General features: G+C 37.0%; 56 protein-coding genes and 1 tRNA gene (1 of these 57 running past the window's edge). 33 read left to right on the forward strand and 24 right to left on the reverse strand.

Features of this window, described 5'->3' with window-relative positions; genetic code table 11:
• Positions 1 to 122 precede the first annotated feature (122 nt).
• From tal to xylB, 3 genes are all read right to left on the reverse strand, one after another.
• Positions 123 to 1,061 carry a transaldolase gene (tal, locus tag ACSLUO_RS15510; RefSeq protein WP_448249879.1) on the reverse strand — a complete coding sequence of 313 codons (939 nt, stop codon included), beginning with the start codon at positions 1,059 to 1,061 and terminating at the stop codon, positions 123 to 125.
• Between the two features lie 101 nt (positions 1,062 to 1,162).
• Positions 1,163 to 2,482 (reverse strand): xylose isomerase, encoded by a 1,320-nt coding sequence (gene xylA / locus ACSLUO_RS15515; RefSeq protein WP_448249881.1) that lies wholly within the window; start codon positions 2,480 to 2,482, stop codon positions 1,163 to 1,165.
• Between the two features lie 40 nt (positions 2,483 to 2,522).
• Positions 2,523 to 3,980: a xylulokinase gene (xylB, locus tag ACSLUO_RS15520; protein ID WP_448249883.1), complete on the reverse strand. Its 1,458-nt coding sequence runs from the start codon at positions 3,978 to 3,980 to the stop codon at positions 2,523 to 2,525.
• 375 nt (positions 3,981 to 4,355) lie between these two features.
• On the opposite strand from xylB, the gene ACSLUO_RS15525 reads away from it, so the two are divergent.
• Positions 4,356 to 5,603, forward strand: a complete 1,248-nt coding sequence (locus ACSLUO_RS15525) for a DEAD/DEAH box helicase (protein ID WP_448249885.1) — start codon at positions 4,356 to 4,358, stop codon at positions 5,601 to 5,603.
• Between the two features lie 207 nt (positions 5,604 to 5,810).
• Here the strand turns inward: ACSLUO_RS15525 and ACSLUO_RS15530 are convergent.
• A tRNA-Val gene (locus ACSLUO_RS15530) sits at positions 5,811 to 5,888 on the reverse strand.
• A gap of 163 nt (positions 5,889 to 6,051) precedes the next feature.
• Entirely contained in the window at positions 6,052 to 7,419 is a 1,368-nt protein-coding gene (locus ACSLUO_RS15535; protein ID WP_448249887.1) for an MATE family efflux transporter, read from the reverse strand.
• A gap of 49 nt (positions 7,420 to 7,468) precedes the next feature.
• On the opposite strand from ACSLUO_RS15535, the gene ACSLUO_RS15540 reads away from it, so the two are divergent.
• Positions 7,469 to 8,092, forward strand: coding sequence for a riboflavin synthase subunit alpha (locus tag ACSLUO_RS15540; protein WP_448249890.1), 624 nt, complete (start codon positions 7,469 to 7,471; stop codon positions 8,090 to 8,092).
• 11 nt (positions 8,093 to 8,103) lie between these two features.
• On the opposite strand, the gene ACSLUO_RS15545 is transcribed toward ACSLUO_RS15540, so the two are convergent.
• Both ACSLUO_RS15545 and ACSLUO_RS15550 read right to left on the reverse strand, forming a co-directional pair.
• Positions 8,104 to 8,307, reverse strand: coding sequence for a CPXCG motif-containing cysteine-rich protein (locus ACSLUO_RS15545; RefSeq protein ID WP_448249892.1), 204 nt, complete (start codon positions 8,305 to 8,307; stop codon positions 8,104 to 8,106).
• 72 nt (positions 8,308 to 8,379) lie between these two features.
• Complete coding sequence (locus tag ACSLUO_RS15550; protein ID WP_448249894.1) at positions 8,380 to 9,306, reverse strand: fructosamine kinase family protein; 927 nt, start codon at positions 9,304 to 9,306, stop codon at positions 8,380 to 8,382.
• Between the two features lie 278 nt (positions 9,307 to 9,584).
• Between ACSLUO_RS15550 and thrS the strand changes: the two genes are divergently transcribed.
• From thrS to ACSLUO_RS15615, 13 genes are all read left to right on the forward strand, one after another.
• Positions 9,585 to 11,495 carry a threonine--tRNA ligase gene (gene thrS / locus ACSLUO_RS15555; protein ID WP_448249896.1) on the forward strand — a complete coding sequence of 637 codons (1,911 nt, stop codon included), beginning with the start codon at positions 9,585 to 9,587 and terminating at the stop codon, positions 11,493 to 11,495.
• Positions 11,496 to 11,594: 99 nt separating this feature from the next.
• Positions 11,595 to 12,152 (forward strand): translation initiation factor IF-3, encoded by a 558-nt coding sequence (gene infC, locus ACSLUO_RS15560; protein ID WP_448249984.1) that lies wholly within the window; start codon positions 11,595 to 11,597, stop codon positions 12,150 to 12,152.
• 181 nt (positions 12,153 to 12,333) lie between these two features.
• Positions 12,334 to 12,528 carry a 50S ribosomal protein L35 gene (gene rpmI / locus ACSLUO_RS15565; protein WP_448249897.1) on the forward strand — a complete coding sequence of 65 codons (195 nt, stop codon included), beginning with the start codon at positions 12,334 to 12,336 and terminating at the stop codon, positions 12,526 to 12,528.
• Positions 12,529 to 12,543: 15 nt separating this feature from the next.
• Complete coding sequence (rplT, locus tag ACSLUO_RS15570; protein WP_448249899.1) at positions 12,544 to 12,900, forward strand: 50S ribosomal protein L20; 357 nt, start codon at positions 12,544 to 12,546, stop codon at positions 12,898 to 12,900.
• Between the two features lie 283 nt (positions 12,901 to 13,183).
• Positions 13,184 to 14,287 carry a phosphoribosylaminoimidazolesuccinocarboxamide synthase gene (locus ACSLUO_RS15575; RefSeq protein ID WP_448249900.1) on the forward strand — a complete coding sequence of 368 codons (1,104 nt, stop codon included), beginning with the start codon at positions 13,184 to 13,186 and terminating at the stop codon, positions 14,285 to 14,287.
• A 259-nt stretch (positions 14,288 to 14,546) separates the two neighbouring features.
• Complete coding sequence (gene pheS, locus ACSLUO_RS15580) at positions 14,547 to 15,527, forward strand: phenylalanine--tRNA ligase subunit alpha (protein WP_448249901.1); 981 nt, start codon at positions 14,547 to 14,549, stop codon at positions 15,525 to 15,527.
• 11 nt (positions 15,528 to 15,538) lie between these two features.
• Complete coding sequence (gene pheT, locus ACSLUO_RS15585) at positions 15,539 to 17,938, forward strand: phenylalanine--tRNA ligase subunit beta (RefSeq protein WP_448249903.1); 2,400 nt, start codon at positions 15,539 to 15,541, stop codon at positions 17,936 to 17,938.
• A gap of 3 nt (positions 17,939 to 17,941) precedes the next feature.
• Entirely contained in the window at positions 17,942 to 18,235 is a 294-nt protein-coding gene (locus ACSLUO_RS15590) for an integration host factor subunit alpha (RefSeq protein WP_448249904.1), read from the forward strand.
• Between the two features lie 92 nt (positions 18,236 to 18,327).
• A complete protein-coding gene (locus ACSLUO_RS15595; protein ID WP_448249905.1) occupies positions 18,328 to 20,109 on the forward strand; it encodes an ABCB family ABC transporter ATP-binding protein/permease in 1,782 nt (593 codons plus the stop codon).
• Positions 20,109 to 20,654 (forward strand): DUF1415 domain-containing protein, encoded by a 546-nt coding sequence (locus ACSLUO_RS15600; protein ID WP_448249906.1) that lies wholly within the window; start codon positions 20,109 to 20,111, stop codon positions 20,652 to 20,654. The genes ACSLUO_RS15595 and ACSLUO_RS15600 overlap by 1 nt, the downstream gene beginning before the upstream one ends.
• 336 nt (positions 20,655 to 20,990) lie before the next feature.
• Positions 20,991 to 21,629, forward strand: a complete 639-nt coding sequence (locus tag ACSLUO_RS15605) for a LysE family translocator (RefSeq protein ID WP_448249907.1) — start codon at positions 20,991 to 20,993, stop codon at positions 21,627 to 21,629.
• A 262-nt stretch (positions 21,630 to 21,891) separates the two neighbouring features.
• Positions 21,892 to 22,677: a hypothetical protein gene (locus tag ACSLUO_RS15610; protein ID WP_448249908.1), complete on the forward strand. Its 786-nt coding sequence runs from the start codon at positions 21,892 to 21,894 to the stop codon at positions 22,675 to 22,677.
• Between the two features lie 9 nt (positions 22,678 to 22,686).
• The gene (locus ACSLUO_RS15615) at positions 22,687 to 23,502 is read left to right on the forward strand and encodes a glucosaminidase domain-containing protein (RefSeq protein WP_448249909.1); all 816 of its coding nucleotides are present in this window, start codon (positions 22,687 to 22,689) and stop codon (positions 23,500 to 23,502) included.
• 61 nt (positions 23,503 to 23,563) lie between these two features.
• On the opposite strand, the gene ttcA is transcribed toward ACSLUO_RS15615, so the two are convergent.
• The 9 genes from ttcA to asnS form a co-directional block, all read right to left on the reverse strand.
• Positions 23,564 to 24,499 carry a tRNA 2-thiocytidine(32) synthetase TtcA gene (gene ttcA / locus ACSLUO_RS15620; RefSeq protein WP_448249910.1) on the reverse strand — a complete coding sequence of 312 codons (936 nt, stop codon included), beginning with the start codon at positions 24,497 to 24,499 and terminating at the stop codon, positions 23,564 to 23,566.
• A gap of 105 nt (positions 24,500 to 24,604) precedes the next feature.
• Positions 24,605 to 25,546, reverse strand: a complete 942-nt coding sequence (uspE, locus tag ACSLUO_RS15625; protein ID WP_448249912.1) for a universal stress protein UspE — start codon at positions 25,544 to 25,546, stop codon at positions 24,605 to 24,607.
• A 242-nt stretch (positions 25,547 to 25,788) separates the two neighbouring features.
• On the reverse strand, positions 25,789 to 26,508 hold the full coding sequence (locus tag ACSLUO_RS15630) for a fumarate/nitrate reduction transcriptional regulator Fnr (protein WP_448249913.1): 720 nt from the start codon (positions 26,506 to 26,508) through the stop codon (positions 25,789 to 25,791).
• Between the two features lie 62 nt (positions 26,509 to 26,570).
• Positions 26,571 to 27,230: a sulfite exporter TauE/SafE family protein gene (locus ACSLUO_RS15635; RefSeq protein ID WP_448249914.1), complete on the reverse strand. Its 660-nt coding sequence runs from the start codon at positions 27,228 to 27,230 to the stop codon at positions 26,571 to 26,573.
• Positions 27,220 to 27,498: a cbb3-type cytochrome oxidase assembly protein CcoS gene (gene ccoS / locus ACSLUO_RS15640; protein WP_448249915.1), complete on the reverse strand. Its 279-nt coding sequence runs from the start codon at positions 27,496 to 27,498 to the stop codon at positions 27,220 to 27,222. The genes ACSLUO_RS15635 and ccoS overlap by 11 nt, the downstream gene beginning before the upstream one ends.
• Positions 27,495 to 29,873: a heavy metal translocating P-type ATPase gene (locus ACSLUO_RS15645; protein ID WP_448249916.1), complete on the reverse strand. Its 2,379-nt coding sequence runs from the start codon at positions 29,871 to 29,873 to the stop codon at positions 27,495 to 27,497. Before ACSLUO_RS15645 ends, ccoS begins: the two co-directional genes overlap by 4 nt.
• Positions 29,873 to 30,367 carry a FixH family protein gene (locus ACSLUO_RS15650; RefSeq protein ID WP_448249918.1) on the reverse strand — a complete coding sequence of 165 codons (495 nt, stop codon included), beginning with the start codon at positions 30,365 to 30,367 and terminating at the stop codon, positions 29,873 to 29,875. The genes ACSLUO_RS15645 and ACSLUO_RS15650 overlap by 1 nt, the downstream gene beginning before the upstream one ends.
• 184 nt (positions 30,368 to 30,551) lie before the next feature.
• Positions 30,552 to 30,692 (reverse strand): hypothetical protein, encoded by a 141-nt coding sequence (locus ACSLUO_RS15655; protein WP_448249919.1) that lies wholly within the window; start codon positions 30,690 to 30,692, stop codon positions 30,552 to 30,554.
• Positions 30,693 to 30,993: 301 nt separating this feature from the next.
• Entirely contained in the window at positions 30,994 to 32,394 is a 1,401-nt protein-coding gene (gene asnS, locus ACSLUO_RS15660; RefSeq protein WP_448249920.1) for an asparagine--tRNA ligase, read from the reverse strand.
• 141 nt (positions 32,395 to 32,535) lie between these two features.
• Between asnS and ACSLUO_RS15665 the strand changes: the two genes are divergently transcribed.
• Complete coding sequence (locus ACSLUO_RS15665) at positions 32,536 to 32,898, forward strand: hypothetical protein (RefSeq protein ID WP_448249921.1); 363 nt, start codon at positions 32,536 to 32,538, stop codon at positions 32,896 to 32,898.
• A gap of 182 nt (positions 32,899 to 33,080) precedes the next feature.
• Positions 33,081 to 33,488: a hypothetical protein gene (locus ACSLUO_RS15670; protein ID WP_448249922.1), complete on the forward strand. Its 408-nt coding sequence runs from the start codon at positions 33,081 to 33,083 to the stop codon at positions 33,486 to 33,488.
• 44 nt (positions 33,489 to 33,532) lie between these two features.
• Here ACSLUO_RS15670 and bioA read toward each other — a convergent pair whose 3' ends face one another.
• On the reverse strand, positions 33,533 to 34,834 hold the full coding sequence (gene bioA, locus ACSLUO_RS15675; protein WP_448249923.1) for an adenosylmethionine--8-amino-7-oxononanoate transaminase: 1,302 nt from the start codon (positions 34,832 to 34,834) through the stop codon (positions 33,533 to 33,535).
• A 91-nt stretch (positions 34,835 to 34,925) separates the two neighbouring features.
• On the opposite strand from bioA, the gene bioB reads away from it, so the two are divergent.
• From bioB to ACSLUO_RS15700, 5 genes are all read left to right on the forward strand, one after another.
• Positions 34,926 to 35,996, forward strand: coding sequence for a biotin synthase BioB (gene bioB / locus ACSLUO_RS15680; protein WP_448249925.1), 1,071 nt, complete (start codon positions 34,926 to 34,928; stop codon positions 35,994 to 35,996).
• Positions 35,997 to 36,038: 42 nt separating this feature from the next.
• Positions 36,039 to 37,187, forward strand: coding sequence for an 8-amino-7-oxononanoate synthase (bioF, locus tag ACSLUO_RS15685; RefSeq protein WP_448249927.1), 1,149 nt, complete (start codon positions 36,039 to 36,041; stop codon positions 37,185 to 37,187).
• Positions 37,187 to 37,972 (forward strand): malonyl-ACP O-methyltransferase BioC, encoded by a 786-nt coding sequence (gene bioC, locus ACSLUO_RS15690; RefSeq protein ID WP_448249929.1) that lies wholly within the window; start codon positions 37,187 to 37,189, stop codon positions 37,970 to 37,972. Before bioF ends, bioC begins: the two co-directional genes overlap by 1 nt.
• Before the next feature lie 16 nt (positions 37,973 to 37,988).
• Positions 37,989 to 38,714, forward strand: a complete 726-nt coding sequence (gene bioD, locus ACSLUO_RS15695; RefSeq protein WP_448249931.1) for a dethiobiotin synthase — start codon at positions 37,989 to 37,991, stop codon at positions 38,712 to 38,714.
• Positions 38,715 to 38,945: 231 nt separating this feature from the next.
• Positions 38,946 to 40,220 carry an O-acetylhomoserine aminocarboxypropyltransferase/cysteine synthase family protein gene (locus ACSLUO_RS15700; protein WP_448249932.1) on the forward strand — a complete coding sequence of 425 codons (1,275 nt, stop codon included), beginning with the start codon at positions 38,946 to 38,948 and terminating at the stop codon, positions 40,218 to 40,220.
• Between the two features lie 119 nt (positions 40,221 to 40,339).
• On the opposite strand, the gene ACSLUO_RS15705 is transcribed toward ACSLUO_RS15700, so the two are convergent.
• The 6 genes from ACSLUO_RS15705 to ald form a co-directional block, all read right to left on the reverse strand.
• Positions 40,340 to 40,738 carry a type II toxin-antitoxin system HicB family antitoxin gene (locus ACSLUO_RS15705; protein WP_448249934.1) on the reverse strand — a complete coding sequence of 133 codons (399 nt, stop codon included), beginning with the start codon at positions 40,736 to 40,738 and terminating at the stop codon, positions 40,340 to 40,342.
• 780 nt (positions 40,739 to 41,518) lie between these two features.
• The gene (gene infA / locus ACSLUO_RS15710; RefSeq protein ID WP_011043571.1) at positions 41,519 to 41,737 is read right to left on the reverse strand and encodes a translation initiation factor IF-1; all 219 of its coding nucleotides are present in this window, start codon (positions 41,735 to 41,737) and stop codon (positions 41,519 to 41,521) included.
• A gap of 85 nt (positions 41,738 to 41,822) precedes the next feature.
• Complete coding sequence (locus ACSLUO_RS15715; RefSeq protein ID WP_448249937.1) at positions 41,823 to 42,524, reverse strand: arginyltransferase; 702 nt, start codon at positions 42,522 to 42,524, stop codon at positions 41,823 to 41,825.
• 48 nt (positions 42,525 to 42,572) lie between these two features.
• A complete protein-coding gene (aat, locus tag ACSLUO_RS15720; protein ID WP_448249939.1) occupies positions 42,573 to 43,301 on the reverse strand; it encodes a leucyl/phenylalanyl-tRNA--protein transferase in 729 nt (242 codons plus the stop codon).
• Positions 43,302 to 43,328: 27 nt separating this feature from the next.
• Positions 43,329 to 44,279 (reverse strand): thioredoxin-disulfide reductase, encoded by a 951-nt coding sequence (trxB, locus tag ACSLUO_RS15725; protein WP_448249940.1) that lies wholly within the window; start codon positions 44,277 to 44,279, stop codon positions 43,329 to 43,331.
• A 223-nt stretch (positions 44,280 to 44,502) separates the two neighbouring features.
• The gene (gene ald / locus ACSLUO_RS15730; RefSeq protein ID WP_448249941.1) at positions 44,503 to 45,621 is read right to left on the reverse strand and encodes an alanine dehydrogenase; all 1,119 of its coding nucleotides are present in this window, start codon (positions 45,619 to 45,621) and stop codon (positions 44,503 to 44,505) included.
• 222 nt (positions 45,622 to 45,843) lie between these two features.
• On the opposite strand from ald, the gene ACSLUO_RS15735 reads away from it, so the two are divergent.
• The 5 genes from ACSLUO_RS15735 to serS all read left to right on the forward strand — a co-directional run bounded on the left by ACSLUO_RS15735 (position 45,844) and on the right by serS (position 52,213).
• On the forward strand, positions 45,844 to 48,411 hold the full coding sequence (locus ACSLUO_RS15735) for a DNA translocase FtsK (protein ID WP_448249943.1): 2,568 nt from the start codon (positions 45,844 to 45,846) through the stop codon (positions 48,409 to 48,411).
• 31 nt (positions 48,412 to 48,442) lie between these two features.
• Positions 48,443 to 49,078: an outer membrane lipoprotein periplasmic chaperone LolA gene (gene lolA, locus ACSLUO_RS15740; RefSeq protein ID WP_448249945.1), complete on the forward strand. Its 636-nt coding sequence runs from the start codon at positions 48,443 to 48,445 to the stop codon at positions 49,076 to 49,078.
• Entirely contained in the window at positions 49,065 to 50,432 is a 1,368-nt protein-coding gene (locus tag ACSLUO_RS15745; protein WP_448249947.1) for a replication-associated recombination protein A, read from the forward strand. The genes lolA and ACSLUO_RS15745 overlap by 14 nt, the downstream gene beginning before the upstream one ends.
• Positions 50,413 to 50,814 carry a fluoride efflux transporter CrcB gene (gene crcB / locus ACSLUO_RS15750; RefSeq protein ID WP_448249949.1) on the forward strand — a complete coding sequence of 134 codons (402 nt, stop codon included), beginning with the start codon at positions 50,413 to 50,415 and terminating at the stop codon, positions 50,812 to 50,814. The genes ACSLUO_RS15745 and crcB overlap by 20 nt, the downstream gene beginning before the upstream one ends.
• A gap of 115 nt (positions 50,815 to 50,929) precedes the next feature.
• Positions 50,930 to 52,213 carry a serine--tRNA ligase gene (serS, locus tag ACSLUO_RS15755; protein ID WP_448249951.1) on the forward strand — a complete coding sequence of 428 codons (1,284 nt, stop codon included), beginning with the start codon at positions 50,930 to 50,932 and terminating at the stop codon, positions 52,211 to 52,213.
• A gap of 113 nt (positions 52,214 to 52,326) precedes the next feature.
• Here the strand turns inward: serS and ACSLUO_RS15760 are convergent, their stop codons facing one another.
• The gene (locus tag ACSLUO_RS15760) at positions 52,327 to 52,470 is read right to left on the reverse strand and encodes a hypothetical protein (RefSeq protein WP_448249953.1); all 144 of its coding nucleotides are present in this window, start codon (positions 52,468 to 52,470) and stop codon (positions 52,327 to 52,329) included.
• Positions 52,471 to 52,629: 159 nt separating this feature from the next.
• Here ACSLUO_RS15760 and ACSLUO_RS15765 point away from each other — a divergent pair, with 159 nt between their 5' ends.
• From ACSLUO_RS15765 to ACSLUO_RS15790, 6 genes are all read left to right on the forward strand, one after another.
• On the forward strand, positions 52,630 to 53,115 hold the full coding sequence (locus ACSLUO_RS15765) for a TlpA disulfide reductase family protein (RefSeq protein ID WP_448249955.1): 486 nt from the start codon (positions 52,630 to 52,632) through the stop codon (positions 53,113 to 53,115).
• A gap of 86 nt (positions 53,116 to 53,201) precedes the next feature.
• On the forward strand, positions 53,202 to 54,329 hold the full coding sequence (locus tag ACSLUO_RS15770; protein ID WP_448249957.1) for a M14 family metallopeptidase: 1,128 nt from the start codon (positions 53,202 to 53,204) through the stop codon (positions 54,327 to 54,329).
• A gap of 67 nt (positions 54,330 to 54,396) precedes the next feature.
• A complete protein-coding gene (locus ACSLUO_RS15775; protein WP_448249959.1) occupies positions 54,397 to 55,884 on the forward strand; it encodes an alanine/glycine:cation symporter family protein in 1,488 nt (495 codons plus the stop codon).
• 113 nt (positions 55,885 to 55,997) lie between these two features.
• Positions 55,998 to 56,330 (forward strand): zinc ribbon domain-containing protein, encoded by a 333-nt coding sequence (locus tag ACSLUO_RS15780; protein WP_448249961.1) that lies wholly within the window; start codon positions 55,998 to 56,000, stop codon positions 56,328 to 56,330.
• Positions 56,330 to 56,650: a YeaC family protein gene (locus tag ACSLUO_RS15785; protein ID WP_448249963.1), complete on the forward strand. Its 321-nt coding sequence runs from the start codon at positions 56,330 to 56,332 to the stop codon at positions 56,648 to 56,650. The genes ACSLUO_RS15780 and ACSLUO_RS15785 overlap by 1 nt, the downstream gene beginning before the upstream one ends.
• On the forward strand, positions 56,647 to 57,671 hold the 5' portion of the coding sequence (locus tag ACSLUO_RS15790; RefSeq protein ID WP_448249965.1) for a DUF349 domain-containing protein. Its footprint extends 1,780 nt past the window's final position; the window shows 1,025 of its 2,805 coding nt (coding positions 1-1,025); its start codon is at positions 56,647 to 56,649; its stop codon lies beyond the right edge, outside the window. The genes ACSLUO_RS15785 and ACSLUO_RS15790 overlap by 4 nt, the downstream gene beginning before the upstream one ends.

A 57,671-nucleotide genomic window follows, 5' to 3' on the forward strand; every position in this document is an offset into this window, starting at 1 on the left:
AAAAATGGACGATGCCGATAAGAAATTGGAAAACGGCCTTGAATCGATTTATGATTGAATTCGAAGACCGTTTGAAAGATGTTATTTAAACTTGGCAGTTACACAAAATGTGTTACAGGGTCTTAACTTATCAACTTAGCAACCATATCTTCTAAAACACCTTGGTCGATAGCAAACTTACGAATACCTTCAGAAAGTTTTTCTGTCGCCATAGCATCTTCGTTATGCTGCCATGCAAACGTTGCTTCTGTTAACGGTGTTAATTCATCTCTTGATTTCGCCGTGATATTGGCTGTTGAAAGCTTAGTTTCTAACGTGCCTTCAGTATTTTGTAATTCAGTTAAAAGTGCAGGGGAGATGGTTAATAAATCACAACCAGCTAACTCAATGATTTCACCTGTATTACGGAAGCTTGCTCCCATCACAACGGTGTTATAACCATACGCTTTATAGTAATTATAAATATTGGTTACAGAAATAACGCCAGGATCTTCAGCGCCGACATAATCTTTACCAGTTGAGGCTTTGTACCAATCTAAAATTCGGCCAACAAAAGGTGAGATCAAGGTAACGTTTGCTTCTGCACAGGCTATGGCTTGTGCTTTAGAAAATAACAAGGTTAAGTTACAAGCAATACCTTCTTTTTCAAGCTGCTCAGCCGCTTTAATGCCTTGCCAAGTAGAAGCAAGTTTAATTAAAACACGCTCTTTGGCAATACCAGCTGCTTCATATAAGGCAATTAACTTTTTGCCTTTGGCGATGCTAGCTTCTGTATCAAATGATAAACGGGCATCTACTTCACTTGAAATACGACCAGGTACATGCTTTAAAATTTCACAACCAAAATTAACAATTAATTGGTCACAAATATCTTCAACATTATTTCCTGCTTTAGCAATGGCATCATCAATTAAGTGCTTATATTGTGGTAATTTAGCCGCTTGTAAAATTAAAGAAGGGTTAGTTGTTGCATCTTGTGGATGTAATGCTTTAATTGAGTCAACATCACCGCTGTCTGCTACCACAACAGTGACTTTTTTTAATTGTTCTAATAAGTTCATTTGTTCACCTTATTCAATTAGTTACGTTTGAATAGCTATAAAAATAATTGCCCCGTACTCTGTTGAGTAACGGGGCAAAATAACAATATCGCTAGGGGATATTAAACGTAACGATTAACAATGTTTTCTAGTAATTCTTGACGACCAGATACTTGTTTAGGGTTAATGTCATTTTCTAATACTAATTTAGATAAGCTCTCTAAAGAGTGATCGCCCGCCATAATGCTTTGACCTAATTCTTCTTTCCAGCCAGCATAACGTGCGTCAACAAAATCAGATAATGGTGCATCTTCAATTAATTTAGCAGCATTTAATAATGACTTAGCCATAGTATCCATACCACCGATGTGACCGATAAATAAATCATCACGTTCACATGATTGACGACGTAATTTAGTATCAAAGTTAAAACCACCTGTGTCTAAACCACCAGCTTTTAAAATTTCATACATAACTAAAGTACATTCTGCAACATCGTTAGGGAATTGATCTGTATCCCAGCCGTTTTGCATATCACCACGGTTAGCGTCAATACTACCCATAATACCTTCAGCACAGGCAACGGCTACTTCATGGTGGAAGCTATGACCAGCAAGTGTTGCATGGTTAGCTTCAATGTTTACATGTACTTCACCGGCAATACCATGCTTATGTAAGAAACCAGCAACGGTTGCGGTGTCGTAATCGTATTGATGTTTAGTAGGCTCTTGAGGCTTAGGCTCAATTAACAACTTACCTTTAAAACCAATTTTATGTTTATGTTCAATAACCATTTTTAAGAAGCGTGCGTATTGCTCGCCTTCTTGTTTAAGGTCAGTATTTAATAGTGAATCATAACCTTCACGACCACCCCATAATACGTAGTTTTCACCACCTAAACGATGAGTAACATCCATTGCGTGTTTAACTTGTGCCGCAGCATAAGAAAATAGTTCAGGGTTAGGGTTAGTAGAGCCACCAGCACAAAAACGTGCATTTGAGAATAAGTTAGCAGTACCCCAAAGTAATTGAACACCAGTGCGGTCCATTTCTTTTTCAAAAATGTCAGCAATGTGATTAACATTTGCGTGGAATTCTTTTAATGATGCGCCTTCAGGAGCAATATCGGCATCGTGAAAACAAAAGTAAGGTACACCTAATTTTTCAAAAAACTCAAATGCTACTTTAGCTTTTTGCTCAGCAAGCGCTAATTGATCACCCGTAGGTTGGATCCAAGGACGCTCAAAGGTACCGGCACCAAAAATATCAGAGCCAGCCCAACAAAAGTTATGCCAATAACAAGCAGCAAAACGTAAATGTTCTTTCATGGTTTTGCCAAGTACTACTTGGTTTTCGTCATAGTAACGAAAGGCTAAAGGATTTGTGCTGTTTTCGCCTTCAAATTTGATCTTGTTTACAGTATTAAAAAATTGTTCGCTCATAGTGGTCTCCGCGATAAACGATTAAGGTGATTAATGATTACTAAAAATGTTTTACAACACTTTGGTAAATTGCTTGGTATTTTTGATGTTGCTCAGCATAAAATGCTTGCATGTTTGCATCAGGTTCAATGATGTTTTTTACTTTGCCTGCTTGGCATACGTCACTAGCAGCTAAGCCAGTTACACCAATGCGAGCTAAACGAGCAGCGCCAAATGCCGGACCAACTTCACCACCTTCACGGTAAGTTAACGGACGATTTAGCACACTTGCCAGAATTTTTCCCCATAACGGACTTTTTGCACCGCCGCCAATAACAGATACTTGATTAATAGTTGTACCGGCATCTAACAATACTTGTTGGCCATCAGCAAAGGCAAAAGCAACACCCTCTAGTACGGCACGGCCTAATTCTGCAGGGTTGGTATTGTGGCCTAAGCCGAAAAATACACCTTGTGCGTTAGGGTTATTGTGTGGTGTACGTTCGCCCGATAAATAGGGTAAGAAAATTACCGAACTAGGCTTACTAAAATCTAATTTTTCAACTTCATCTAATAGCGCTTTTTCATTAGCGAAGCCGGTTAATTGAGTAACCCATGAAAGACAACTAGCAGCACTTAATATCACCGACATTTGATGCCAAGTATTAGGAATACAATGGCAAAAAGCATGCACAGCACCGTCTGGATTAGGTTGGTAGCTTTCGTTAGCAACAAAATATACGCCAGATGTACCTAATGATAAAAAGGCTTCATGTGGGTTGATCACACCAATACCAGCAGCGCCGCCTGCATTATCACCAGCACCAGCAACAACAGGAACTTGTTGAGTTCCCCATAACTTTGCAACTTCTTCGGTAAGCTTACCCGTAATTTCTGTACCTTCGAAAAGGGCCGGCATATGTTCAATTGTTAAGTCTGTTGCCGCTAACATTTCAGGTGACCATTGACGTTTTTCAACATCTAACCAGAGCGTACCAGCACTGTCAGACATATCAGAAGCAAAATCACCGGTCATTAAAAAGCGTAAATAATCTTTTGGTAATAATACTTTTGCAACGCGGGCAAAATTTTCTGGTTCGTGATTTTTAAGCCAAACCAATTTAGGTGCCGTAAATCCCGGCATAGCAATATTGCCAGCAATTTTTCGAGAGTTAGGTTCACGTGCTTCTATTTCTTTACATTCAGCTTCACAGCGACCATCGTTCCATAAAATAGCAGGGCGAATAATGTTGTTATCGCTATCTAATAATGTGGCACCATGCATTTGTCCTGCAATACCAACACCGGTAACTTGCAATAATAAGTCAGCATGATCTTGTTTTATTTCTGCAATTGCTTCACATGTTGCATGCCACCAATCTTGTGGCTCCTGCTCTGACCATAAAGGTTGAGGTCGCGAAACATCAATAGCCACTGATGCTTGTGCTAATAATGTGTCGTTATCATCAAGGATGATAACTTTAACCCCAGATGTTCCTAAGTCGATACCCAAATACATAAATTTCTACCAGCATTTGTTTGTTAATTGATGTTAGCGCTAACAGTAGCATTGTCATTTTCGTGTTTCAAGTAATTTTTTTCTTAAAACATTACCTAAACACCATTATTTGCAGTGGGGTGGATAAAAAATAAACATATTGAAGTTTTACGTAATAGCAATGATAAAAATGATAACCATGGCTATTTTAATTTTTATCAACGAATAAAATGGCATGCTGTGATTGTTTAGCTGAGTTTTGTATTAATCAATGACATTATGCTGGTATAATTTAAGCATTATTTCGTAATTTTCATAACGTCTCGAAGGTACTTTCTAAGATTGTTATGTTCTGCTCATATCATTTATTAAGGCATGATGTTGCCTGAGGTTTTTATGCCGTTTTCAACTCTCGGATTATCAGATCCAATCGTAAAAGCACTTTCAGAACGAGGCTATCAAACACCAACGGCTATTCAAAGCAAAGCCATACCGGTGATTTTGTCTGGCAAAAATCTAGTTGCTGCTGCCCAAACGGGTACGGGTAAAACGGCAAGTTTCGTTTTGCCTATCTTAGAAAAATTAAATAATGAGCATAAGTGTCGTGGTAAACGTATTCGTGCGTTGATCATCACGCCAACGCGAGAGTTAGCTGTACAAGTAGAAGAAAATATTCGCCACTACAGTAAACATTTAGAACTGAGTTCAATGGCGATGTATGGTGGTACCGATACGAATGCCCAAAAAGAACGTTTGATTTGGGGGATTGATATTCTAGTCGCGACACCTGGTCGTTTATTGGATATGGCACAACAGCGCGCATTACACTTTGACGAGCTTGAAGTACTTGTTTTAGATGAAGCCGATAGAATGCTTGATATGGGGTTTATTGAAGACATAAATAAAATTATTGAACGCTTACCTGCAAAGCGACAAAATTTACTTTTTTCTGCCACTATCTCAAATGATGTCCGCAGCTTAGCCAAAAGAGCGATTGATGATGCCGTTGAAATTGCAATTAGCCCAGATAAAGCGTCTACTCCTAAAATTGACCAATGGTTGATCACCGTTGATAAAGATAAAAAGTCGGTTTTATTAAGTCATTTAATTCAAAGCAATGATTGGCAACAAGCACTTATTTTTATTGAGACTAAACACGGCGCAGCCAAGCTAGTGAGCCAGTTAGCCAAACGAGATATTAAAGCTGAGTGTATTCATAGTGGTAGGGCGCAAGGCGTTCGTGAACAAATATTAGCTGACTTTAAAACCGGTGAAATTAAATTTTTAGTTGCCACCGGTATTGCAGCACGAGGTATAGATATTGGTGAATTATCACGCGTGGTTAACTATGACTTACCTGATCAAGCTGATGATTACATCCATCGAATAGGACGAACAGGTCGTGCAGGTGCCACAGGTGAAGCGATATCTTTTGTTGCCAAAGATAACTTTAGAAACTTGTGTGCAATAGAATCACGATTAGGACAGGTGCTACCCCGAAAAGAAATCCCTGGGTTTGAAGCGACAAAAGTTGTACCTGTTTCAGTATTAAATTATCAACCAAAGCATAAAACCAATCATCGGGCTAAAAGTAAGAGTAAGCCGGTAGATAAACATCAATCGGGAAGACGCAAAAAAATATAAAGCGTTTTATTTTTCAATCTCAGTTATTTAAGTTAACTAAGTTTGGTTTAATGAGGTTCAATCCTTGGATTGAACCGAGGGTTAATTATATTAATCGTTTTTTAAGACAGCTAAAGTTGTAATGATTAAACTTGAAATTTTGATTATGTTTTTTTTTCGTATTTTTGAGGAAAAATTAATGCGAGGAGAGTGGATAATTGCATTAATTGGTACGACCGAGTGGACTCGAACCACCGACCCCTTCCATGTCAAGGAAGTGCTCTAACCAGACTGAGCTACGGTCGTACTATGTGTGATTGATAAGTATGATAAATTAACTATTTAACTTCTCAACGGGGCGCTATGTTAGCGATGTGTTTATCGACTTGCAAGCAGTTTTATTGATTTATTGCTTGTTTGCTTATTTAGCAAGCAACTAAGCGTTAGTGAATGAAAACAGGGCAAATTATTAAGCATTTACATCATGCATTAAACGCCATTGCACTAGCTTTAAACGTTTGTATAAGAAGATGGCAGCGGTTGTTAAACCAACAATAAAACCTATCCAAAAACCAGCAGGTCCTAACATATCAACAATGATGTTGCTCACACCTAATAAATAACCCACGGTTAAGCCAACCAGCCAATATGAGATAAAAGTGATGATCAGTATGGCTTTTGTATCTTTATAGCCGCGTAAAGCGCCAGCAGAGATAACTTGAATGGCATCAGAAAACTGAAATAGCGCAGCTAAGAACATTAAACTGGCGGCCAGCTCAATAACTTTTGGGTCATTGGTATAAATGGCGGCAATTTGTGCTTTAAATACTAATGTTAAGGTGGCAGTTAGTATTGCTACTAATAAGGCAAAAATATAAGAGTGACGGCAAATTTCTTTTGCTTTTAAGTGATCATTCTCTCCTAAAGCAAAGCCAACCTTTACAGTAACGGCCATAGCAAAACTTAACGGGATCATAAACACTAAGCCGGAAAAGTTTAAGGCAATTTGATGGCTGGCAACAACATCTGCACCAAAGGGGGCAATTATAATGGCAACCACTGAAAATAAACTCACTTCAAATAATAGAGAAAGGGCAATTGGTACACCTATTATTAAAATATGTTTTATTTGCGATAAGTTTGGCCATGGAAAATGTTGAAATATTCTAATAGTTTTAAAATCTTTGGCAAAATAAATATAGAACAACATCAAAACACACATTAGCCAGTAAACAATGGCTGTTGCAATGCCACAACCTGCGCCGCCGTAGCTTGGTACACCAAACTCGCCATAAATAAAAATGTAATTTAATGGGATATTAATAATTAAGCCGATAATACTGATATACATGGCAGGTTTAGTAATAGAAAGACCTTCGGCACAGTTTCGTAATACCATAAAAATACAAAAACCTGGTGCTCCCCAAACCACATACCATAAATAATCAACGGTCAGTGCTGTCAGGTTTTCTTCAAGGGTAATGTATGGGGTTAATAAGGGAATAGCGACACTAAAACTTAAGATCAGTAATAGCGACAAGCTTAAAGCTATCCACAGTGTTTGTTGACTTGCTTGTACTATGTGGGCAAATTGTTTACGGCCAGCATATTCAGCTACGATAGACGCAAGTGCCATGATCAAACCATAAATAGTTAAAATAATCGGTAACCAAATACTACTAGCAATAGCTACGGCTGCTAAATCAACAGCACTTACTCGTCCTGCCATCACGGTGTCGATAAAGCCCACTAAGTTTTGGATCAGTTGGGTAACAAGAATAGGCGAGGCGAGTTTTATAAGTGATGATGTATTTTTAAAAAATTGTTGAAATGCCATGAAGATTTTCTAGTAGAATGTCGATTCGATAATTAACAAGGGATAATATATGTTTACCGGTATAGTGCAAACACAAGCGTGTGTTTTATCTGCACAATGTGAAAATAATTTAACAAAATTAAAAATTTCATTACCCATACCCTACATTGAGCAGTTAACTATAGGTGCAAGTGTTGCTGTTAATGGTGTTTGTTTAACGGCAGTAGATTTTGCTGAAATTGACAATAATTCTGCATATATTAGCTTTGATATCATTGATAAAACGTTACGCGTTACCAATTTAAGGCAAATAAAACAAGGTGATAAGTTAAATGTTGAGCGTTCGTTAAAAATAGGCGATGAAATTGGAGGGCACATTGTTAGTGGTCATATTCATTGCCAAGCTGAGTTAATGGACATTCAAAAAAACGCAGAAAATTGCCAATTAACCTTACAATGCGCAGATCAGTGGATGAAGTATATTTTAGCAAAAGGTTTTATCACGATTAACGGCACAAGCTTAACGGTAGGTGCAATATCAGGTGATACCTTTAATGTTCATCTCATTCCTGAAACGCTAAAAATTACTAACTTAGGTCAGTTATCTTTAGGGGATAAACTTAATATCGAACTTGATCAACAAACCGTGACCATAGTTGACACCATTGAACGCATGCAACTTAAACTAAGTTAGCCTTTGCTTGTTTATTCATCATCACTATTAACGGCTAATTGTATCGTTTGGCGGTACTCGTCAATATGCATATTTAAATGAATATCACGACAGCAAGCGGGGCATTCATCGTAATAGTCTTGATCGCCACCGCTGATATCTAAACTAAGAAATAAGTGATGTCCACAATGTGGACATTCAATGCGTTGTTCGGTGATATCTTTATCTTTTGACATTGTTTTACTCCTAATAAAAAAGTCCCTATATCATTAATGCTTCCTTATTGGCTTTGTTATATCTATTCATAACTATTGCGACAGTTCATTGAGGTTTAGCAATAGCTCAAGTTGCTCTTGAACTTGCTTTAAGTAAGGTTCACCAAACATCAATAAATGATTTAATAAATGGTAAAAGTTATAAACTAGCTTACGTTGTTCGTAGCCGCCAGTTAATGGATAGGTGTGTTCGTAACCTTGATAAAACGGTGTCGGAAATCTGCCAAAGAGTTCCGACATCGCAATATCAACTTCTCGATCACCAAAATAACAAGCAGGGTCGTAAATTAACGGTTTACCGTTGGAAAAACCTACATTGCCTTGCCATAAATCACCATGTACTAAACAAGGTGTTACTTTATGGAGAACTAAAAGATCGTGACAAACGGTGGTTATTTGTTCGATATCACCAAGAGAAACAGCCTGTTCTTTTAATAATTGCAATTGCCAGCCAATGCGTTGCTCGGCAAAAAAAGTACGCCAATTGGTTTGCCATCGATTAGGTTGTAAAGTTTGGCCTATATAATTATCTTGATGCCAGCCAAATTGACCGTGTTGACTGCATAAATGCATATCCGCAAGGGCTACACCTAAGTTATACCAGTGATCATTTTGGGGTGATGTTAATAATTCAAAAGAGAGCACTAAAAAACTGTTATCTAAAGTGGTACCAAGGGTTATAGGAACAGGGCAATGAATGGTTGATAGTTGTCTTATTTTGTTAAGATTCTCTTGCTCAGTTTCTAATAACGCTAAGTTGCTTTTACTATTTATTTTTACAAAATACTGCTTTGTCGGCTTTTTATTAGCTTGACCGTTAATCGCTCTATGGCCATTTGAGATGCCATTCGAGATGATATAAGCAAGATTGATATCACCACCACTTACCTGACGTTTTGTCGTCAGTTCAAATGTTTCACTGGTGGCTTCTGAAATTGCTTTTGCTATCGCTGCCCACATAATAAGGTAAGTGATATCGGTTAAATGGTTATTTGAGTATAGCGTGATCTGATAATTTTATATTATTCAGCTGTTTTTGCGCAAACTCACCCGTAACACCAATAAATTAAAGCAAATTATTGGTGTTAGCATTGCAAAATAAGGCGATTTCCCCTATATTTGCCAGCTCGATAAATTCGTAATGAATTTAAAATTTATTCGTGCTGTTTTGTGACAGCGCAAACGCAAATAAAACAAGTGGCACTTAGTATGTGTCACCACTGTATAAAGGAAGTTTCATGCCTGTTATTACTCTCCCTGACGGAAGTCAACGCTCATTTGACAATGCTGTATCTGTAATGGATGTTGCTCTTGATATTGGTCCTGGTTTAGCAAAAGCGACTATTGCTGGTCGTATCAATGGTGATTTAGTTGATGCTTGTGAATTAATTACTGCTGATAGCAGCTTACAATTAATTACTAGCAAAGATGATGAAGGTATTGAAATTATTCGTCACTCTTGTGCCCATTTATTAGGCCATGCGATCAAACAATTATGGCCACATACCAAAATGGCGATAGGGCCTACGATTGATAACGGCTTTTATTACGATATTGATTTAGACCATTCGATCAGCGAAGACGATTTAGCCAAGTTAGAAAAACGTATGTTAGAGCTGGCTAAAACTAATTACGACGTCGTTAAGAAAACCGTTTCTTGGCAAGAAGCGCGTGATACTTTTGAAGCGCGTGGCGAAACTTACAAAATTGAAATTCTTGATGAAAACATCGAGAAAGATGATAAGCCAGGGCTTTATCATCATGAAGAATACATTGATATGTGTCGTGGCCCACATGTACCAAACATGCGTCATTGTCAGCATTTTAAATTAATGAAAATGGCCGGTGCTTATTGGCGTGGTAACTCTGATAATAAAATGTTGCAACGTATTTATGGTACCGCTTGGGCAGATAAAAAAGCGCTTAAAGCCTATATTCAACGTCTTGCTGAAGCTGAAAAACGCGACCACCGTAAAATTGGCAAAACTTTAGATTTATTCCATTGGCAAGAAGAAGCGCCAGGCATGGTGTTTTGGCATAATGACGGTTGGACTATTTATACAGAACTTGAAAAGTTTATTCGTGAAAAATTACATGAATATGATTACGACGAAGTAAAAGGGCCATTAATGATGGACCGTGTACTTTGGGAAAAGTCAGGCCATTGGGACAAATACGCTGAAAACATGTTCACTACTGAATCTGAAAAGCGTGAATATGCAATCAAACCCATGAACTGTCCAGGGCATGTGCAAATATTTAATCAAGGCTTAAAATCTTACCGCGATTTACCTTTACGTATGGCGGAGTTTGGTTGTTGTCATCGTAATGAACCATCAGGTGCTTTACACGGTTTAATGCGTGTTCGTGGTTTCACCCAAGATGATGCTCATATTTTCTGTACGGAAGAGCAAGTACAAGGCGAAGTGACTCAATGTATTCAAATGGTTTACGATGTTTATAAATCATTTGGTTTTGAAGATATTCTCGTTAAATTATCAACGCGTCCTGAAAAACGTATTGGTAGTGATGAGGTTTGGGATAAAGCTGAAGCCGGCTTAGCCAACGCCTTAACTAACTTAGGGATTAATTTTGAGTATTTACCAGGTGAAGGTGCTTTCTATGGTCCTAAAATTGAATTTACTTTATTAGATTGTTTAGGTCGTAACTGGCAATGTGGTACAGTACAACTTGATTTTGCTTTACCGGGTCGTTTAGATGCGTCTTATATTGGCGAAGACGGTGAAAAACATGTTCCGGTTATGATCCATCGAGCCATTTTGGGGTCACTTGAACGTTTTATCGGTATTTTAATTGAAGAATACACAGGTAAATTCCCAACTTGGTTATCACCAATTCAAGCAACTGTGATGAATATTACCGACAAACAAGGTGAATATTGCCAAAAAGTTGCAAAAAAATTGAAAGAAAGTGGATTTAGAGCAAAACTAGACTTGAGAAATGAGAAGATAGGCTTTAAAATCCGCGAGCACACATTAAAGCGTGTTCCATACCTTTTAGTTGTCGGTGACAAAGAAATGGAAAATGGCGAAATTGCTATACGAACACGAAGTGGTGAAGATTTAGGAAAAATGTCGGTTGAAGACTTTATTGCCAAATTATCGCAAGAAGTCGCATCTCGTAGCTAATATTTAGCTTTACGATAGCATTAACCGATATCAACATATTTTTTAACGCAAACCTTAATGAGAAAATAGGTTTGGTATTTATTAAGTTCTTCGGAGGAACTGACTATTAAAAATGGTCTTAAAGGCGGGCAAAAAGAGCCAGCACATCGTTTAAATGAGTTAATCACAGATATCCCAGGTAATGAGATCCGTTTAATTAAATTTGACGGCGAACCTGGCGGTATTGTTTCATTAAATGAAGCAATGAACCAAGCTGATGAAGCTGGTGTAGATCTTGTGGAAATTAGCCCAACGGCAAAACCTCCAGTTTGTCGAGTCATGGATTATGGTAAATTTATCTATGAGAAAGCTAAAGAACAAAAAGAACAACGTAAAAATCAGAAACAAATTCAGGTTAAGGAAATTAAATTCCGTCCTGGTACAGATGAAGGCGATTATCAGGTAAAACTACGCAACCTGAGACGCTTCATAGAAGGTGGCGACAAGGCCAAGGTAACATTACGTTTCCGTGGCCGTGAAATGGCGCACCAAGAATTGGGCTTAAACCTTTTAAACCGTGTTAAAAGCGATTTAGAAGACATTAGCGTTTGCGAATTTTTCCCTCGTCGAGTGGAAGGTCGTCAAATGATAATGGTATTAGCACCAATCAAACGATAATACTTGGTAATAGCAAGTAATAAGGCGAAAGCTTTATTCACCAATGTTATCTAGCAACGGGTAATTGAGGCCATGCAAGTATGATTGATAAGTTTACTTATGATGATCATCGCCTGAATTACTAAATTTAAATGGCAATTATTCATTCAAATGAATGTAATAATGAATGCGGAGTATATTCATGCCTAAAATGAAAACTAACAAAGGTGCTGCAAAGCGCTTTAAAGCGACAGCCAACGGCTACAAATTTAAACAAGCGGGTCTACGTCATATTTTGACTAAGCGCCGTACAAAAGTTAAGCGTCATCTTCGTGCTAAATGCATGATCGCCGCTTCTGACATCAAGTCAGTTAAAAAACTTTTACGTCACGGTTAATAGGAGAAATATCAAATGGCTAGAGTAAAACGCGGTGTTGTAGCACGTGCACGTCATAAAAAGGTTCTAAAGCAAGCTAAAGGTTACTACGGTGCTCGTAGTCGCGTTTATCGCGTTGCTTTCCAAGCTGTAACTAAAGCTGGACAATACGCTTACCGTGACCGTCGTCAACGTAAACGTCAATTCCGTCAACTTTGGATTGCTCGTATCAACGCAGCATCTCGTCAAAATGGTTTATCTTACAGTCGTTTTATTAACGGCCTTAAGAAAGCTTCTATCGAGATCGATCGTAAGATCTTAGCTGATATCGCTGTATACGATAAAGCAGCTTTCTCTGTATTAGTATCTAAAGCAGAAGCTGCTTTAGCTTAATACAGGCTGAAAACTTTTGGAAAGGGACGCTATATGCGTCCTTTTCTTTTTCTGATACTTTTTCTTGTCTATTTGTTTCGCTTACTGCGTCAAATATACTCGCTAATTGATATAAGCTGCGCGTATTTTCCTGTTATCATACAGCGACATATCGAAAAATTATCAAAAGAGTAAGATAAACCTGAGCTAACATCACGAATGTTAATATTAGCGAATGATATTTTATTGATGATTAGATATTATTCACTACCATTAATGTTTCAACTATTTAAGAGCTAGAAAAATGAGCCTTGCTGATCAAGTTTTAGCGGTAAATAATGATTTACCTATTCGTACCGATGCACCAGTGCATAGCGGTAAAGTACGTTCTGTTTATTGGTTAACAGCAGCTGATAGCCAACGTTTGATTAAAGAAAAAGGTTATGATGTTGCTAGTGATACACCACTTGCCATTATGGTGATCAGTGATCGTATTTCTGCCTTTGACTGTATTTGGCGAGGCGAAGGCAATATGCGTGGCGTACCAGGCAAAGGTGCGGCGTTAAATGCGATATCAAATCATTGGTTTAACTTATTTAAAGAGCAAGGTTTAGCTGATAGCCACATTCTTGATATTCCACATCCTTTTGTTTGGATTGTACAAAAAGCAACACCGGTAATGATTGAAGCGATTTGTCGTCAATATATTACCGGCTCAATGTGGCGCGCATACACCAAAGGTGAACGTGATTTTTGTGGCATTCAATTACCAGAAGGCTTAAGTAAAGACAGTAAATTACCTGAGCTACTACAAACACCATCAACCAAAGGAATTTTAGAAGGCATTCCTGGTGTACCTGCTGTTGATGATGTAAATATTACTCGTGCTAATATTGTTGATAATTATGCTGCGTTTAATTTTAAATCGGTTGACGATATCGCGCTTTATGAAAAGTTACTAAAACAAGGTTTTGATGTGATCTCGGATGCCTTGGCAAAGTTAGATCAAATTTTTGTCGATACCAAATTTGAATTTGGTTATGTTAAAGATGCACAAGGTAATGACAAACTTATTTATATGGATGAGGTTGGCACACCAGACTCTTCTCGCATTTGGGATGGTGAACAGTATCGTGCAGGTAACGTTGTTGAAAAATCGAAAGAAGGTTTCCGCCAGTTATTATTAAATCATTTTCCAGATCCTGATATTTTATTAAATAAAGATCGCATGGCTGAGCGTTTAAAACTGGCCGAAGATAATGAATTACCGGTGCAAGTATTAATGGATGTTTCTAAAACGTATATTGATATTGCTGAGAAGATCACAGGGAAAAAAATTGTCTTAAGTGATAATCCTAAAGCAGAAATTATTGATATTTTACGTAATAACTACCAATTAATTGATTAACATTCATTTGATTAATTGCATATTTTAGGCCTTGTTTTGACAAGGCCTTTTTATTACTAGCGTATTAAATTTATACGGTTATAAGTTTCTTGTTACCAGTAATTTTTCCTTAATTAAATCAATTTCTAAGCTTTTTGTCTTCTTTTTAGATAAATTAAGCTTTTACCCTACATTAATGCTTTGCTTTTGTGTAAAATCACACACCATTTTATTAATCAAATATGTCTACCCAAAGCTAATAATAGCTTCAGAGGAAATCATGAATTTAGACGATATAATTTTACAGGCTGAAAAAGCGATCAGTGAAGCCGTTGATCCAGCAGCGCTTGACGAAGTTCGTGTGAACTTTTTAGGTAAAAAAGGGCTTTTTACTGAGCAAATGAAAGGTTTAAGCCAATTACCAAAAGAAGAAAAACCAAAAGCTGGCCAAGTAATTAACTTAGCTAAACAGCAAGTGCAAAAAGCATTAAACGCACGTGGTGAGTTTTTACGGGCACAAGAAATTACCGCAAAATTAGCGTCTGAATCTATTGATGTAACTTTACCAGGTAGAACAAATGAATTAGGTGGTTTACACCCGGTTACACGTACTATTGAACGTATTGAAAGCTTTTTTGGTGAACTAGGCTTTGAAGTAAAGTCTGGTCCTGAAGTGGAAGATGACTTTCATAACTTTGATGCATTAAATATTCCTGAGCATCATCCAGCTCGACAAGATCATGACACCTTTTATTTCAACCCGAAATTAGTGTTACGTACTCAAACCTCAGGTGTTCAAATTCGCACGATGGAAGCGGAACAACCACCACTACGTATTATCTCGCCGGGCAAAGTGTACCGTAACGATTACGATCAAACGCATACGCCAATGTTTCATCAAGTAGAAGGTTTATTGGTAGATAAAGACGTTAGCTTTACGCACTTAAAAGGCATATTACATGACTTTTTACATAACTTTTTTGAAGAAGATTTAGAAATTCGTTTCCGTCCATCTTATTTCCCATTTACAGAACCGTCAGCAGAAGTTGATGTTATGGGGAAAAATGGTAAATGGTTGGAAGTATTAGGTTGCGGTATGGTTCATCCGAATGTTCTACGTTCAGTGGGTATTGACCCTGAAGTGTATACCGGTTTTGCTTTTGGCATGGGGGTTGAGCGTTTAACAATGTTACGTTACGGCGTTAACGATTTACGCGCATTCTTTGAAAATGATCTTCGTTTTTTAAAACAGTTTAAGTAGGACTCAAGCAAATGAAATTTAGTGAATCTTGGTTACGTGAGTGGGTTAGTCCTGAGTTAACATCTGAGCAATTAACCCATCAAATTACCATGGCGGGTTTAGAAGTTGATGGCATTGAAGCAGTTGCTGGCCAGTTTTCAGGCGTAGTGGTTGGTGAAGTAGTTGAGTGTGGTCAACATCCTGATGCTGATAAATTACAAGTAACAAAAATTAATGTGGGTAGTGCAGCAAGCGATGGCGAGTTAATTGATATTGTTTGTGGTGCTAAAAACTGCCGTAAAGGCTTAAAAGTTGCGGTTGCAATGGTAGGCGCTGTTTTACCAGGTGATTTTAAAATTAAAAAAGCGAAATTACGTGGTCAACCGTCGTTTGGTATGTTGTGCTCTGAATCTGAATTAGGTTTAGCTGACAGCGCTGATGGCATTATTGAATTACCATTAGATGCGCCAATTGGCACTGATATTCGTGATTATTTAGACTTAAATGACGTTACCATTGATGTTGATTTAACGGCTAACCGTGGTGATTGTTTAGGTATTAAAGGCTTAGCACGAGAAGTTGGCGTATTAAATAGCTTAACTGTTAATGAAGTTGCTATTTCACCTGTAGTGCCAAGTATTGATGACAGTGTCGCGATTAATATTGCCGCGCCACAAGCGTGTCCTCGTTATTTAGGTCGTGTTATTAAAGGCATTAACTTAGCCGCACAAACACCGTTGTGGATGGTTGAAAAACTACGTCGTTGTGGTGTACGTTCAATTGACCCTGTCGTTGATGTTACTAACTATGTCTTGTTAGAACTTGGTCATCCGATGCATGCTTTTGATTTAGCTAAAATTGACGGTAGTATCAATGTTCGTTTTGCCAACAAAGATGAAAAATTAACCTTGTTAGACGAAAACGAAGTTACCTTATCAGAGCAAACCTTAGTAATTGCTGATGACAATAAAGCGTTGGCAATGGCCGGTATTTTTGGTGGCTTAGAAAGTGGTGTTACTAAAGCTTCTTCGGATATCTTTTTAGAAAGTGCATTTTTTGCACCACTGGCTATTTTAGGTAAAGCACGCCAATATGGTTTACATACAGATGCTTCTCACCGTTATGAACGTGGTGTTGATCCACAACTACAACGTGATGCAATAGAACGTGCAACCGCCTTATTATTAGAAATTGTGGGTGGTGAAGCAGGGCCTGTTATTGAAGCCGTTGATGAAAGCCATATCCCAGCGGTTAATCATGTTTCATTACGCCGCACAATGTTAGATCAACGTATTGGTTTTCATATTAATGATGACAAAGTGTCTGAAATTTTAACCCGTTTAGGTTTTAGCATTGAGTTTACTGATAATGTTTGGCAAGTTGCTGTACCTGGCTATCGTTTTGATATTTCAATTGAAGTTGATTTAATTGAAGAAGTTGCGCGTATTTTTGGTTACAACAACATTCCTAATGTATCGCCAACAGCATCGTTAAAAATGCGCCAACATAATGAAAGCAAACTACCGGTTGCTAAATTACGTCAAACTCTAGTAAACCGTGGTTTCCAAGAAGCAATTACTTATAGTTTTGTTGATCCTAAAATTCAGTCGTTAATTCACCCAGACGCTGAGGTAATGACTTTACCGCATCCTATTTCTTCTGAAATGTCAGTTATGCGTTTAAGTTTATGGACCGGATTATTACAGTCAGTGGTTTATAACCAAAACCGTCAACAAAACCGTGTTCGATTATTTGAAACCGGCTTACGCTTTGTACCCGATGAAAGTGCAGAAAATGGTGTGCGACAAGATAATATGATCGCAGGTGTTATTTCTGGCTCGCGTAATCAAGAACATTGGCAGTTAGATACAATTGCTGCTGATTTCTTTGATTTAAAAGGGGATGTTGAAGCGTTACTTTCTCATGCTTGCGCTGAGGGTGAGTTTGAATTTTCAAAAGCAGAATTACCCGTTTTACATCCAGGGCAAACGGCGGCAATTCATCGTGATGGTCGTTTAGTTGGTCACATTGGTACCTTACATCCTGAAATAGAAAGAAAATTAGGCCTAAATGGTAGAACAGTTATTTTTGAGTTACTTTTAAGTGAAATAACACAGCAAAATTTACCTTGGGCTACTGATATATCTAAGTTTCCGGCCAATCGCCGTGATATAGCAGTTATTGTTAAAGAGCAAGTTGATGCAAAAAAAGTGTTACAACTTATTGAAAAGGTTGGCGGAAATAATTTAATTGATCTAAACTTGTTCGATGTATATACAGGTAAAGGTATTGACCCTGGTTTTAAGAGTTTGGCAATTGCATTAACCTTGCAAGATGTGAATAAAACTCTTGAAGAAAAAGACATCAATGATGTTGTCGAAACCGTTGTTAATACCCTCAAAAATGAACTAGATGCAGAACTGAGGAATTAATCCATGGCGTTAACGAAAGCAGAAGTAGCAGAACACTTATGTGAAAAGGTAGGGCTGAGCAAACGTGATGCTAAAGATATGGTGGAAATCTTTTTTGAAGAGATCCGTGAAACTTTAGAAAGCGGTGAGCAAGTTAAACTTTCTGGCTTTGGTAATTTTGATCTTAGGGAAAAGGCGGAACGACCGGGCCGAAATCCTAAGACCGGTGAAGATATTCCAATTTCTGCTCGTAAGGTAGTTACCTTTCGACCAGGGCAAAAATTAAAAAGCCGAGTTGAAGACGGTAACCAGTCTTAATTAACATTCCAAGTGTTTATTTAGAATTCCAATCTAGTTATAAAAGGCTGCTTAATGCAGCCTTTTCTTTTACTTTTTTAAATTAAATTTATATGCGCCGTAGTCAGTACCCAGAGCAAGAAGTTAACGTTATTAATTGGCGGGTTATTAAACAAGTATTACCTTATTTGTTAGAGTTTAAAGTGCGAGTGACTTTTGCGCTTGTTTGTTTAATTCTGACTAAGCTCGCTAGTGTTTATTTACCTTTTATCTTGAAGGATTTAGTTGATACTTTAGAAAAGGGCAATACTGAAACGCTTATCTTAGTACCTTTTGGTTTGGTGGCTGCTTATGGTTTAACCCGTTTAGGTATTGTGTTATTTGCGGAAATTCGCGACACCTTATTTGGCAAAGTAACAGAACGCGCTATTCGCCGCATTGGTTTAAAAGTTTTTCAACATTTACATCAACTAGAATTAGCATTTCACCTAGAGCGGCAAACGGGGGGCTTGTCGCGCGATATTGATCGTGGTAATTCGGGCATTAGTTTTTTAATGCGCTTTATGATCTTTAATATTATTCCAACCTTGTTTGAAATCAGTTTAGTGATCGGTATTTTATTTTTTAACTACGGGATAGGGTTTGCGCTAATTACCTTACTTTCGATTGTTAGTTATGTTGCTTATTCGATTTATGCCACAGAATGGCGAACAGGCTATATTCGTGCGGCCAATAAAGCGGATTCTTCTTCTAATACCCGTGCTATTGATAGTTTGTTAAATTATGAAACCGTTAAATACTTTACCAATGAAAAATATGAAGCGGATGCTTATGACGAACAATTAGCGAGTTGGGAAACGGCAAAAACAAAAAATAGGTTATCGTTATTTGCATTAAACGGTGGCCAAGCCTTTATTGTCTCCGTATCAATGACGGCTATGTTAGGGCTTGCAGCATATCAAGTGTCGCATGGCATACTAACGTTAGGTGATTTTGTGTTGATCAATGCTTTTATGATGCAATTATTTTTACCGTTAAACTTTTTAGGGTTTGTATACCGTGAAATTAAAGGCTCATTAGCTAATATTGAAAATATGTTTGGCTTACTTGAACGTAAACCAACCATAACGGATATGGATAATGCTCAGGCTTTAAAGCTCAGTAAGGCAAATATTCAATTTGAACAAGTTAACTTTCATTATCATCCCGATAGAGCCATTCTTAAGCAAGTATCTATTACTATTCCTGCCAGTTCAAAAGTGGCGATTGTTGGTGAAAGTGGCTCTGGTAAGTCAACCTTAGTAAAATTACTGTTTCGTTTTTATGATGTTACTTCTGGCGCCATTACTATTGATGGTCAAGCAATTAATGAAGTAACTCAGCATTCTTTACGCTCAGCCATTGGTATTGTGCCGCAAGATACAGTGTTATTTAATGATACACTTTTTGAGAATGTCAGATATGGCAAACCAACGGCAACAGATGCCGAAGTATTTCATGCCATAGAAATGGCTCATTTAAGTAAGTTAATACAAGATTTACCAGATAAAGAACATACCCTTGTTGGCGAGCGTGGTTTAAAATTATCGGGTGGTGAAAAACAGCGGGTTGCCATTGCGCGAACAATCTTAAAAGATCCGGCAATTTTAATTTTTGATGAAGCGACCTCTTCACTTGATAGCCATTCAGAGCAAGCGATATTAAAAGCGATTAATGATGTTGCTAAAAATAGAACGAGTCTTGTTATTGCTCATCGATTATCAACCATAGTTGACGCAGACAACATTGTTGTTATGTCTAAAGGGCAAGTCGTAGAGCAGGGCACTCATGCTAACTTATTAGCTAATAATCAACTTTATGCCCGTATGTGGCAATTACAACAACAGGAATCATAATGGATCATCGCATAGCCGCCACCAAAGCTTGGTTGTCAGATATCATTATCGGCTTTAATTTTTGTCCTTTTGCGAAAAAAGAATTTGTTAATGACAGTATTCACTATTATGTTGCACCAGAAACTTCTTTTGACAAAGCGTTAGAAATGTTAATTCATCAATGTGAATTTATGGCAAATAACCCTTCGGTTGAAACCGCACTTATTATTTTTGACTCAGGTTTTACGGAGTTTGAGCAATATTTAGATTTATTGGATTTTTCTAACCAATTAATTGCTGATAGTGGTTATGAGGGCACTTTTCAAATCGCCAGTTTTCATCCTGAATATTGTTTTGAAGGTGAAGATCCAAGTGACGCGGCTAATTTTACTAACCGATCACCATATCCTATGTTGCATATATTACGTGAAGAAAGTTTAGAAAAGGTATTAGCAACTTATAAAGAGCCGGAGTTAATTCCTGAACAAAATATCAAGTTAGCACGTGATAAAGGGGCACAATTTTTTCAGCAAAAGCTAAAAGCCATTCACGCACAACATCAATAAATGCCTAGGGTCTATTGATCTTTGTTTATATTTTCAGCAATAGGCTATTTTGAGTGATAGCAAAGCAGAATGAAGGTTGTTTGCTTATTCCAAATGCGTGAATTCCAAATAAGTGAAATTCTAATGCAGCTAGCGCAAAAAATAGCCATTGCACTATGCACTGAGGGCTGAGGCTAAAATCGCTTTACACGGCGTTAAAAATTATTGGTTTGGTTTAGATGACTAAACGACATAATTTCAGCCTTGATTAAAGCGATTTTATCTCTCAGCTGAATTATTAAACAAAGATAAACAGACCCTAGGTTATAATAAAGATAATAGTAAGGCTGAATATTAATGTTTGATGTCTATTTGACCGAATTTTTCCTTATAGCAGTTATTCATTTTTTTGCTGTTGCAACACCAGGTCCTGATTTTGCTTTGATTTTAAAACAAAGTATTCGTTATGATCGTAAAACGGCAATAGTAACCAGTTTAGGTATTGGTACCGGCATATTGTTGCATGTCAGTTATTCAATTATCGGTTTAAGTGTTGTTTTCTCAACGCATCCCTTTGCTTTTGATTTATTAAAGTATCTCGCCGCCAGCTATTTTATTTACCTTGGAGTGTTAAGTTTAATGGCTAAACCTTTAACCTTAACCGAGCAAAAAAATATCGCTTTGTTAGGCTCGCCCTCAATCAAAAAAGCGTTTATCACAGGTTTTTTAGTTAACGGTCTTAACGTTAAAGCAACACTATTTTTTATCGCTTTATTTAGCACCATAATTTCAATGAAGACACCAACTAATATTAAAGTTATTTATGGTATTTATATGGCGTTAGCGACCAGTTGCTGGTTTATCTTTTTATCATTTAGTTTGTCTAACTCCTTAGTTAAAACATGCTTAGTGAAAAGGGGCTATCTGCTTGAACGATTAATGGGGGTTATATTATTAATGATCGCGCTACAAATTTTGTTTATGACTTATCAATAAATACAAGCTAGAGCGTCCTGAGCGCTTCCAGCATTGCGTTAATCAATTTTTTATATTCCTGCATGGATGCAGGTTATTAGAGCAAGGCAGGAGCAGTTGTCGAGAATCACTATATTACATCGCTCGCGCCTTGTTTTGAAAGCGCTCAGTTAGAACAAAAATTATACCTGAAAGGTCAACACGCTCTAGTTAATGATAACTTAATATTAATTCTTAACCTGATTGAGGTATAATTTCATTATTTTATTAAATAAGGATTTCTGTGGATAAACATCCTATTGTTCATGTCGGTGGCGACATGGAATCAGCGCTTAACGGCAAGTATACAATTAATATACAGTCGATATTAAAGGAAGCTTGGGCTTTAACGTTACTTAGCCGTAAAACCATCAATATTAGTTTGTTTTTTATATTAATGTTTGGTGTTTTTATCACTTTACTGACTAGCAACTTTTTAGGTGGCATTGAAAAAGTTCAACAAGATCCGGAAGCATCATTTTTAATTAATATTATTATTACCTTGGTTATTTCACCATTAATTGCGGGTGTTGAAATGTTTGGTGTATTTGCCAGTGTTGGTATCAAAAGCCAACCTCGGATGCTGTTTAGCTTTTTAAAATCAGCCAGTTATGTTTCTTTATGTGCTTTATGCTCTATGGTTCTTATTTCAATAGGGCTAGAGTTGTTTGTACTGCCTGGAGTTTATTTAGTGATCGCATTAACCTTAACAATGCCGTTAATTATTGAAAAAAAATTATCTCCGTTAAAATCTATTTTAATTTCATTAAAAGTAACACGCTTTCAATGGCCACAGTTATTTCTACTACACTTTATATTAGCTACTGTCTTTTTTGTTACGTTATTGCCTTTGTTATTTTTAATCAATAGCCCTGCAAGTATTATCGGTGTGGCAATATTCTTCTTTTCAATGAGTTATTTAGCACCAATGTATTACCACATGAAAGGTATTTTATACCGTGAAATTTTTGGATTAGATATTCAAACAGTCGATAAACAAACATCCATTAACAGTACTTTTTCAGCTTAGAGATAAATTATGTTTAAAATCGTATTCAAATTTATTGTTCTTGTGATTGTTTTTATCGCATTAATTGCGCCTTTTACATTTTTAAAACCTGTTATAACTGACAAAGGACAACAAGATAAGCGTGCGAAACCGATTGTTGTTGAAAAACCGTTACATTCGGTGAAATTACCTAAGTTTAGTAAAATTAGAGACACAAAATTAAAGAAAAAGACTTTTTTTGATTTTCTAAAGCCGGCCATTATTAAAGCTAATAATCAGTTACTGGCTACCCGTAAACAAGTACTAGCAATTCAGCAAAAGTTAACCTTAGCGCAAACCTTAACTAAGGATGAACAAGCATTTTTACGAAAAAATGTACAAAAATACCGTATTACCGGCAAACTTAATAAACAACAGCAAGTGCAAAAGTTGTTACGACGTATAGATATTGTGCCAACCGAATTAGTGCTAGTACAAGCGGCAAATGAATCGGCTTGGGGAACGTCTAGGTTTGCGCGTATTGGTTTGAACTTTTTTGGTTTATGGTGTTATAAAAAGGGCTGTGGCATGGTACCAAATGCACGTGATGAAGATGGTAAACATGAAGTAGCCGCTTTTCAAAGTATTGATACCGCGGTTGAAAAATATTTATATAATATTAATTCACATTATGCTTATGATGTTTTCCGCACCATAAGAGCACAATTAAGAGCGCATCAGCAGCCGTTAAAGCCTGAAATTTTAGCGACAGGCTTGTTACCTTATTCAGAGCGTGGCGCTGACTATGTCTCTGATATTATTGATATGTTACGCCATAATGCGAGATACATTAAAGTAGGTGCTTAAGCGCTGATTAAAAAACTAACCGAATTGAATATCGGTTAGTTTTTTATTTAGTTAACAAAGCTTAACTAAGATCGATCACTTGTAATGGGCTATTTAATAATTCATCTTTAAATTGTTGATTATTCGCAGGGCTTTTGTCTTGAAACTCTTCTCGGTCAAAAGCGATATCGCCGCCATTAATTACCCCTGATGAAGAATTTATTCCTTTAAAATCAAATAACTCAGTATCACACATATGTGAAGGTACTATATTGCGCATGGCTGTAAACATTGACTCTATTCGGCCAGGGTGAGAGCTATCCCAATCATTTAACATTTGTTTAATGTTTTGGCGTTGTAAGTTCGGTTGTGAGCCACAAAGGTTACAAGGAATGATAGGAAACTTTTTTAAACTGGCATATTTTGCTAGATCGGCTTCTTTACAAAAGGCCAGTGGACGAATTACAACATGCTCACCATTATCAGAAACTAGCTTAGCTGGCATTGCTTTCATTTTGCCGCCATAAAACATATTTAACATCAAGGTTTCGATCATATCGTCCCTGTGATGTCCTAAGGCAATTTTTGTTGCCCCTAAATTTTTCGCCGCTTTGTACAAAATGGCCCGACGTAAACGCGAGCATAAACTACAGGTAGTTTTTCCTTCAGGGATTTTATCTTTAACTATAGCGTAAGTATCTTCTTCAATAATTTGGTATTCAACACCTAAGCTAGCTAAATAGTTGGGTAAAATATGCTCAGGAAAACCAGGTTGTTTTTGATCTAAGTTAACTGCCACTATATCAAAATTAATTGGTGCTAAAGTCTTTAATATCAATAAGATGTCAAGTAACGCGTAACTATCTTTGCCGCCAGACAAGCACACCATGATACGATCGCCGTCCTCAATCATGTTATATTCAGCGATAGCTTTACCAACATGACCACGCAACTTTTTTTCAAGTTTTTGTAATTGTGTTTGCTCAGCTTTTGATAATGATTGTATTGCGTCAGACATAATTTCACCCTAAATAAATTCGCGCGAATTATACCTGAACTACTATAACTGACCAATTAAATAATGGCTTTGTTTCTTAAATAAACGCCCATTTACAATGCTTGATCAGTCGGCCAGTGGTGAAATATAACCATCAGGTTTTAAAGCCAATACATCACAATTTAAATTATCAATGACTTGTTCGGCAGTATTGCCAATTAATGCCGCTGAAAAGCCTGTTCTGCCAATTGTACCTAAGATCACTAATTCACAATCTAATGCTTGCGCCATGGATTCAATAACATCTTCGGGTAAGCCTTCTCTAACATGGGTGTTGTCAAGGTCAAAGTTAAAACTTAAAGCATGTTCTCTCATGGCGTCGGTATGATGTGCTTTCATGTTATGACTATATTCAATAGCATTAAACTCAGGGATTTCTATGGCAATATTAACTGGGGTACCAGGGTAAGCGTTAACCAAATGAGCATTAGCATTAATTAATTCCGCTAAATGCACCGCTTCTTCGGTAAGTTTTTTATTAAGGGAAATATGTTCTTCCTCTTCGTTACCTACATTAACAGCCGCTAAAATATTACCATTTTCTGGCCATAGATGATCTTTTACTAATAATACAGGACAAGGGCATTTACGCAGAATATGCCAATCGGTGGGGGTAAAAATAACCGATTTTAATTTGTCATGGTGATGAGTACCTTTAACCACCAGATCAAAGTTATGTGCTAATACTTCTTGAATAATGGCTTCAAAAGGTCGGTTATGCCAAACAACTTTGGTTTTTATATTTAAGTTATCGGCTAAATAATTATCTTCTGGTTGCGTGATTAATTCTTTTAGCCAATTTTCTCTACTTTTGATCACTGACTCACGCATATTTTCGCGTTCTTCATGCGACAACATGGTGGTCATTTCGTAGGAAAAATCAAAAATAGTTAAAAATACGGTGATATTGGCTTGTGTTTTTTTACCTAAGGTAATGGCACGTTTTAACGCTTTTTGTTCTTCATCGTTGGGGTCAACAACGACTAGAATGTTTTGATATTTTTCCATGATTGGCCTCGTTATTTGTCGTTAACTTGCGCTTATGATAATCATTTATTTAATACTATTAGCTAACTTGCCAAGTTTAGGCTAGTTAATATTAAACAATGAAAATCAATTCAATGCTTTAACAAAGTTTAGTTCAAGAACGGCAAAATATCGAAGATATGGCGGGGTTTATACTTAGAAAATGACAAGGAGTTCCCTTAATGCATAAGTTGTCACTAAGTCATTAAGGGAGGAATAAAAAACTATACTTCACCTAGTGTTTTAAGTTCTTCTAAATTATTGATCGTTATGAATTTTCCATTAACATTTAATAAACCTTGTTTATCAAATCGATTTAATAACCGGCTAATGGTTTCTACTGTTAGTCCTAAATAGTTCCCAATATCACCACGTGTCATTGCTAATCTGAATTCATTTGGGGATAAATTACGGGTTTTATAACGAGTACTAAGCATGACAATAAAAGTGGCTAGTCGTTGTTCGGCATTTTTACGATTAAGCAGTGATAACATGTCTTGATCGGTTTTTATTTCTGCACTCATTAGTTTTAAAATTTGTTTACGCAGCTTAGGCATAGTGGCTGATAAGTTATCAAGCGTGTCGTATGGAATTTCACATACCATTGAGGTTTCTAATGCTTGTGCAAAACTTGCATGTTCTGATTGGGCAATTGCGTCAAATCCTAATAAGTCGCCAGGTAAATGAAAACCTGTGATTTGTTCTTCGCCTTGCGCATTAATTGTATAGGTTTTAAAGGTACCGGTACGAATAGCAAACAATGAATGTAGTGCTTCACCATCACTATATATTTTGTCATTTTTATGAACAGGGCGCTTACGATCTATGATTAAATCAAGTTGATCAAGCTCTTGTGCATCTAAAGAATAAGGTAAACATAATTCACTTAAACTACAGCTTTGGCAATGGATATGTTGTCGTCCCGGACATTGATTTGTTTGCATATTTATATCCTCAATAATGTTAAGGCTATTCTATGCAATGCTTTTAATAGATGCAATTGAGTTTAAAGAATTATTAGTTGATAAATTCCAAAGAGAATTAAAGAGATAGCCGATAATTTTTTAAATAACGGGTTGAGCAATAAACTTTTAAAGGAATGTATGCCAAACGATAATGCGATCAGGGCTGGTAATGTACCTAAACCAAAAAAGCACATGATAAGGGCACCTGTGATTGCATCACCACTGGCTAATGACCAAGTTAAGGTGGAATAAACTAAGCCACAAGGTAACCAGCCCCATAACATACCTAAAGCCAGCGCTTTGCGTTTGTTATTAACTGGAATAATTTTTTTACTTAGGGGGGATAGTTTTTGCCAAATACCACGACCTGCTTTTTCAACATAACTTAAGCCCATAAACCATTGGCCAAGATACAAACCCAATAATATTAAAAAAATCGCAGCCACGAAGCGTAAAACATAAAGAGGAAAACCGACGCTATGAATAGCGATGGAACTACTTAAGGCGACAATAAAACCGATAAAACTATAAGAAAAAATACGGCCAAAGTGATAAAAAATTACTAACCAAAATTTACGGTTATTTTGCTGTTTTTGCTCGATAGCACTGGTTAACATGGTGGTTATGCCACCACACATACCTAAGCAGTGACCACTACCGAATAAACCAATGATAAAAGCAGAGAGTAAATCAATCGACATTGTGATCTACAGCGTCACTTATTTTGTTATTTTTAGCCATTGATTTTGTTGTTGCAGAAGGTGCATCTGTTGGCTGTGGTTTTCTATCGGAGCTGTTTACGGTTTTTGGGTTTTGCTGCTCTGCTGTTTTTTCATCATCATATAAAATACTCATACCTTGTTTTTCGAGATCGGTAAATTGTTCGGTTTTAACCGCCCAAAAAAATAAATAAATACCAATAATAGTAAGAATTATCGCGATAGGGATCAAAACATAAATGATGGTCATTTTTTCAATAGCCTTAAAGAATTTGTGACAACTAAAATTGAACTGGCTGACATACCAATAACGGCTAAATACGGAGTAATGTAGCCCATCATCGCAAGCGGTAAAACAATGGCATTGTATGAAAAAGCCCAGCAATAATTTTGAATGATAATGCGTTTTGTTTTATCACCCACTTTTAAACAAGTGAGTAGTGAGGTTAACTGGTTATTCAATAAAATAACATCAGCGCCATTTTTAGCAATATCAGTACCATTGCCCATTGCAAATGATATATGTGCCGCGCTAAATACTGGCGTATCGTTAACACCATCGCCAACCATAGCAATAGGTTGATTAATCTTTTGGATCAGCGCCATTTTTTGTTTTGCTGATAATCCGGCATGGATAGCTGTCATAGGTAATGATTGCGCTAATTTTTGGCATGCATGTTCGCTGTCACCAGAAACCATGTATAAACTTTGTTTCATAGTTTTTAAAGTGGTTAATACTGCATTGGCATCTTCACGTAACTTATCTTGTAAATAAAATACCGCGATTGCTTGCTCGTTTTTCATTAACACACACTGCGCTTCATGATGGCGACTTAGGTTTTCATCACTTAATAACCAGCTGACTTTACCGATGACATAACTGTCTTGATTAATATTGCCGGATACACCTTTACCTGAATGTACGGTAAGATTTTTGCATTGAATATTGTGATCACGATAAACCGAAAAAGCTTTGGCTATTGGATGCTCAGAAGCTGATTCTAACGCAGCAGCAATGGTTAATACTTCTGCTTCATTAATATCTTTGGTTAATATGGTAACTTGTTCGATACTAAACTGACCTGTTGTTAAGGTACCGGTTTTATCAAAAGCAATAGCGGTTATTTGTGGCAAGGTTTCTAAAACATGGCCAGATTTTATCATGATGCCCGCTTTATTAAGCCGAGTGGTTGCACAAGTTAGTGCTGTAGGTGTGGCTAATGACAGAGCACAAGGGCAGGTTGCCACTAAAATAGATAAGGTGATCCAAAATGCTTCTTCAGGTTGATGATTAAGCCAATAAATTGCAGAGCCACTGGCACATAATAGAATGAGCGCCACAAAATATTGAGCTATTTTATCTGATAATACCGCTAATTGAGGTTTATAGTTTTGAGACTTCTCACTTAACCGGATAAGCTGACTTAAAAAACTATCACGGATACTTTTATTAACCTCTATCAGCAAGTTGCTATCGCCATTGATGGTACCGGCAAATACTTTATCACCAAGTGATTTTGTAATTGGTAATTGTTCTCCGGTTAACATCGCTTCATTCAGTTGGCTTTTACCTTGAATGATAAAACCATCGGCGGGAATAGTTTCGCCGGGCTTGATAATAACTTGATCTTTAGTTTGTAACTTTTTGGCCGCAATAATTGTTTCTTTGCCTTCTTGCCAAAGCGTTGCCACCATTGGCATGAGCTTTAATAAATTTGCCGATACTTGTGCGGCTCGAGAGCGAGCTCTAAATTCAAGAAATTTACCTATTAGCAATAAAAACGTAAACATGGCAACCGATTCAAAATACACTTCACCTTGTTGGCTGATCGTTGCCCAACAGCTGGCACTAAACGCTAAGATAATGGCGATAGAAACGGGTACATCCATAGACAAGCGTTTTGCTTTTAGTGCTTTATATGCACCGACATAAAAAGGAAAAGCTCCATAAAGAATGATCGGGGTTGCCAGCAACATGCTAATACCACGTAGGTACACTAAATGATGTTCGTCCATGCCTGAAAAAGCACCAAAATATAAACCTATTGCTATCATCATCACTTGCATCATTAAAATGCCCGAAATACCAAGGCGTTTGATGAAGTTTTTGCTCTGAGTTTGATTTATTTGCTCGGCTTCATTTGCTTTAAAAGGTAGTGCTTGATAACCAATTTTTTCAATGGCGTTAACAATTTCACTTAATTGAATTTTATCTTTTAACCATTTTACCGTTGCTCGTTGGCTAGTCGCATTGACCTCAATTGAGATGATCGCAGGGTTAGGGGTGATCTGTTGTTCAATTAACCAGGCACAAGCTGCGCAGCTAATACCATCAATCGTTAAAATGGTTTCTTTAAATTCACCATCACTGTGGGTAAATTCACTTTGTAATTCATCGTCATCTAATAAACTATGTTGGTTAAGTTGCTCAGGAATTAACGATGCAGATTTTTGCGCCGGTTCGGTTCTAAATTTATAATAATCGGTTAATTGATTATCAACAATGGTTTGTGCCACTGCTTGGCAGCCAATACAACACATGGGTTGTTCGGTATTGTTAATAACAACACTAGCATGGAAATTTGTGGGGACAGGCTCCCCACAATGAAAACACAATAACGGCATTAGTTTGCTTGAATAGGATCAGGAATGATGTCGATAAAATTAGATTGAGGTAATGAAATCACATTTTCAATTTTCCATGTGTTTTCAAATGACGATAAGGTAATTCGCCACTTTCCATCAATATTCTGTTCAATATGATGACGGAATAAACCATTACCATCTTGAGTTAATGCTAAGTAAAAGTCTTTATCAGCTAAGGTCGGATGAAAAAAGCTAACATTTAAAATAGGAAATTCTTTTTCAATACCCGTAGGTTTAATTATTAAGGTATTGTTTTGAAAGCTTAAGGCAAATTTCATCCCTAATTTTTGTGCATGTTTAATCTTGGTTAATTCTTGATTAATCGCTTTGCCTTTTTTGTAATAATCGCCAACAACTAGCGGATCTGGCTCATCATTCGCAATGATGAAAGTTGCAATACCAGCAACAACCGCGCTGAAAGGAAGAAAAAATACTAACCAAGCCCAAGGCTCTTTATACCAACGAGTGATCATTTGACTACATTTTTAACAGAAAATTATGGCGCTTATTGTACTCGTATTCATGAAATTGAACCAATTTATTTATCAAAAACATGATCTAAATAATGATTTTTTTGCTAGGGTCTGTTTATCTTTGTTTAATAATTCAGCTGAGAGATAAAATCGCTTTAATCAAGGCTGAAATTATGTCGTTTAGTCATCTAAACCAATAATTTTTAACGCCGAGTAAAGCGATTTTAGCCTCAGCCCACAGGGCAATGGCTATTTTCTGCGCTAGCTGCATTAGAATTTCACTCGTTTGGAATTTACGCATTTGGAATAAGCAAACAACCTTCATTCTGCTTTGCTATCACTTAAAATAGCCTATTGCTGAAAATATAAACAAAGATCAACAGACCCTAGGGCTGTGCAACTGTTGCAATTGTCTTTGTTGTTACTTGGTATTTGTTATAAAGCAGGGCTGTTGTCATTAGGTTAATTAAGGCAAGAAAATGTAAAATCGTAAAAAGCGGTTAGGAAATGTTGAAAGAAGATGTTTATTACTTCCTAACAGGTAACATCTCGAAACAGCAGCGATAAAAAACGCCCCGAAGGGCGTTTTAAATAACTGAGTTAACTTATTAAAATTTATTAGCTTATTAAAAAGTACAGTTGTTTGGTGTTCTAGGAAATGGAATTACGTCTCTAACGTTTTGCATACCGGTTGCATAAGCCACTAAACGTTCAAAACCTAAACCAAACCCTGCATGTGGTACAGTGCCATAACGACGTAAATCACGATACCAACCATAATCAACAGGATCTAAGCCCATTTCTTCTAGTCGGCTATCTAACACATCTAAACGTTCTTCACGTTGACTACCACCAATAATCTCACCAATACCAGGTGCTAAAATGTCCATCGCCGCAACCGTTTTACCGTCGTCATTTAAACGCATGTAAAATGATTTAATGTCTTTTGGATAATTCTGTAAAACAACCGGGCCGCCAACATGTTCTTCGGCTAAATAACGCTCATGTTCAGAGTTTAAATCAACTCCCCAAGACACTTTATTTTCGAATTTTTTACCACAGTTTAATAATATCTCGATAGCGTCGGTATAATCCATACGTACAAAATCGGTATTAATAACGCTGTTTAAACGATCAATAACTGTTTTATCAACACGTTGTTGGAAAAAGGCAATGTCATCAGCACGTTCTTCTAATACGGCTTTAAAAACATATTTCAACATTTCTTCTGCAAGGTCTGCTGCATCAGCTAAGTCAGCAAAAGCAATTTCTGGTTCAATCATCCAAAATTCAGCTAAGTGACGTGTTGTATTTGAATTTTCAGCACGGAAAGTTGGACCAAAAGTATATACTTTTGATAACGCACTACAGTAAGTTTCAACGTTCAATTGACCCGAAACCGTTAAAAAAGACTCTTTGCCAAAAAAGTCTTGTTTGTAATCAACATTACCTTGTTCGGTTCTTGGTAAGTTTTCCATATCGAGTGTACTAACACGGAACATTTCGCCGGCACCTTCACAGTCACTTGCGGTAATAAGTGGCGTACTGATCCACAAATAACCTTTTGAATGTAAAAAGCGGTGAATTGCTTGTGATAAACAATTACGTACACGTGTTACGGCACCGCCGATATTTGTACGTGGACGTAAATGTGCGTGTTCACGTAAAAATTCAATACTATGACGCTTGGCTGCCATCGGGTAAGTTTCAGGATCATCAACTAAACCATAAACTTGAACAGCGGTAGCTTGAATCTCGAAAGCTTGACCTTGGCCTGGTGATTCGACAAGTATGCCGGTAACTTTTACCGACGCGCCTGTTGTGAGCTTTTGAATTTCACTTTCATAATTATCAAGTTCATTAGGTACAATGGCTTGTATTGCATCAAAACATGAACCGTCATGAACAGCTAAGAATGATATGCCGGCTTTGGAATCACGACGAGTACGGATCCAACCGTTAATAGTAATTTCTTCATTAACTGGGTATTTACCTGCTAATACATCAGTAATAGATATAACTGACATTGATGACCTCTTTCTCAATAATAACTTCAAATTTTAAGGGCTGTTATGTTACCGTGACAATTAACATTAACAAGTAAAACTTAGTAATTTAACGCAATATTTTCGATTTATTTCGCATATATAGATAAAAGAAGAGCGGATATGGTGAAACTTAAAACGAATCGACGGGTATCTCCTGATAAATGGGTGTATTTAATACGCTTGTTAGCGGTATTAAGTTGGCTCGGGTTTATTGTTGCTTTAATCATTTCTTACTATGCAGCACCAGATGATAGCTATGGTTTGTTATTGAGTAAAAATATCCCGATCAGAGAATACTGGCTACATCCGCTCACTAATTATTTGTATTTAGTTTTATGGTTGAGTGCGGCGTTAAGTTTTATTTGCTTTTTACTTACTAAATTACGTTCACGCCGACATGATGACAGTAAGCAATTTAATTTGATTTTATTACTCATCACCATCGCTGCCTGGATCACTTATATTGTTACTTACAGTAATTAGCTTGGCTTTGTAAAATTTATTTGAGTTATTTTCATATACTAATTTTTTCGTTGTTGTATTCCACTTTTTATCTTGATATGTTGAAAAAACATTAAATATTCACGTTGATTTATACATCATAATCGTTGTTATATTTAATGGTAAAAAATAGCTCAATAACATATAAAAAGAAGAATCTCGCTATGAATATCTCTATGAATCAACATGTCGAAAATGTTAATCAAGGAATAGATGATAGACGCCAAGGAGAGCGTAGAAAATCAGCGGATAAATGGATTTATCTTTTAAGAACTTTGGCAGTGTGTAGCTGGCTATTATTTTTTGTCGCTTTACTTATTGCCTATAATACAGTTCCTGAAACCAATGCCGGTTTACATTATTATCTTGAACATCAAGCTAATCATGCTTGGCTCTTAGCACTGAATAATTATTTATATGAAATATTATGGAGCAGTGCTTTTACCAGCTATTTATGCATTGTTTTGTCTAAACATCGCTCTCGCCGTAAAAAAGACACCAAACATTTTAATTTGATGATGTTATTAGCCGTTGCCTTTACTTGGGCAACCTACATGTTGACTTCGTTATAAGACCGAGTTAATAACTAGCAATAATCTTAATGGCAGCATTAAGATTATTGCTTAAAACACGCTTTTTCATCTAATACGGTGGCAATGGCTTTAACTAATTTTATTAATTCTGTTTGCTTTATTATATAAGGCGGCATGATATAAATTAATTTGCCAAAAGGGCGGATCCACACACCTAATTCAACAAAACGTTTTTGTATTTGTGCCACATCAACATTTTGTTCTACTTCAACAACACCAATCGCGCCTAATACTCGTGTATCTTTAACTCGTTGATGATCTTTTAGCGGTATTAAAAACTCGGTTAAACAGGCCTGTATTTGCTGAGTTTGTAACTGCCATTCATTGTTAGCTATTAAATTTAAACTAGCATTGGCAACGGCACAAGCGAGCGGGTTGCCCATAAAGGTTGGGCCGTGCATAAAACAGCTGGCTTCACCTTGGCTGATGGTTGTTGCAATATCATCAGTACATAAAGTGGCTGCTAAACTCATGTAGCCGCCAGTAAGTGCTTTACCTAAACATAGTATGTCGGGTGAAATGTCGGCCCATTCACAAGCGAATAACTTGCCGGTTCTGCCAAAGCCAGTTGCTATTTCATCAACAATTAATAAAACATGGTATTGATCACATAATTGTCGGCAAGCTGCTAAATACTCAGCGTGATAAATGCGCATACCGCCTGCACCTTGCACAATCGGCTCGATGATAAAGGCGGCAATATCTTGATGATGTTGTTCAAAAAACGCGGCAAGTTCTGTTAGCTCACTTTTATCAAACTCACCTTCAAAAGCTGATTGTGGTGCCGGCGCAAAGTGGTTTTTCATTAATACTTTGTCAAAAATTTGATGCATACCATTAACCGGATCACATACCGACATAGCCGCAAAAGTGTCACCGTGATAGCCATTTTTCACGGTTAATAATTTATGTTTGTTTGTTTTTCCTAAACTTTGCCAATATTGTAGTGCCATTTTTATAGCAACTTCTACCGCCACAGAGCCGCTGTCTGAAATAAATACTTTATTTAAAGGTTCAGGTGTTATGTCTATTAATTTTCGACAAAGATCAACCGCAGGTTGATGTGTGATACCACCAAACATGACATGCGCTACTTTATCAACTTGTTTGTGTAGTGCTTCATTTAATGCAGGGTGATTATAACCATGGATCACAGCCCACCATGATGACATGCCATCAATCAATTTTTCACCGCTTGCAAGCTCAAGATAAACTCCTTGCGCTTGAGTTACTTGATAAGCAGGTAAAGGATTTGTCATTGATGTATATGGATGCCAGACATGATTTAGATCAAACTCGGTAATATCTGTTTGTTTATTGCTCATATGTAAACTTGCTATTTAATTTTACGTTGACAAAGAATTTTGGCTGGCTAGACTAACGCCTAATTTCGTTTTATGCAATTTTTGAGAACATATGTCTACTGAAAATAATAGCCGATTAGGTGAAGTAAGAAACAATTGGACCCATGCGGAAGTTCAAGCTTTATTTGAATTACCTTTTAATGACTTAATGTTTAAAGCACAAACTGTTCATCGCCAACATTTTAATGCTAATGAAGTACAAGTAAGTACCTTGTTATCCATTAAAACCGGTGCTTGTCCTGAAGATTGTAAATATTGCTCTCAAAGTTCACGTTATAAAACCGACCTTGAAAAAGAAAAATTAATGGAAGTTGAAAAAGTGTTAGAAGCAGCGCAAGCCGCTAAATCACAAGGTTCAACCCGTTTTTGTATGGGCGCAGCATGGCGTAATCCAAAAGAGCGCGATATGCCTTACGTGATTGAAATGATCAAAGGGGTTAAAGCGTTAGGATTAGAAAGCTGTATGACCTTAGGTATGTTATCTGAATCACAAGCTAAAGAGTTAGGTGAAGCGGGTTTAGATTATTACAACCACAACTTAGATACTTCAGCTGAGCATTACAACCAAATTATTACTACGCGTAAATATCAAGATCGGTTAGATACCTTAGATAATGTTCGTGCCGGTGGTATGAAAGTGTGTAGTGGCGGTATTTTGGGTTTAGGTGAACAAGCCAAAGATCGTACTTCGTTATTAGTACAACTTGCTAATTTATCACCACAACCTGAAAGTGTGCCAATTAACAAGTTAGTTAAAATTGAAGGTACCCCGTTATCTGATGTTGATGATTTAGATGAATTCGACTTTATTCGTAATATTGCGGTAGCTCGGATTATTATGCCTAAGTCACATGTTCGATTATCAGCTGGCCGTAATGAAATGAATGAGCAAATGCAATCGCTATGTTTCTTAGCGGGTGCAAATTCAATATTTTTTGGTTGTAAATTATTAACTACCCAAAACCCTGAAACTAATAAAGATGTTTTATTGTTTAAAAAGTTAGGCATTAATACGGAAACGATTGCACAATCAGAAGAAGCTGAAGCAATTGCGGCAAAAGCTATTACAACCGCTATTATCGATAAAGAAAATAGTGATTTGTTTTATAACGCCGACGCATAACATCGTTTATTTTATATTATTGCTTTATAAACGATAATTACCATGGCCTTTGAGCATATTGCTGCGCAATTACAACAACAAACTGAGCTGGCGCGTTATCGTCAGCGCTTTTGTTTGGAAAAAATATCAGGTCAAAATATTCTTGTTGATGGCAAAGCCTATATTAACTTTTCATCGAATGATTATTTAGGCCTAAATCAGCACCCAGAATTATTAGCCGCATTTCAACAGGGCATAGACACTTATGGTCTATGCGCGACCGGCTCTAATTTGATCACTGGTTATCATAAAGCACATCAAGTATTAGAAGATAATATTTGTCAGTGGCTTAATAAAGAAAGTTGTTTATTATTCACCAGTGGTTTTTCCGCTAATAGTGGTGTTTTACAAGCGTTAGCTACAAGTGATAGCCAATTTTTTCTGGATAAATTAAGCCATGCTTCATTAATTGATGGTGCATTAACCAGTTCAGCACAAACACGCCGATTTTTACATAATGACCTTCAGCAACTTGAGCAATTATTAGCTAAATCAAGCAGTCAAAATAAGCTTATTGTATCGGAAGGTGTATTTAGTATGGATGGTGATCAGGCACCGGTGCATGATTTAATAAATTTAGCTCAAAAATATCAATCTTGGCTATATTTAGATGATGCACATAGCATTGGTGTGGTTGGTGAGCAAGGGCAAGGCAGTGCAAGTTATTGTGGTAGCAAGGATATTGATATTGTTATGGCTACCTTTGGTAAAGCGGTAGCCACCTCTGGCGCATTTATCGCTTGTTCTGCCGAATTAAAAGAGTATTTGCTTAACTTTTGTCGGCATTATATTTACACAACGGCAATGTCTCCAGCACTTGCGATGGCAACAAATGCTAGTATTGAATTAATAAAAAAAGATCATTGGCGGCGTGAAAAAATTCAACAATTGAGTGCATTATTTATTGAATTACTCGATTGTGACCTTGAGGTTTTACCAACCCAATCATCGATACATGCGTTAGTTATTGGTGATGAAAATAAAACATTAAATATTGCCAAAAAGATGAAAGAACAGGGCTATTGGTTAACAGCGATACGTCCACCAACCGTACCTAGAAATAGCTCTAGGTTACGCGTTACTATTTGTGCTGATCATAATGATAATGATATCAAAGGATTAGCCTTAGCTTTAAATAAGGTTTTAAACTAGTGCCGCATTCTGCACAACAGATAAAAATAGCCCGTTCATTTGGTGCTGCATCAAATTCTTATGACACATCCGCGCGTTTACAACGTTATAGCGGCAAACATTTGATGCCATATTTACCAAATAGAAACGATTTAACCGTGGTTGATCTTGGCTCAGGTACCGGTTTTTTTACTGAGATTTTAGCAGGGAAATTTCAACAGGTATTTGGTGTTGATATTTCACAAGAAATGTTAAATTTTGCCAAGGCGAATCGCGAGCATGATATTACTTGGTTAGCAGGTAATGCTAATAGTTTACCCTTTCAAAGCAATAGCATTGATTTAATATATTCTAACTTGATGATCCAATGGTGCCAGCCATTAGATGTGGCAGTGCAAGAGATATTAAGGGTATTAAAACCTGGCGGATTATTTGTTTTTTCAACCCTTAGCCAAGGCACTTTATTTGAATTAAAGTCATCTTGGGCGCAAGTAGACAATGATAAACATGTCATCGACTTTTTAAGCGAAGCTCAACTAGAACATACTTTTAATACAAATCAATCACGCTTGATTAAACAAAATAGCCAAGACATTGTTTTAGAATACGAAAATGTTTTGCATTTAGCGCGAGAATTAAAAGGCTTAGGAGCCAATCAAGTACCAAATAAACTAAATAAAGGTTTAGCCGGTAAAGATAAATGGCAAAAAATGATGACTGCTTACGAAGATTTTTTAGAGCCAAGTGGCATTTATCCGGCAACTTATAAAGTTTTTTCTGGCTTGTTAGTAAAATTAAACGATTAAAACAATAATAAAATTCATGGCTAAAACAACACCAGCATCGTCAAATGTGACATTGACACAACCACAACATTTATTTATTACGGCTACCGATACCGATGCCGGTAAAACTTATATCGCTGTTGGTTTAACAAAAAGTTTAGTTAAAAAAGGCTTTAAAGTGGCGGTGTATAAACCGATCGCCGCCGGTTGTGAATTAAGTCAGATCAGCGAAGATCGGAATGCACCATCCCAACTGGTTAATGAAGATGCATTGTTACTACAACAGGCGAGTAATTGTCAGCAACCGTATCAAGCGGTTAATCCGATAGCTTTTGAAGAGCCGATCGCACCGCATATTGCAGCGTTAAAACATAATACGGTTATTGACCAAGATAAAATTGTTGCAGGTTATCATCAGCTTAATGGTGATATTAATATTATTGAAGGTGCTGGCGGCTGGCGCTTACCTTTAGGTAATGGCCATTTTTTATCTGATATTGTCAAAGCCCTAAAGCCGAAAGTGATCTTAGTGGTTAATATGAAGCTGGGGTGTTTAAATCACGCGGTGTTAACTTACCAAAGTATTATTGCCGATGGCTTAAATTGTGTTGCTTGGATCGCAAATAATCAGGAAAACATGCCATATTTAGCTGAAAATATTGCTGAATTGACGGCTATATTACCAATTCCTTGTTTAGCTACCATCAACCAGCATGATGATTTAGAGCAAGCTACAGCTATGCTTTTAGAACATTTAACTTAACTGAGCCTAACTGACTAATAAAGCGCTGTTGACTGATACTTTGTTATACTAAATTTTCAAATAGTCGCTGAAGTATTTTTTAAGCAGTATGAAAGCTGTAATAAGTTTTTACACTTTTTCCATCAAGTTCATTTATTTTAATTCACATTTCTTCATACTTGTCTTGCCAACGATATTACTTAACCTTTACATTAAATAGGTATTTACCATTTAAAATTTAGGGAAGTAAAAATGAAATTAGAATCTCTAGCACTTCATCACGGCTATAGCTCGGAAGCAACCACTAAAGCTGCTGCGGTACCTATTTACCAAACCACTTCGTATACTTTTGATAATACTCAGCATGGTGCTGATCTTTTTGATCTAAAAGTGGCTGGCAATATTTATACTCGAATAATGAATCCGACAACCGATGTTTTAGAGCAGCGTTTAACTGCGATGGAAGGTGGGATTGGCGGTTTAGCTGTAGCTTCTGGCATGGCTGCGATCACTTATGCTATTCAATGTATTTGCGAAGTGGGTGATAACATTATTAGTACTAGCCAATTATACGGTGGTACTTATAACTTGTTTGCCCATACCTTGCCTAAACAAGGAATTGAAACTCGATTGTTATCACACGATGATTTCGACGGTTTTGAAAAAGCGATTGATGCCAACACCAAAGCGATTTTTTGTGAATCCATTGGTAACCCTGCCGGTAACATAGTTGATATTAAACGATTATCTGAAATAGCGCATAAACATGGTGTTCCGGTAATTGTTGATAATACAGTGGCAACACCTTATTTATGTCGTCCTTTTGAATTAGGTGCTGACATTGTTGTTCATTCATTAACAAAATATATCGGAGGTCATGGTACTTCTATTGGTGGCATGATCATCGACTCAGGTAAATTTGATTGGGTTGCCAATAAAGCACGTTTTCCAGTATTGAATGAACCTGATCCGTCATATCATGGCGTTGTCTATACAGAAGCATTAGGACCGGCAGCTTACATTGGTCGTTGTCGAGTAGTACCACTAAGAAATACCGGTGCGGCTATTTCACCTATGAATGCTTTTCAAATCTTACAAGGGTTAGAAACGTTAGGTTTACGCATGGAAAGACATTGTGAAAATGCTGAAAAATTAGCAGCATTTTTAACGAGTCATGAAAAAATTACTTGGGTAAATTATGCCGCTTTACCTAGCAGCCCATATTATGATGTTTGCCAAAAAGTATCAGGCGGTAAAGCCTCTGGTATTTTAAGTTTTGGTGTAAAAGGTGGCTTAGTTGCTGGCGGTCAATTTATTGATGCCTTACAGATGATTTTGAGATTGGTGAATATTGGTGATGCTAAATCTTTAGCATGTCATCCTGCTACTACAACACATAGACAATTAAACCCAGAGGAACTTGCAAAAGCAGGTGTTAGTGAAGACCTAGTAAGAATATCGGTAGGGATTGAAAATATCGATGATATTATTGCTGATGTTAGTCAGGCGTTAGATAAAGTATCATAAGTTAACCAGTAAACGTTTTTAAAAAGCCAACGAGATTATCGTTGGCTTTTTTATTTATGTTGTTCAATAAGCTTAATTTCAAAATCATTTAAGAAATAAACCCAGCTAAAATCATCAATTTATTTTTGCAATAAACTCAAACAAGCGGCAGCGATAAAACCTGATCTGGTTTTATGCTCATGTGATTTACTCACCCGATCATCAATTTGTTTAATTAACAACTCCGGCAAGGTGACATTAATTTTATGACTTCGTCCTAAATAGGGGGTGATGTCTATTTCAATAATTGCCCAGACACCATTTTTAAAATTTAACTGGTGTTCATCAATATTTTTTCCATTGGGGATCGCTTCACCATATTCAGCCAAAATGGTTAGGTGATCTTCAATTGCTATTTTTATCTCATCAAAGCCCACCGATAACGAACGACTTTTTACTTGGCAACCGGGTAAATCAGGCACGCTAACTTGATAACTATTTTCATTCTCTAGCGGGCTAAAAAGTATTGGGTATTTCATTATTTACTCCTGTCAAAACACAAAATCATAATAACCCTAACAACCCTAAATGTAAATGCCATAATAACTCCAACAACCCTGTATACCCGAATAAAAACAACCCCAATAACCCTTGTTGTCATAAATAAAGGGCTCTGATAACTCCGTTTATGTTTTGTGTGAACGCTTACTTATATTTTCAATCTTTTAAAATGGTTAGTATGGTTTAGCTAGGTAGTTGAGCTAATTGAAAATAATTTAGGGTTGTTAGAGTTGTTATTTTAAGGTGGTTATTGATAGTGAAATAAACCTTATACTCATGTTTTAGATACTTGAGTGGTTAGCTAGGGCTTATCAATAGTGGTAAAAATTTGTGTTGAGTTAGGAAATATTTAAAATTGAAGCTGTAAAAAAAGGGCGTTACTGGGCTAATTTAACTTTAGAATATGAACTGAAAATTTAATGATTATTTAATTTTCTGACTCGTTAATTAAAACTTGCAGTGTTAACTAAATTTAAATTAACGCGTATTAGCTAAGAAATAAATCAAAGTTTGAAGAGTAATTTTTGATGAAATTGCGCTGGCTAATAATGCGGTATTTTTTGTGGTTTAGTTTAGGGTCTGTTGATCTTTGTTTAATAATTCAGCTGAGAGATAAAACAAAAATCAATAGACCCTAATGAGAAATGAGAACGGGAAATAAAATTTAGTGACAAAAAAGCCAGCAATTTGCTGGCTTAATAACATCTCATAAATTAATAATCATGACATGATCAACTTATGAATAAAATCTTTTGTAATTAACGTGCGCGGAAAATAATGCGACCTTTCGATAAATCGTAAGGTGTTAATTCTACTGTCACTTTATCGCCAGTTAGAATTCGGATGTAATTTTTGCGCATTTTACCTGAAATATGAGCAGTTACAACGTGGCCATTTTCAAGTTCAACACGGAACATAGTGTTAGGTAGAGTATCTAAAACTGTACCTTGCATTTCAATATTTTCTTCTTTCGCCATTGGGCGGTTAACCTCTATTATTGTACGTTTAATTTTAGCTGCGCAGATCATGCCCAAATCAACGGCCAATGTAAAGGCTAAGCGGTTATTTATTTGTCGTTTTCCACTTATTGTCGACTAATTTTTGATGTGGGTAATATCTGTCTTTGTAATTCATCTTCTGACAAGCATCAATTTGGTAACCTAAATAAAGATATTTTCTGTTTAAAATTTGAGTTTGCTCTATTTGTTTTAAAATAGAAAAAACACCTAAACCCGATTTACGATAGCTCGGATCATAAAAAGTGTATACCGCTGATAATGCATCGGCTAAGTCATCAGTTACGGCAACTGAAATTAATTTATCTTGATCCCAAACTTCCATAAAAAGTTGTTTGGTAATATTACAAGTAATAAAACTTGCATACTGCTGATAATTAGCCGGATACATTGAACCGTCACTATGTAAGGTATTAATGTAGTTTTCGTATAACGGATAATAGTTATCTTGAATGCTGTCAGAAAATTTAACCTCAAAATGCTGATTTTTCTTCAATAAGCGTTTTTGGCTTTTAGAAGGTATAAACTCTTGTGCTAATACCCGTAATGATTGGCAAGCATGGCATTGCAAACAATGTGGCCGATATATTTGATCGCCGCTACGACGAAAGCCTTCATGCATAAGCCATGAATAATGCTGACTGTTATGTAAACGTTCATCAACGGCAACTAATAATCGTTCTTTTTGCTCAGGTAGATAATTACAGTCGAAGTTACCAGTAATACCGAACTTTAAATTTTCATTCATAACTTAATCATATATGAGAATAGCTTGGAGATAAAAGTTTCCAACGTCTTATTGCGCATTCAAGTGGCTTAGATTAATCATCCTTGGTTGCCAAAAATCTTGATTTGGCAAAATAGTTAAACTGTGCTGTTTTTGTTGAATGAACTGTGCTCGTGATACTTCAATGCAGCCCATAGAAGCAAGAAAAGGGTTTATCAGCTGGCAATCAATAAATTTTACGCCGATTGATTTAAGTAAGCTTGCTAAAGCAACTAATGCGACTTTTGATGCATTGCTTTGTGTATAAAACATTGACTCGCCGGAGAAAAATCCGTTGATAGCAACACCGTATAAACCACCAACTAAGGTTTGTTCTTGCCAAACTTCAATTGAGTGGGCATAACCTTGCTGATGTAAATTAATATAGGCTTGCTGCATATCATCAACAATCCAAGTGGCTTCTTGTTTTCGAAACGGCGCGTCAGCACAATAATCAATAACTTCTTCAAAAGCATGGTTGATAGTCACTCGAAAGGTGTCACGTTTTAATACTTTTTTTAAAGTTTTGTTGATCACTATGTTGTCAATAGGAATGATTGCTCGGGGATCTGGGCTCCACCACATGATCGGCTCGCCATCACTGTACCAAGGAAAAATACCATCATGGTAAGCATTAATTAAACGAGGGATTGATAAATCACCATCAAAGGCAAGTAAACCATTGGGATCTTTAAGAGCAAGATCAGGGGAGGGAAAAGTCAGATCATTGTCATTAAGTTGATAAATGATCCGACTCATAAATTAAATGCCTAGTTACTATTGAACTTATTTAGCGTCTAAATAACGCTCAGCATCTAAAGCTGCCATACAACCCGCACCGGCTGAAGTGATCGCTTGACGATAAATGTGATCAGCAACATCACCCGCCGCAAAAACACCTTCAATGCTTGTTTGTGTTGCATTACCAGCCGTACCGCTTTGAATGGTTAAGTAACCATCTTTCATATCTAGTTGACCTTTGAAAATATCGGTATTCGGTTTATGGCCAATAGCAATAAAACAGCCCATAACCGCAATTTCTTCAGTTGCATCAGATTTAGTATCTTTAACACGAACGCCAGTTACGCCCATATTGTCACCTAATACTTCATCTAAGGTACGATCGGTATGTAAAACAATATTGCCGTTTTTAACTTTTTCCATTAAGCGGTCAGTTAATATTTTTTCTGAGCGGAAAGTATCACGACGATGAATTAAATGTACTTCAGAAGCAATGTTTGATAAATAAAGTGCTTCTTCAACAGCAGTATTACCACCACCAACAACAGCAACTTTTTGATTACGATAGAAAAAACCGTCACAAGTTGCACAAGCTGAAACACCTTTACCCATAAATGCTTCTTCAGACGGCAAGCCTAAATATTGAGCAGATGCACCAGTACAAATAATAAGAGCATCGCAAGTATATTCACCACTGCCACCTTTGAGTTTAAAAGGGCGAGTTTTTAAATCAACTTCATCAATATGATCAAAGATGATTTCAGTATCAAATTTTTCTGCATGCTTTTGCATACGTTCCATTAATGCCGGACCGGTTAAGTCATCAGCATCACCAGGCCAGTTTTCAACTTCAGTTGTTGTGGTTAATTGACCACCTTGTTGCATACCTGTGATCATTACTGGTTTAAGGTTTGCGCGTGCTGCGTAAACTGCCGCTGTATACCCTGCAGGGCCTGAGCCTAAAATTAATAATTGGCAATGTCTTGCTTCGCTCATGTATAACTCCGTTGAAAATGTCTGATGAAATATCAATGTCTTGATATATTGATTGTGATTCTATGTAATAAACTCAAGTAGGTAAATTGGTTTTTATATAATTTAATCGTTTGCCATAGATGATTACTGCCTAGTAAATATTATTTAATCACTTGTTTGAAAATAAACATAAATATTATGACTGATAACTGAGCGATTTATGCTCTGAAATCAATCATTAAAATTAATTTAATAGGGCAATACCGGCATCAACATATTCTAACGATAAATGCTCAGCTACTTGTTGGTTCGTAATTTGACCGTCAAACACATTCAAGCCTTTCAATAAATTTACATTTTCTAATAATGCCTGTTGGTAACCTTTATTTGCTATTTCAATAATAAATGGCAAGGTTGCGTTATTTAATGCCATAGTTGCTGTTTTAGGAACGGCTCCTGGCATATTGGCAACACAATAATGCACAACGCCATCAACTAGGTAAGTTGGGTCAGCATGAGTGGTAGGCTTAGACGTTTCAAAACAGCCACCTTGGTCAATGGCAACATCGACAATTGCCGAGCCTTTTTTCATGCGCTGAATATGAGATTTATTCACTAATTTGGGCGCAGCTGCGCCAGGGATAAGCACAGAGCCAATTACTAAGTCGGCTTTGGTAACGTAATAGTCAATCGCTTCAGTCGTTGAGTATATGGTTTGTACCTGATGACCGAGTAAATCTTCAAGCCGTTTTAAAGAATTAATATTTCTATCTAACACCGTAACATCTGCCCCTAAACCTATTGCCATACTCGCGGCATTAGTGCCTACAATGCCACCACCAATGATCACTACATTGGCAGCAGCAACACCAGGCACGCCACCTAATAAAATACCGGCACCATGATTCACTTTTTCCAAAGCTTGAGCTCCGGCTTGAATGGCCATTCTACCGGCAACAGCCGACATAGGAGCCAACAAGGGTAAACCACCATTATTATCACTGACAGTTTCATAAGCTAAACATACTGCTTGGCTTGTCATTAAGGCTTTAGTTAAGGTTAAATTAGGGGCGAGATGTAAATAGGTAAATAAAATTTGCCCCGGTTTGAGCAGTAAACATTCGTCTAAATTAGGCTCTTTCACCTTAACAATAAATTCAGCTTGGGCGAAAATATCACAAGCTTGATGGACAATAGTCGCGCCAGCGGCTTGATAATCTTGATCACTAAAGCCAATACCTAACCCAGCATTAGTTTCCACAAGAATTTGATGATTAAAGGTAATTAACTCTCTGACACTGGTTGGTGTTAAACCTACTCTATGCTCTTGAATTTTAGTTTCTTTTGGAACACCTATGATCATAAATAGTCCTTTTATCTTAACTAACCTAATTATAGGCGGGCTAATCAATTTAGCTGCAAAATTTAAGAAATACTTGTACTAACGGCAAATGATCAAAAAATTATGGGTAAAATACCGTCAAAATAAGATTTTGTGACAATAAATAATCGTTATTTCATTCACTCAAGGCGAATTGTTTGTTATTTTATGCCAGTTAATAAATATTCTCCCTTTTTTATATAAATGGTAACCACTTTGTCGTCTTCAGAAATATCACCAGAATCTCCCAAACTTAATGGTGTTCAACGCCTTTTAGAAGCTGGGCTACTTGTTAGCTCAATTGTTGCTATGTTTATCATGGTAGCATTATTCAGTTTTGATCAAGCCGATCCTGGCTGGGCACAAACGGGTTATCAAACGCCGGTAAAAAACTTAGGCGGCTCAGTAGGGGCATATTTATCTGATTTACTACTAAACCTCTTTGGGATCGTTGCTTATAGCTTACCATTTGCGATTGCCTTAACCGGTTGGCTTTTGTTTCAGCGTTTTTATCGTTTAATGCAAATTGATTATCTAACCTTAGGTTTAAAAATTGTTGGCTTTATCATGTTATATATTGGTATATCTGCTATTGCCAGCATGAATTTTGACGATATTTTCTACTTTTCTGCTGGTGGCATTATTGGAGACTTTTTAAGCCAAAGTTTGATCCCATATTTGTCTTTTGTTGGCACCACACTTATTTATTTGATGTTTGTTTTTGTTGGTTTTGTTTTATTAACCGGCATTTCATTATTATTAATTATTGATCTTATTGGAATGTATACCATTAAGGCGGTTCAGCAGTTAGCGCTTTTACCTCATATAATTAAAAGTAAATTTGGTACACGTGAAATTAACGTGAAATCAGCCAATAAAAACATCAGCACTAAAACCGCGAACTTAACGGAAGAAACGGCTGCCGAGGTTGAAGAAACTAAGTCATTAAATGCCAGCACTAAGCAACAAACTATTGCTGATGATGAAGAGCAGGTAAGAGAAGCTTTTGAACATATGCATCAGCCAACGGTTGATGACAGCCTCGACGATGATAATGTTTCAATTAACTTTTCAGCCCTTGATGATATGGGCGATGACTTTCACGAACCCTTTGTTGCCATTGATGATTTAATTGAAGGTGAATTAAAAGTTAATGTGCAAGAGCATGTCAGCAACGAAGAAATTAATGCGGCTTTTGAACATGTTGAACCTATTGCGATTAAAACTAAACCTAATGCGCCTGTAAGCAATAATTCAACTGACTTAACGAATACTTTACCGTCATTAGAATTATTAGATCGCCCCAACAAAACAGAAAACCCAATTACACAAGAAGAGCTAGAGCAAGTTAGCCGTTTAGTAGAAGAAAAGTTACTGGAGTATGGCGTTAAAGTTGAAGTGGTCGGGGTTTACCCAGGCCCGGTAATTACCCGTTTTGAATTAGATTTAGCCCCAGGTATTAAAGCCAGTAAAATTACTGGTTTGTCATCGGATTTAGCACGTTCACTGTCTGCTAAAAGTGTTCGTGTGGTTGAAGTTATTGAAGGTAAGTCAGTTATTGGCATTGAATTACCGAATAAACACCGAGAGACAGTATTTTTTGCCTCAGTGTTATCAAACACTAAATTTATGCAATCTAAATCACCATTAACAATGGCAATAGGCAGTGATATTTCTGGCGACCCAGTTATTACCGATTTAGCTAAAATGCCACATTTATTAGTGGCTGGTACTACTGGCTCAGGTAAATCTGTAGCGATTAATACCATGATTGTCAGTATTTTATATAAATCATCGCCAGCTGATGTTCGTATGATCATGATAGATCCAAAACAAGTTGAGTTATCTGTGTACGAGGGCATCCCACACTTGTTATCACCGGTTGTAACCGACATGAAAGAAGCGGCTAATGCGCTACGTTGGTGTGTTGGTGAAATGGAGCGCCGTTATCAATTAATGTCAAAGCTTGGTGTTCGTAATTTAAAAGGCTATAACGAAAAAGTGACTAAAGCGGCCGCCAACGGGGAACCGATTGTTGATCCACTATGGGATATCACCCAGAGTATGGAAACACAGCCTCCGGTTTTAGAAAAGTTACCGTCGATTGTTATTATCGTTGATGAATTTGCCGATATGATGATGATTGTTGGTAAAAAAGTTGAAGAGCTGATTGCGCGTATTGCGCAAAAAGCACGTGCCGCCGGTATCCACCTTATTCTAGCAACACAACGCCCATCAGCTGATGTTATTACTGGTTTGATCAAAGCGAATATTCCAACGCGGATGGCGTTAAGAGTACAATCTCGGATTGAATCACGCATTATTTTAGATCAACAAGGTGCAGAACAATTATTAGGTATGGGTGATATGTTTTATTTAGCCCCAGGTGAAGCTGTACCTATTCGTGTTCATGGTGCTTTTGTTGATGATCACGAAGTGCATGCTGTTGTTGATGATTGGAAAATGCGCGCTGAACCTGATTACCTTGACGAAATTTTAACAGGCGAAGGTGAGGGTGATATTTTATTACCCGGTGAGCAAGCCGAAGCTGATGCAGAAAATGAAGTTGATACTTTATATGATGAAGCTTTAGCCTTTGTAACTGAAACGCGTCGTGTCTCTATTTCAAGTATTCAACGTAAATTTAGAATTGGCTATAACCGCTCAGCTCGTATTGTTGAAGATATGGAAGCACAGGGAGTGGTTAGTCGACCGGGCTCTAACGGTGCTCGTGAAGTACTAGCACCACCACCCGTTAAAAATTTCGATTAATTAATTTTTTTACATAACGTTTAGGAAGTTTATGCGTTTATTATCTCGTTCAGTATTGTTATTAACCTTACCTGTTTGCTTTTTTGCAAGTGCAGATGGTGTTGCCGCAAAAAAATCCTTAATGGCGAAGCTTCAAAACATCCACCATTTCTCGGCAAATTTTAGCCAACAAGTATTTGATAACGACAACAAGCTTATTCAACAAGGCTCAGGCACAATTGTAGTGAGTAAGCCCAACAAAGTTCATTGGCAAACTCTTGAACCAGAAGAGTCGTTAATTGTTTCTGATGGCACTACCTTATGGTTATATGACCCATTTATAGAACAAGCCAGTGCTTTTTCGTTAGCAAAGTCGGTGGTTAATACCCCAATATTATTATTAACTAATGAATCAGCTGAAGTATGGAATAAATATCAGGTCAATTACCAAGACAGTAATTCACAAAATCAAGATGTTTATGAAATCCAATCGATTGATGAACAAAGCCAAGTAAAGTCTTTAGTGGTTAGTTTTCAAGGAGAAAAAATTGAAAGCTTGCTAATTCATGATGCTACAGGCCAAAAAAGTGAAATCACTTTAACAGATAACAATTATCAAGCGGTGCCTAGTAGTGAATTATTTAACTTTAGCGTACCTGAAGGTGTGTATTTAGATGACCAACGTTAACGGTTCATTTGAATTCGATCAACAAATAACCCATGCTTTTCAGCCGTTAGCGGCTATTTTACGACCGCAAAATTTAGCCGAGTATATTGGCCAGCAACATATTTTAAAAGCTGGCTCTCCTTTAGCTAAAGCAATTGAGCAAGGGCATTGCCACTCGCTTATTTTTTGGGGACCACCCGGTACAGGTAAAACAACGCTTGCTGAAATTATTGCTAAACATGCAAATGCTGAAATTGAACGGGTATCGGCGGTAACCTCTGGCATCAAAGAAATCAGACAAGCGATTGATAATGCTAAAAATAACGCGATACATCGTCAACGCAGAACGGTTTTATTTGTTGATGAGGTACATCGTTTTAATAAAAGCCAGCAAGATGCATTTTTACCGCATATAGAAGACGGTACCATTGTTTTTATTGGTGCAACTACTGAAAACCCCGCCTTTGAACTCAACCAAGCGATCTTATCAAGAGCACGGGTTTATTCTCTAAAAAAATTAACCGAAGATGATCTACAAGAAGTGCTGAATCGTGCTTGTGAACATATAAAATCACAAGAAAATTATCAGGTTACATTAGATCAAAAAGCTAGCCAGCAATTAATTGCATTAGCTGATGGTGATGCCAGACGCTTATTAAACCTATTAGAAAACTGTCTAGATATGACGGAAGTTGAGGTTAAGGAGCAACAAGCAGGCAAAACTATTTATTTTGAACAAGTTGTGCAAGTTGCTGGCGATAAAATTGCTTTGTACGACAAAGGTGGTGATGCGTTTTATGATCTGATCAGTGCTTTTCATAAATCGGTGCGTGGCTCTGATCCAGACGCGGCTTTATACTGGTACGCACGGATAATTACCGCTGGTGGTGATCCTTTATATGTTGCACGAAGATTGCTCGCGATTGCCTCAGAAGATATCGGTAATGCCGATCCACGCGCTTTACAATTAGGCTTAAATGCTTGGGATACGTTTCATCGAGTAGGGCCATCCGAAGGTGAAAGAGCAATCGCACAAGCAGCGGTTTATATGGCCTTAGCACCCAAAAGCAATGCTGTTTATATGGCTTTTTCTGATGCTAAAGCACTAGCTAAAGCAACTTCTGGCATGGATGTTCCATTACATTTAAAAAATGCGACTAGCAGTTTAACTCAGTCAATGGGGCATGGTGCCGAGTATCGATATGCTCATAATGAACCTGGAGCCTATGCTGCCGGAGAATGTTATTTACCTGAAGCGATTGCCGATACCCAATTATATCACCCAAGTGATCGTGGCTTAGAGAAACAACTGCAAGATAAACTAACATATTTACAACAACTTAATAGGCAAAGTAATGACCAGCGGTATAAGTAACTTAACTCTTTATTCTATGGTGGCTTTAGGCGGCGCATTTGGTGCAAGTTTACGTTTTTTTGTTTATCAAGTGATGATTAACTGGCTTGGCAAAGGCTTTCCGTACGCCACCTTAACGGTCAATGTTACCGGCTCATTAATTATGGGTGTATTGTATGCGCTAATTGAGCAAGGGGTTATTGAAGTGAGTGTTTATCGCTCATTAATCGGCATTGGCTTTTTAGGCGCTTTTACTACTTTTTCAACTTTTTCTTTAGACTCTTTGTTGTTATTGCAACAAGGAGAGATATTTAAGGCAATAAGCAATATCTTTCTTAATGTTGGTTTGTGTATAATGTCCGCCGCTTTAGGGATGTTTATGGTGAGTATGTTAAATAAATAACCTCTTACAACCAAAAACAACATTCATATTTATAAAATTCGAAGCGCGTAAGTTTGCCTAATTAACTTACGTGATAACCCGTTAACCCATAGACATAGATAACACGTGATAAAAAATGCTTGATTCAAAATTACTTAGAAACGATATAGAAGAAACGGCAACACAATTAGCCAAACGTGGCTTTACGTTAGATACCGCCAAGCTTATTGCTTTAGAAGAGCAACGCAAAGCTATTCAAGTAAAAACGCAAGATTTACAAGGTGAGCGTAATTCGCGTTCAAAATCCATTGGACAAGCAAAAGCACGTGGTGAAGATATACAACCGTTATTAGATGCGGTAAGTGAACTTGGTGATCAACTCGATGCTGCTAAAGAAGAACAAAACCAAGTATTAGCAGAAATTGAAGCTATTGCTTCAACAATCCCTAATTTAGTGGATGAGTCAGTACCCGCAGGCGAAAGTGAAGACGATAACGTAGAAGTACGTCGCTGGGGCACACCAAGAACTTTTGACTTTGAAGTTAAAGATCATGTTGATGTAGCTGTAGCATTAAACAAAGGCTTAGATTTTGAAGCGGGCGCTAAATTAACGGGCACACGTTTTGTTGTTATGCGTGGTCAAATAGCTAAGTTACACCGTGCGTTATCACAATTTATGTTAGATGTGCATTCAGAAGAGCATGGCTATCAAGAAATGTATGTGCCTTATATTGTTAATCATGACTCTTTGTATGGTACTGGCCAATTACCTAAATTTGGTGAAGATTTATTTCATACAGATTTAGGTACTAAAACTTTTTCTTTGATCCCAACGGCAGAAGTTCCACTAACCAACTTAGTGCGCGATGAAATTGTTGATGGCGCACAACTACCGATAAAAATGGTCGCGCATACACCATGTTTCCGTAGTGAAGCGGGTTCATCAGGTCGTGATATTCGTGGTTTAATTCGTCAACATCAATTCGACAAAGTTGAAATGGTACAATTAGTTAAACCGGAAGAGTCATTTACCGCGCTTGATGAGTTAACCGGTCATGCAGAGAAAATTTTAGAAAAATTAGGCTTACCTTTCCGTACAGTCGTGTTATGTACTGGCGATATTGGCTTTAGTGCTACTAAAACTTTTGATATTGAAGTGTGGTTACCAGCGCAGAATACTTACCGCGAAATTTCATCATGTTCAAACATGGGTGACTTCCAAGCACGTAGAATGCAAGCACGTTTCCGCCGCGAAGGTGAGAAAAAGCCTGAATTACTTCATACCTTAAACGGTTCTGGTTTAGCGGTAGGTCGTACGCTAGTTGCCATTTTAGAAAACTATCAACAAGCAGATGGTAGTGTTGAAATTCCTGAAGTATTACGTCCATACATGAAAGGTTTAACGCATATTACGGCTTAATAAAGCGTAATTAACGTTTTCTAATAAAGTCCGATATTTAGGGGCTATTTATCTTTGTTTAATAATTCAGCTGAGAGATAAAATCGTTTTAATCAAGGCAGAAATTATGTCGTTTAGTCATCTAAACCAATAATTTTTAACGCCGAGTAAAGCGATTTTAGCCTCAGCCCACAGTGCATAGTGCATAGTGCAATGGCTATTTTTTGCGCTAGCTGCATTAGAATTTCACTCATTTGGAATAACCAAATAACACTCATTCTGCTTTGCTATCACTTAAAATAGCCTATTGCTGAAAATACAAACAAAGTTCAACAGACCCTAATAATAAATGTCGGATTTTTACTTTTTATTTGAATACTTTTGGTAAATGTCAGGTCTTTACAGATAATATTATAACTTTTTCCATAGGTGATGCTGTGTTTCGTCGTATTTTGATACATGCGCTTATTTTAATTATCGCTTTTAACCTCTTGTCATTTATTCGTGAAACCCGCATGTTGGCTGATGATGAGTTGCTCTCTAAAGCACCGCATCAATTAACCAGTTTAATGGCTGAAACTGTTAGCCTCACAGCACAAGATAAAACCACCGTTATCTATTTTTTTGCGCCTTGGTGTAAAATTTGTCATCTTAGTATTGAAAACTTGCAAACGATCTATTTACAAAATGAAAATATTGATGTGATTGCCGTGGCACTTGATTATAACAAGCAAGAAGAAGTCATTGAGTTTAGTAAGCAACATCAATTAACGTTTCCGATAGTATATGGTAACGATAAAGTTAAAGCTGACTTTAAAGTTTCAGCTTATCCAAGTTATTACGTGTTGAATAAAGACAATGAAATTATTGGAAAATCACTTGGTTATAGTACTGAATTAGGGTTATACCTAAGAACTCTTTAATTTTTTAGCAGGGAGTGTAAAGCGCTTCTGATCTGTACTGGCTTTGTGTAAACTGGTAACAAGTTAACACAAATAAATATGGATATATGCAAATATCAGCCAATTTTGATAGCGGAAATATAACCGTTATTAAAGCCAACCAGCCAGAAAATATTGAATTAGCAATAAACAATGACCATAACTCAGAATTTTTTCAATGGTTTCATTTTAAACTGCATAACAATCAACATGTGCCTCATGTTATTAACCTTGTAAATGCAGGGCAATCAGCTTATTTGCAGGGTTGGCCTGATTATCAAGCGGTTGCTTCTTACGATCGTCAATATTGGTTTCGTGTACCAACAAGTTTTGATGGTCAAACACTTACGATAAATTTCACGCCTGAATTTGACACAACTTACTTTGCTTATTTCGCACCATATAGTTATGAACGTCATCAAGATCTAATTCACACTGCACAATTAAACGAGCAATGCCAATTGCAAGTGTTAGGTCAAACTGTTGATGGTCGTGACATTTCATTACTTAAAATTGGCGAAGATGATAAAAACAAACCGGTTATTTGGCTTACTGCTAGACAACACCCTGGTGAAACTATGGCACAATGGTTTATTGAAGGTTTGTTGGAGCGTTTATTTGATGAAGATGATGGCATTGCCCGAAGCTTATTAAATAAAGCGGTATTTTATATTGTACCTAACATGAACCCTGATGGTAGTGTCCGTGGCCATTTAAGAACTAACGCAGTAGGCATTAATTTAAATCGTGAATGGCAAACACCATCACTTGAAAATAGCCCCGAAGTATTCTTTGTGCGAGAAAAAATGTTAGCCACAGGTGTTGATATGTTTCTTGATATTCATGGTGATGAAGCTATCCCATACAATTTTTTAGCCGGTTGTGAAGGTGTTCCATCTTATAGTGAAAAACAACAACAACTAGGGCAAAAGTTTAAAGCGATGTTACTGGCAGTAACACCTGAATTTCAAGTTGAACACGGCTATCCGGTTAATCCACCTGGTCAAGCTAACCTAACTATTGCCGCTAATTGGGTTGGTGAGCATTTTAGCTGTTTATCATATACCATTGAAATGCCGTTTAAAGACAACTTTTTGTTACCAGATCCACAAGTAGGTTGGTCTGATGAACGTAGTCGCATTTTTGGTAAAGATGTCTTAACCGCAATCCATCATGTTGTTGCTGATTTAACATGACAGGATAACAAGTAGCCATTGAAACAATATTAATATCTAAAATTATAATAAAAAATAGGAGCATGCTTTGTTAGCACTCGTCGACTCAATCAATAGCATTATTTGGAGCCAAGCCCTGATCTACCTGTGTTTAGGAGCCGGTATCTTTTTTAGCCTAGTTACGCGTTTTGTCCAAGTTCGCCATATTCGAGAAATGTTGCATTTATTGAAAAACGGTAAAAGCTCAGCCAAAGGTATTTCGTCATTTCAGGCATTAGCGGTGTCATTATCCGGCCGAGTGGGCACGGGTAATATTGCCGGTGTTGCTGCGGCAATTGGTTTTGGTGGCCCAGGAGCGGTTTTTTGGATGTGGGTTGTTGCTTTTTTAGGGGCTGCCACTGCTTATATCGAATCGACTAATGCGCAAATTTATAAAGAAGAATTTAATGGTCAATACCGTGGTGGGCCGGCTTATTATATTGAAAAGGTCATGGGGCAAAAATGGTATGCTTGGTTATTTGCCTTGGCCACTATTCTAGCTTGTGGCATGTTATTACCAACAGTGCAATCAAACAGTATTGGGAATGCCATTGAAATTGCTTTTGGTGCAGGCCAAATGGTTAACACCGGTATGGGACAATTTAGTTCTGCCAAAATTATTACTGCGATCACCATTGTAATTTTATTAGGTTTTATTATTTTTGGTGGGGTAAAACGGATCGCACATTTTACCCAAGTGGTTGTGCCGTTTATGGCATTTGCTTATATTTTAGTGGCCTTAGCTATTATTGCCTTAAACCTTAATAAAGTTGCTGATATTTTTGTGCTTATTTTCTCTGATGCTTTCACCCCTATGGCTGGATTTGGTGCTGCAATAGGTTGGGGCGTAAAACGTGGGATTTATTCAAATGAAGCAGGACAAGGTACGGGGCCTCATGCTGCCGCTGCCGCTGAAGTTGAACACCCAGCACAACAAGGTTTAGTACAAGCATTTTCAGTTTATATTGATACGTTATTTATTTGTACTGCCACTGCCATCATGATTTTATTAACTGATTCTTATAATGTTATCAGTGCCATTCCTAATGAATTTTTAATCCAGCACCTTAGTGATAACCCCGATCCGAATGGCCCCGCATTTACACAAATTGCCGTTGACAGTGTATTGCTAGGTGTTGGCAAACCGTTTATTGCTTTTGCGCTGTTTTTCTTTTCTTTTACCACTTTATTAGCGTATTACTACATTGCTGAAAATAATGTCGCTTATATTCAGCGTACGTTTAATATCCCGTCATTAACCTTTTTCTTGAAGGTGGCGATCATGGTGGCGGTATTTTATGGCACCATCAAACACGCCAATTTAGCTTGGGGACTAGGGGATATTGGTGTTGGCTTAATGGCTTGGCTAAATATAATTGCCATTATCATTATTTTCTTTATTGCGAAACCTGCGGTTATTGCTTTAAGAGATTATGAAAGTCAGAAAAATGCCAAAGTTGATAATTACAGCTTTGATCCGAAAAAACTTGGCATTAACGGCGCTGATTTTTGGCAAAATCGTATAGATAAAAACTAAAAACCTGAAGTGATAAAGCTATCGATTATTTTTTGATAAAATATTCAATTAAAACGTCCGCAAGGGCGTTTTTTTTAGGTAGAATACTGCCAAGGTTTTTTAAGGTGATTGTAATGGCCGTTATTAGTTGTCCAAATTGTAAAAAGAAGATTTCAGATAAAGCAAAAACATGCTCACACTGTTCATTAGACTTGGTTGATCTAGACGCAGATAAACTCCGCTCTATTAACCATCAAAATACCATCAAAAAGTCACAAGCTATCATGACGCATTCTTTTATTGCGATGTTACTTTTTTGTGGCGGTTTTTTATTTTTGTATTGGTCTAATGCACAGGCAGGTACTTGGCAGTATGTTAGTGCAATAAGCGCTACCGTCATTGGCTTTGTGCTTTATATTGTTACCCGTATTCGTCTGATCATTTTAAAAAAAAGCAGTAAAACATAATGGATATTATTCAATTAGTCGAAAACTTATCTGATGACATGTATCAACGTTTAAAACATGCCGCTGAAACAGGGCGTTGGCCTGAAGGGACACCTGTTGATCAAGCACAGCGAGATTCCGCTTTACAAATTGTCATGGCTTATCAAGCTAAACGCTTAAACTCAGATCAAAATATGACAATTGGCGCTGATGGCCAAATCGTGCAAAAAACTAAACGTGAGTTAAAAGCACAGTTTACTAATGCCAGTCACAATGAACTCGATAACAGCACCTCAGATGCTAATAATTCTAATAACATAGCTAGGTTTTCCAATTTATGATTTTTTCTAATTTTTTTAAAGCAAAATGGCAACATAAAGACGCAAATGTGCGACTTGACGCCATTGCTAATGAATTAAGCCTTGATGAGCAAGGTGATCGTGACATTTTACAAACACTTGCTAAAGAAGATAAAAACGATAATGTGAGAAAAGCTGCATTATTAAAATTAAATGATTTATCCTTATATCAAGAGATCTTACAAAATAATAACGACGCTCAACAAAGTTTTGCCCAAAAACAAATAGAGCTTTGTATTTTAAAAAATAATGCCGTTATCGATAGCAATACCAAACAGCAATTAACCGAATTATTTCCAAAATCATTTTTAGACACTTGGTTATTAGCCGAAACCGACATTGAAATTACCAAACGCTTATATCAAAAAATAGCTAAGCCCCAGTTAGCCGTTTCTTTATTTAGTAAAAAACAAGATGCTGAATTTCAATTGTTTTTATTAAATGACACACAAGATATTGCTTTATTAGAGAAATTATCGAAAAAAACCACTGTTGAACAAGTTCAACAAACAATCAATAAACGCATTGCCGATATTATTACCGCACAGGAAAAACCGGTGCAATTGGCAAAGTCGGTTCAGTTAACCTTATCAAAACTTTTAGCGTTAAAAGACAGCACGATTGCTTACGATAAGTTATTAGCAAAACGCACAACGTTAGAAAACGAGTGGCAAACGTATTGCGCTGACTTTTCTTGTTTAACAACTGAGCAGCAAACTACGTTTGAGCAGAAATATAGCACTATTAATCAGCAATTAGATAAACTGTTTGCGCCCAAAGCAGAGCTTTACCAACAAGCGCAAATAGAAAAACAACTGCAAGCAGAAAAAGACCAAGCAAGACAAGGTTTTAAATTACAAATCAGCCAATTAGAGCAAACTTTAGCTAATGCGGTATTTGAAAACAATGACCTCACCGGTACTGAATTTGAAACGCAATTAAATCAATTACCAGCTCAAATTAAAAACTCAGTATTAAATCAGCAAGAACAAAGTGATTTTTT

It is taken from the genome of Thalassotalea agariperforans, assembly GCF_053470345.1.

Excerpts from the sequence above, each read along its gene's own strand:
- ccoS (WP_448249915.1), bottom strand. The coding sequence starts at position 27,498 with ATGACCATCATTTATGTTTTGATCCCTATCGCGATAATTCTTACTATT.
- ACSLUO_RS15715 (WP_448249937.1), bottom strand. The coding sequence starts at position 42,524 with ATGAATGAAAATTTAAAGTTCGGTATTACTGGTAACTTCGACTGTAAT.
- bioF (WP_448249927.1), top strand. The coding sequence starts at position 36,039 with ATGGCCTTTGAGCATATTGCTGCGCAATTACAACAACAAACTGAGCTG.
- ACSLUO_RS15545 (WP_448249892.1), bottom strand. The coding sequence starts at position 8,307 with ATGTCAAAAGATAAAGATATCACCGAACAACGCATTGAATGTCCACAT.
- ACSLUO_RS15655 (WP_448249919.1), bottom strand. The coding sequence starts at position 30,692 with ATGAAGGTTGTTTGCTTATTCCAAATGCGTAAATTCCAAACGAGTGAA.
- ACSLUO_RS15600 (WP_448249906.1), top strand. The coding sequence starts at position 20,109 with ATGGATCATCGCATAGCCGCCACCAAAGCTTGGTTGTCAGATATCATT.
- ACSLUO_RS15635 (WP_448249914.1), bottom strand. The coding sequence starts at position 27,230 with ATGTCGATTGATTTACTCTCTGCTTTTATCATTGGTTTATTCGGTAGT.
- thrS (WP_448249896.1), top strand. The coding sequence starts at position 9,585 with ATGCCTGTTATTACTCTCCCTGACGGAAGTCAACGCTCATTTGACAAT.
- rplT (WP_448249899.1), top strand. The coding sequence starts at position 12,544 with ATGGCTAGAGTAAAACGCGGTGTTGTAGCACGTGCACGTCATAAAAAG.
- ACSLUO_RS15535 (WP_448249887.1), bottom strand. The coding sequence starts at position 7,419 with ATGGCATTTCAACAATTTTTTAAAAATACATCATCACTTATAAAACTC.
- ACSLUO_RS15745 (WP_448249947.1), top strand. The coding sequence starts at position 49,065 with ATGACCAACGTTAACGGTTCATTTGAATTCGATCAACAAATAACCCAT.
- lolA (WP_448249945.1), top strand. The coding sequence starts at position 48,443 with ATGCGTTTATTATCTCGTTCAGTATTGTTATTAACCTTACCTGTTTGC.
- ACSLUO_RS15700 (WP_448249932.1), top strand. The coding sequence starts at position 38,946 with ATGAAATTAGAATCTCTAGCACTTCATCACGGCTATAGCTCGGAAGCA.
- tal (WP_448249879.1), bottom strand. The coding sequence starts at position 1,061 with ATGAACTTATTAGAACAATTAAAAAAAGTCACTGTTGTGGTAGCAGAC.
- bioD (WP_448249931.1), top strand. The coding sequence starts at position 37,989 with ATGGCTAAAACAACACCAGCATCGTCAAATGTGACATTGACACAACCA.
- pheT (WP_448249903.1), top strand. The coding sequence starts at position 15,539 with ATGAAATTTAGTGAATCTTGGTTACGTGAGTGGGTTAGTCCTGAGTTA.
- ald (WP_448249941.1), bottom strand. The coding sequence starts at position 45,621 with ATGATCATAGGTGTTCCAAAAGAAACTAAAATTCAAGAGCATAGAGTA.
- ACSLUO_RS15760 (WP_448249953.1), bottom strand. The coding sequence starts at position 52,470 with ATGAGTGTTATTTGGTTATTCCAAATGAGTGAAATTCTAATGCAGCTA.
- aat (WP_448249939.1), bottom strand. The coding sequence starts at position 43,301 with ATGAGTCGGATCATTTATCAACTTAATGACAATGATCTGACTTTTCCC.
- ACSLUO_RS15735 (WP_448249943.1), top strand. The coding sequence starts at position 45,844 with ATGGTAACCACTTTGTCGTCTTCAGAAATATCACCAGAATCTCCCAAA.
- serS (WP_448249951.1), top strand. The coding sequence starts at position 50,930 with ATGCTTGATTCAAAATTACTTAGAAACGATATAGAAGAAACGGCAACA.
- ACSLUO_RS15785 (WP_448249963.1), top strand. The coding sequence starts at position 56,330 with ATGGATATTATTCAATTAGTCGAAAACTTATCTGATGACATGTATCAA.
- bioA (WP_448249923.1), bottom strand. The coding sequence starts at position 34,834 with ATGAGCAATAAACAAACAGATATTACCGAGTTTGATCTAAATCATGTC.
- xylA (WP_448249881.1), bottom strand. The coding sequence starts at position 2,482 with ATGAGCGAACAATTTTTTAATACTGTAAACAAGATCAAATTTGAAGGC.
- ACSLUO_RS15550 (WP_448249894.1), bottom strand. The coding sequence starts at position 9,306 with ATGTGGGCAGCGATAGCAAAAGCAATTTCAGAAGCCACCAGTGAAACA.
- ttcA (WP_448249910.1), bottom strand. The coding sequence starts at position 24,499 with ATGTCTGACGCAATACAATCATTATCAAAAGCTGAGCAAACACAATTA.
- ACSLUO_RS15540 (WP_448249890.1), top strand. The coding sequence starts at position 7,469 with ATGTTTACCGGTATAGTGCAAACACAAGCGTGTGTTTTATCTGCACAA.
- ACSLUO_RS15615 (WP_448249909.1), top strand. The coding sequence starts at position 22,687 with ATGTTTAAAATCGTATTCAAATTTATTGTTCTTGTGATTGTTTTTATC.
- ACSLUO_RS15770 (WP_448249957.1), top strand. The coding sequence starts at position 53,202 with ATGCAAATATCAGCCAATTTTGATAGCGGAAATATAACCGTTATTAAA.
- uspE (WP_448249912.1), bottom strand. The coding sequence starts at position 25,546 with ATGGAAAAATATCAAAACATTCTAGTCGTTGTTGACCCCAACGATGAA.
- ACSLUO_RS15670 (WP_448249922.1), top strand. The coding sequence starts at position 33,081 with ATGAATATCTCTATGAATCAACATGTCGAAAATGTTAATCAAGGAATA.
- ACSLUO_RS15705 (WP_448249934.1), bottom strand. The coding sequence starts at position 40,738 with ATGAAATACCCAATACTTTTTAGCCCGCTAGAGAATGAAAATAGTTAT.
- ACSLUO_RS15575 (WP_448249900.1), top strand. The coding sequence starts at position 13,184 with ATGAGCCTTGCTGATCAAGTTTTAGCGGTAAATAATGATTTACCTATT.
- rpmI (WP_448249897.1), top strand. The coding sequence starts at position 12,334 with ATGCCTAAAATGAAAACTAACAAAGGTGCTGCAAAGCGCTTTAAAGCG.
- crcB (WP_448249949.1), top strand. The coding sequence starts at position 50,413 with ATGACCAGCGGTATAAGTAACTTAACTCTTTATTCTATGGTGGCTTTA.
- ACSLUO_RS15645 (WP_448249916.1), bottom strand. The coding sequence starts at position 29,873 with ATGCCGTTATTGTGTTTTCATTGTGGGGAGCCTGTCCCCACAAATTTC.
- infA (WP_011043571.1), bottom strand. The coding sequence starts at position 41,737 with ATGGCGAAAGAAGAAAATATTGAAATGCAAGGTACAGTTTTAGATACT.
- pheS (WP_448249901.1), top strand. The coding sequence starts at position 14,547 with ATGAATTTAGACGATATAATTTTACAGGCTGAAAAAGCGATCAGTGAA.
- ACSLUO_RS15525 (WP_448249885.1), top strand. The coding sequence starts at position 4,356 with ATGCCGTTTTCAACTCTCGGATTATCAGATCCAATCGTAAAAGCACTT.
- ACSLUO_RS15665 (WP_448249921.1), top strand. The coding sequence starts at position 32,536 with ATGGTGAAACTTAAAACGAATCGACGGGTATCTCCTGATAAATGGGTG.
- ACSLUO_RS15590 (WP_448249904.1), top strand. The coding sequence starts at position 17,942 with ATGGCGTTAACGAAAGCAGAAGTAGCAGAACACTTATGTGAAAAGGTA.
- ACSLUO_RS15605 (WP_448249907.1), top strand. The coding sequence starts at position 20,991 with ATGTTTGATGTCTATTTGACCGAATTTTTCCTTATAGCAGTTATTCAT.
- trxB (WP_448249940.1), bottom strand. The coding sequence starts at position 44,279 with ATGAGCGAAGCAAGACATTGCCAATTATTAATTTTAGGCTCAGGCCCT.
- ACSLUO_RS15595 (WP_448249905.1), top strand. The coding sequence starts at position 18,328 with ATGCGCCGTAGTCAGTACCCAGAGCAAGAAGTTAACGTTATTAATTGG.
- ACSLUO_RS15630 (WP_448249913.1), bottom strand. The coding sequence starts at position 26,508 with ATGCAAACAAATCAATGTCCGGGACGACAACATATCCATTGCCAAAGC.
- xylB (WP_448249883.1), bottom strand. The coding sequence starts at position 3,980 with ATGTATTTGGGTATCGACTTAGGAACATCTGGGGTTAAAGTTATCATC.
- asnS (WP_448249920.1), bottom strand. The coding sequence starts at position 32,394 with ATGTCAGTTATATCTATTACTGATGTATTAGCAGGTAAATACCCAGTT.
- ACSLUO_RS15650 (WP_448249918.1), bottom strand. The coding sequence starts at position 30,367 with ATGATCACTCGTTGGTATAAAGAGCCTTGGGCTTGGTTAGTATTTTTT.
- bioB (WP_448249925.1), top strand. The coding sequence starts at position 34,926 with ATGTCTACTGAAAATAATAGCCGATTAGGTGAAGTAAGAAACAATTGG.
- ACSLUO_RS15780 (WP_448249961.1), top strand. The coding sequence starts at position 55,998 with ATGGCCGTTATTAGTTGTCCAAATTGTAAAAAGAAGATTTCAGATAAA.